The organism is Micromonospora siamensis (assembly GCF_900090305.1).
Taxonomy (GTDB): Bacteria; Actinomycetota; Actinomycetes; order Mycobacteriales; family Micromonosporaceae; genus Micromonospora; species Micromonospora siamensis.
Genome location: NZ_LT607751.1, coordinates 2,771,356 through 2,829,026 on the forward strand (window position 1 = coordinate 2,771,356; position 57,671 = coordinate 2,829,026).

A 57,671-nucleotide genomic window follows, 5' to 3' on the forward strand; every position below is an offset into this window, starting at 1 on the left:
GGCGGGCCAGCTCGCCGGCTGCGAGACCGTGGCCGGGCTGGCCGAGGTGGTGATCGACCACGGACTGGCCGCGCTGGGCGCCGACGGGGGAGCGGTGGCCGTCCGGGACCAGGACCGGCTCCGGCTGACGCTGACCGACAGCCTGGGCGGACACACCCGGGAGCGGTACGCCGACCTTCCGCTGGACGGGCCGCTGCCGGCCTGTGTAGCGGCCCAGCGCGACGAGGTCGTCCTGCTGCCCGACCGCGCCACGGCCCTGGCCTGGTCCGACGAGATGGCCGACGTGCTCTCCGACACCGGGCTGCGGCGGTGGGTCGCGCTACCGCTGCGGGTCGGTGACCGACGGCTCGGCTCGCTGACCGTGGGCTGGCGCGACGACGCGCCGTTCCGGACCCGGGAGGTGGAGCTGCTGGGCGCGTTCGCGGCGCAGTGCGCGCAGACCCTGGACCGGATCCGGGTCCACCAGGCCCAGCGGCGCACCTCCGAGACCCTGCAACGAAGCCTGCTCACCGAGCCGCCGCCGATGGCGGGCCTGGCCGTGGCGGTCCGCTACCACCCGGCCGCCGAGCATGAACAGGTCGGCGGGGACTGGTACGACGCCTTCCCGGCCTCGGACGGGGCCGCCACCCTGGTGATCGGTGACGTGACCGGGCACGACCAGCGGGCGCTGGCCGCGATGGCGCAGATCCGCAACACGCTGCGCGGTGTCGCGTACCTGATGGCGGCGCCGCCCGCCGCGATCCTGGCCGCGCTGGAACGGGTGCAGACCGGTCTGAAGGTCGATGCGCTCGCCTCGACGGTGCTGGCCCATCTCTGGGCGCCCGGCCAGGCCGGCGGCGACCCGGAGCGGGCCCGGCTGGTCTGGTGCAACGCCGGCCACCCACCGCCGTTGCTGATCGGCCCGGACGGTGCCGCCCGGCTGCTGAGCCGGCCGGTGGACCCGATGGTGGGGCTGGGGATCGGCCGCTCGCGCCGCGACCACCACCTGCTGCTCGACCCGGGCAGCACGCTGGTGCTCTACACCGACGGGCTGGTGGAGCGCCGGCACGAGGTGCTGGACGAAGGGCTGGAGCGCCTGCGTGCGGCCGCCGCCCGCCTGCACCACCTGCCGGTGGAGGAGTTCTGCGACGCCCTGCTGGCCGAACTGGCCGACGCGCCGAGCGACGACATCGCCCTGCTGGCGGTCCGGGTCACCGGCTGACCGCCGGCCTGCCCCGCCAGCCGTCAGCGGGCCGGCAGGGTCGCCGCGAACGCTGCCACCCGGGCGGCCACCGGACCGGCGGCGCGGACCCAGGTGAAGTGGTCCAGCGGCGCGCCCGCCTCGGCGACGGTGTACCGGTCCCGGGTCACCGGAGCGGCGGTCAGCTTCGCGCAGAGGGCGTCCATTGTGGGGTGCGGGGTGTACTGGTCGTCGTCGACGCTGACCGCCAGCACCGGCGTGCGTACACCTGCCACCGCCGCCTCCGCGTCCACCCCGTCCAGCCGGGGGAACCGCCCGGTGCGCGCGGTGTGCGCCCAGTCGCGGATCACCCCACGGGCCTGCCGTCCACCGAAACCCCAGCCCGGCCAGACCCGCAGCGCCGCGGCCACCGCCGCGATTCCCTGGGTGTACGGCAGCACCGCCCAGCCGCGTACGCCCGGGTAGTGCCGCCAGTACGGGATGCCGACCGCCACCAGGGCGAGCCCGTCCACACCCGCGCCGCCGCGCAGGGCGAGGTGCAGCAGGGCGGCCTGCCCGCCGAGCGAGTGGCCGAGCAGCAGGGTGGTCCGCCCGTCCAGGGTGGGCTTGAGCGCGTCGAGCACCGCGCCGACGTCGGCGGCCAGTTCGGCGTAGCCGTACCGGCAGGCGCGGCCGGGGCGGGGGGTGCTCGCGCCGGTGCCGCGCAGGTCGGCGACGACCACCGCCAGTCCGGCCGCGCGCAGCGCCGCCGCGAACGGCCGGTAGTAGCGGGCCCGGACCCCCATCGCCGGCCAGATCACCACGACCGGTGCGCCGACGACGCCGTCGGGCTCCGGATAACGCTGGACGCCGATCCGCGCCCCGTCGACGTCGACGAACTCCTGCTGGTATTCCGGTTCCCCGTTCACCGGTCCAGCCTAGAACCGGAAGCTACCCGTGGGTAGCCACGGGGTCGGGCCGCCGCGGCGCGACCGGCCGGTACCCCGTCGCCCGGTCGACCCGCTCCACCGCGGCCAGCACCGTCGGCACGTCCAGCGCGGCGAGCGCCGGGTGCACGCCGCCGTCGGCGGCCGGCGGTCGTGGACCCACCCAGAGCGCCTGGTGCCGGGGCCGGTCCGGTGGCGGCCCCCACTGCGCGGGGGAGACCGGGCCGAAGAGCAGGACCGAGGGGCACTCGTACGCGGTGGCCAGGTGCCCGATGCCGGTGTCGCCGCTGACCACCAGCCGGCCGTGGGCGACCAGGGCGGCCAGCTCGCCGACGTCGGTGCGGCCGGCGAGCACGGCTGATTCGGGCAGCCCGGCCCGGCGGGCCAGCTCCGCGGCGACCGGCCGTTCGGCGGCGGACCCGGTGACCACCACCCGGTGTCCCCGCTCGGTGAGCTCCCGGGCCAGCGCCGCGAACCGGTCGACCGGCCAGCGGCGCTGGGCCGCCTTCGCCCCCGGGTGCACGATGGTCACGCCGGTGGGCAGCCCGGCCGGGTCCGGCCGGCGTAACGCCAGGTCGGTGCGGTCGGCGGGGATGCCGTACCAGGCGAGCAGCCGGCACCAGCGGTCCACCTCGTGCTCCTCGGCGTACCAGACCGGCCCGTCCTGGTGTCCGGCTTCGGCGCTGGCGAAGGCGAGCATCCGGTCGGGGCGGGTGGTGGCGAGCATCCGGTGGGACTGCGGGCCCCTGCCGTGCAGGTTGACCGCGATCTCCGGTGCCGGCCCGGTCCGGGGCAGGGGTCCGAGGCCGTCGGCGTGCACGCGCCGGTCGATGCCGCCGACCAGGTCGATCAGGGGGTCGAGCCAGGCGGGGGCGATGAGGGCCAACTCCTGTTCCGGGTACGCGGCGTGCAGGGCGCGCAGCGCGGGGACCCCGGTGGCGAGGTCCCCGACGCCGAGCGCCCGCAGGACGAGGATCACGGGTACGACGACTCCTGCTCGGCGCAGACCACCATCTCCCGCACCGCGCAGCCGGCCGGCTGGGACAGCGCGAACATGATCGCCGCGGCCGTGTCGGCCGGATCGTTGAGGATCGCGTCCGGTCCGGGCTTGTACTGCTCGTCCCGGTCGTCGAAGAAGGCGGTCCGCATGCCGCCGGGGATCAGCAGGGTGACGCCGACGGTGCCGGCGAGTTCGGCGGCGAGGGCGCGGGTGAAGCCGACCACCCCGAACTTCGCCGCGCAGTACGCGGTGGCGTCGCTGACCGCCTTGACGCCCAACGTCGAGGCCACCGTCACCACCGTGCCGTGCGAACGCTCCAGGTAGGGCACCGCCGCCCGGACCACCGCGGCCGTACCGAGCAGGTTGATCGCGACGATCCGGTCCCAGGTGGCCCCCTCCACGTCGGTCAGCTTCCCCGGGACGTCCATGCCGGCGGCGGTCACCACCCCGTCCAACCCGCCCGAGCGTTCGGCGAGCTGCCGGGTGGCCTCCTCGGCGGCCCGGGCGTCCGCCAGGTCGCACTCCACCCACGGCACCCCGTCGGCCGGCGCCCGCCGGTCCAGCACCAACGGCCGCCCGCCGGCCCTGGCCACCGCGGCCACCACCGCCGCGCCCAGCCCACTCGACCCACCGGTCACCAGAATGGTGCGATCATTCATGTCCCTGCTCATGCCGGCACTCCGCTTCGCTGCGTGCCGCCATGAGGCACCGCCGCACTGTGTCGATGATTCACTCGCTGACGCTCGCTCATACCGCTCCCTTGACGAGGTGCAGGCCGCGCTGGCGCGCGGCGGTGATGGTGCCGGTGGTGGACCGGCCGGTCAGGTAGGGGACCGTGACTACCCGTCCGCCCCAGCGGTGGATCAACTCCGCCTCGGGCAGCTCCGGGGCGTCCTCCCCGGCGTAGTCACCACCCTTGACCCAGACGTCGGGCCGCAGCCGGGCCAGCACCTGGTGCGGGGTGGGCTGGTCGAAGACCACCACCGCGTCCACGCAGTCCAGGGCACCCAGCAGCCGCGCCCGGTCGGCCTGCGGGTTGACCGGGCGCTCCGGGCCCTTCAGGCCGCGTACGCTGCGGTCGGAGTTGAGGCAGACCACCAGGCAGTCGCCGAGTCGGCGGGCCGCCCTGAGGGTGGCCAGGTGCCCGGCGTGCAGGATGTCGAAGCAGCCGCCGGTGGCGACGACGGTGCCGCCGTCGGCGCGTACCCTCGCCACCAGCTCCTCGGCGGTGCCGGCAGCGACCGGCCGGGCGGCCCCTTCCCGCTCCCGGTGCAGGCCCGCCGCCCCACCCGCGGCCACGTACGCCGACGCCGCCTCGACCGCCGCGCCGACCGCCTCCGCGGTCGACGCGCCGTCGCCCAGCGCCAGCGCGGCGGTGGCCGCGAACCGGTCACCGGCGCCGCAGGTGTCCTCGACGTGCTCCAACTGCTCCGCCGGCGGTACGACCAGCGGGGTGGGGCCGCCGTGGCAGAGCACCGCGCCGTCGGCGCCCATGGTCACCGCCACCGCGCCCGCCCGCCAGCGGTGGCGCAGCTCGTGACCGGCGCGGGTGGCCGTGGACAACGCCGAGCCGCCCCCGGCGTCCCCGGTGAGCTGACGCAGCTCGCCGAGGTTCGGGGTGGTCAGCCGGGCGCCCGGCACCGCGGCCGGGCCGCGCGGGTGCGGATCCCAGACGACCGGGGCGGACGTCCCGGCCAACGCGGTGCGCAGGGTGGGCTGGCGCAGCAGCCCGCGGCCGTAGTCGCTGACCAGCACGGCCCGGGCCCGGGCCAGCAGCTCCAGCACCGCCTCCGGCGGCTCGCCGGGGGACTGCGGGTCGCCGCCCCGGTCCAGCCGCAGCAGGGTCTGCCCGCCGGAGCGCAGCCGGATCTTCTCGGCGGTCGCGCCGGGCAGGTGCAGCGGATAGACCTTGACCCCGGCCTGGGCCAGCAGCTCCGCCAGGCGGGCCCCACCGGCGTCGTCGGCCAGCGCGGTCACCAGCGCCACCTCGGTGTGCTGCGCGGCGGCGAGCAGCGCGGCCAGCCCGGCGCCGCCCGGCCGGTCGGTGGCGTGCCGCTCGTCGAGCACGGGGACCGGGGCGTCCGGGCAGACCCGGCTGACCGCGCCGGTGACGTCCCGGTCCAGCAGCGCGTCACCGACCACCACCAGCGGCCCGGTCACGACTCCACCCAACCGGTGCCGGTCGGACCGTGGCCGTTGCGCCCGTGGCCGTTGACGACCCGGCCGTTCGCCCCGCCCTGCGGGCCCGCGCCGTCCGGGCCGTGCCCGTTGTGGCCGGCACCGTCCGGGCCGTGAGCGTGCGGGCCCATCCCGTCCGGACCGGCGCCGCCGGTGCGGCGTCCGTGGCCGTTGACCGGCCGGCCGGCCCGAGCGCCGACCACGCCGGCGAGCACGTGCTCGTCCCAACCGGTTCCGTCCCGCCCCGCCGGCTTCCCGACGGCGGGGGCGACGGTACGCGGCGCCGGTGCGGCCAGCCCCGGCAGGCTGCGGACCAGCGGCAACGCCTGGTCCACGTACTCGCAGAGCAGGTGGGAGGAGACCAGGTGCAGCTCCTGCACCACCTGGCTGTCCGCCGACGGCACCGCCAGCACGTCGTCGCAGAGATCGGCCAGCGGGTTGGGCGCCGGGCCGGTGAAGGCCCAGGTACGCAGGCCCGTGTCCCGGCCGGCCCGGGCCGCGGTGAGCAGGTTGGGGCTGGTGCCGCTGGTGGACAGGAGCAGGAGGATGTCGTCGGGTCGGCCGTGGGCGCGGACCTGGCGGGCGAAGACCTCGTCGTAGCCGTAGTCGTTGCCGATGGCGGTCATGGCGCTGGTTTCGGCGTGCAGGGCGATGGCGGAGAGTGGTTCGCGGTCGTGGCGGAGTTTGCCGACGAGTTCGGCGGTGAGGTGTTGGGCCTCGGCGGCGCTGCCGCCGTTGCCGGCCACCAGCAACCGCCCGCCCCGGGCCAGCGTCCAGGCCAGCTCCGTGCCCCAACCGGCCAGCCGCTCGGCCACCTGCCGGTACGGCAGCAGCGCGGCGGCCAGCCCGGAGAGGTGGCTGTCCAGCGTGGAGAGCGTGCTGGTCATCAGGCCACCGCCGGGGTCGGCCGGCTCAGCGCGCCCACCGACGCGTAGACCGCACCGAGCTGCTCGGCGCAGCGCCTCCACGAGTACCGGCTGCGGATCCGGTCCAGCGCCGCCGTGGCGTACGCGAACCGGCGCACGTTGTCGGTGAGCAGCCGGCGGATGGTCGTGCCCAGGGTGCGCGGGTCGCGCGGCGGCACCAGGTCACCGGTCAGGCCGTCGACCACCGTGTCGGCGATCCCGCCCACGTTGGTCCCGACGACCGGCACCCCACAGGCCATCGCCTCCAGCGGGGTGAGGCCGAACGGCTCGTACCAGGGGGCGGCGACCAGCACGTCCGCCGACCGGTACCAGGCGCCCATCTCCTCGCGGGGCACCGCGCCGACCAGCTTCACCCGGTCGGCCACCCCGCACGACTCGGCCAGGGCGCGCAGCCGGCGGGCGAACGAGTCGGCGGCCAGCAGCTCGGCCGGCGGGCCGCCGACCACCACACACTCCGCCTCCGGCACCGCCGGCATCGCCCGGACCACCTCCAGGAAGCCCTTGCGCTCCACCATCCGGCCGACCGTCAGGATCCGCGGGCGGGCCGGGTCACGCGGCGCGACCGGCCCGTCGGGGCGGAACACCTGCTGGTTGACCCCGGACGGGACCAGCGCCATCCGGGAGCGGGGCACGCCCATCCGGACCAGCTCGGCGACCTCGTCCTCGCACTGCACGACGACCCGGTCGACGGCCCGGCCGAGGGCCCGCTCGTAGCCGATCCGGCCCGGCGGGCTGGTGTCCCGGGCACCCTGGTGCCGCCGCTTCACGCTGCCCAGCGCGTGGTACGTCAGCACCACCGGCACCCCGGTACGCCGGGCGGCGTGCACGGTGGCCAGCCCGCTCATCCAGAAGTGGGCGTGCGCCACCTGCGGGGTCCAGTCGCCGTGTCCCCACCGGTCGGCCAGCCACCCGCCGAACTCGGCCATGTACGGCAGCAGGTCGTCCTTCGGCACCCGCTGGGCGGGACCGGCCGGCACGTGGTGCACCTGGTAACCGTCGGGGCTGGCCACCTGCTCCGGCACGGAGGGGGAGTCGCGGCGGGTGTAGACCCGCACGTCGTGTCCCTCCCCGGCCAGCGCGGCGGCGAGCTCCGCCACGTGCGTGTTCTGACCGCCGGCGTCCTCCTCGCCGAGGACGGCGAGTGGGCTGGCGTGCTCCGAAATCATCGCGATGCGCATGTCTCCTCCTCCATCAGCCTTTCCCAGTCGGCCAGGAACCGATCCAGCCCGAAGCGTTCCTTCGCCACCTCGCGCCCGCGGGCGCCGAGCCGGTGCGCCGCGTCCCGGTCGGTGGCGAGCCATCGGGCGGCCTCGATCAGGGTGTCGACGCGGGTGGAGAGCACCCCGGCGTCGGGCGGTACGGCGTCCACCGCCTCGGTGGTGGCCAGCGCGACCACCGGCATGCCGATGGACATGGCCTCGATCAGGCTCAGCCCGAGCGAGGTCCACCGGCACAGGTGCAGGTACGCCCGCCGGCGGGCCACCTCCTCATGCATCCCGTCCTGCGGCAGGTCGTCGTACCCGGTCACCGGGTGGGCGGTGGGGCCGCCGCGGGCGGCGAGGGCAGCCGGCAGCCCGGCCACCCCCATGCCGAAGACGTCCAGCGGGGCGACCTGCGCGAACCGGGGCATCAGGTCGGTGCCGGTGACCCGCCAGCGGCGGACCGGCTCGTTGGTGACCACGGCGAGCCGGTCCAGCTCGCCGGTCCACTCGACCGCGGGCGGCACGATGCCGTGCTCGACGACGGCGGTGCGGGTCCCGCCGTTGTCCCAGAACAGCTCGTTGAAGTGGGTGACGTGGACCAGCAGCAGGTCGTCGCGGTCGGCCATCGGGTGCCGGGTGTTCGGCACGTCGCCCTTGGGGGTGTTGTGCTCGACGTAGATCGCCGGCACGTCCCGGCCGGGCCGCCGGCCGAGCCACTGCTCGGCCAGTTCCAGCTCGTCGGGGCGTTGCAGGATGACCAGGTCCACGTCGGCGCCGGCCAGGTCCTGCGGGGTCACCTCGACGGCGTTCCCGGGCCAGGGGTAGGTGCGGGCCCGGCCCAGCCCGTACGGGCCCCGGTCGGGGGTGACCGGCACCAGGTAGCGGTGCCGGCCGTGCACGAAGGACGTCGTCCAGGAGCCGTGCACGTGCCAGAGCAGGACGTTCATGTCTCTCCTCACACGAGGGCGGTCGGTCGGGACGAGGGGCGGGTGCGGCTCAGCCCGGGGGCGGCGCGAGCAGCCCGACGGCGGCGACCACCTGACCGGGGTCGACGCCGGCCAGGCAGGGATGGTCGGGCACCGGGCAGCGGGCCGCCCGGGTGTCCCGGCAGGGCGCCCCGGCGTCGCCGAGCCGGATCGCCGGCACCCGGTAGGGGCCCCACTGTCCGTACGGGACGGTGGGGGCGAAGAGGCTGACCACCGGGGTGCCGACGGCGGCGGCGAGGTGGGCGGGGCCGGTGTTGCCGACCACCAGGCAGCGCGCCCCGGCGATGATCCCGGCCAGCCCGGCGAGGTCGGTCCGGCCGCCGAAGTCCTCGCCACCGGCCGCGGCGACCCTGGCCGTCAGCTCCCGCTCGCCGGGGCCGCCGGTGACCAGCACCCGGTGCGCGGCGGCGGTCAGCGCGGCGACGATGTCGGCGCACCGCTGCGGCGGGCAGGCCCGGGCCGGCACCGACGCCCCGGGGTGCACCACCACGTAGTCGCCGCCGTCTCCACCGGCCACCGCGTCGTCGCGCAGCCGCAGCATCGGCTCGTCGTGGTGAGGTAGGGCGAAGCCGGCCGCGGCGGCCAGGGACAGCGCGCGTTCCGGTTCCGGCACGCCGACCGGGACGCGGTGGCGGACGTCGAGCAGGCTGCCCGGGTAGTCGTCGCTGACCGCGCTGATCCTCGGCGCTCCGGCGACCCGCAGCAGCAGGGCCAGCGGGAGAGGCGACTGGTGGAAGCTGGTGAAGATGATCGCCTCGTCGGCGTCGACCTGCGCGAGGCGCTCGGTGAGGCGACTCATGTCCGCCGGGTCGACGGGCTCGGGGTCGCCGTCGATCCAGGGCAGTGGCCATTCGATGATCTCGTCGATGCCGGGCAGCAGTTCGGCGGCGGCGCGGCCGCGGGGCCCGCAGAGCAGGACGACGCGGTGGGCGCCGGCGGCGACGGCGCGGATGGCGGGTCCGGTGACCAGGACGTCTCCGGCGGAGTCGCTGCGGACCACCAGGACGGTGCCGGTGGGTTCGGCGCGCGGGGTCGTCGGGCGGACGGCGTTCTGGCGGCGCAGGATCTCCTCGACGGCGGCGGGCAGGTCCCGGGCCACGTGCGGCGCGGCGGCTATCTCCTCGGGCCGGGTCACCGGCGTCGGCACCAGCACCCCGGTGGCCCCGGCGGCCAGCGCGGCCGTCACGTCCCGGCCGATGTCGCCGACCAGCACACAGCGGCGCGGATCGGTGCGCAGCGCCCGGGCGGCGGCGTACACCATCCCGGGGGCCGGTTTGCGGCAGGAGCAGCGGTCCTCGTCGTCGTGCGGGCAGACCTGCCAGTCGTCGAACGGCCCGAGCAGCTCCTCGATCCGGGCGTGCACGGCGTGCATCTGCCCGGCGGTGAAGTACCCCCGGGCCAGCCCCGACTGGTTGGTCACCACCCCGAGCCGCAGGCCGGCGGCGCGCAGCCGGTCCAGCGCCTCCCGCACCCCGGGCAGCGGGCGGACCTTCTCCGGGTCACCGTTGTAGGGCACGTCCTCGACCAGTGTGCCGTCCCGGTCCAGCAGCACCGCGTCGTACAGCGGGGACGTCGACATCAGCCCACCGTCCCCGGCCGGGCCACGTCACCGGCGCCGACGGCGCGGGCCCGCCGCCAGCCGCGTACCCAGTGCGCCACCGCCAGCGGCGGGATCAGCGCGCTGGTCACCAGCATGGTGGCGACCTCGTCGGCGGTGCGCGGGCCGGGCGCGATCCGGGCGCGGGCGAACTCCGCGGTGCCCGCCGCCCAGGCCGCCCCGGCGACGGCCGCCGTGACGGCCGGCCACCGGCGGCCGGTGGCCGCGCGCAGCCCGGCGGCGGCCAGCGCCACCGCGCCGGCCGCCGCGACGGCCACGTGCCGGGGCCGACGGCCCGGCGGCAGCTCCAGGTCGGCGCGCCAGCGCGGCCCGTAGAGCCGGCGCAGCAGCGCGTCGTCGGCGTTGCCGCGCTGGGTGCGCAGGCTGATCCAGCGCCCCTCCGGACGGACCGGATGGGTCACCCGCCGCCGGCCCCGGCGCAGCGCGAAGCCGGCCGCGCGGACCCGGTGGGCCAGCTCGGCGTCCTCCCGGTAGGCGCGCGGGAAGCGCTCGTCGAAGCCGCCCACGGCGGCCAGCGCCGTCCGGCGGTAGGCCATGTCGGCGGTGATCCAGGCGCCGTCGGCGAGCCCGGCGGTGCCGCGTTCCCAGTCGGTGGGGCGCCGGTCGGTGGGCAGCGGCACCTCGACCACGCCCTGCACGCCGCCGACACCCGCCGGCACGGCCAGGTCGTCGGTCAGCCGCCGCGCCCAGTCCGGCGCCGGCACCACGTCGTCGTCGAGGAAGACCACCCACGAGCCGCGGGCCGCCGCCCAGCCCAGGTTGCGGGCCGCCGCCGGGCCCGCGCCCCGCCCGGTCAGCACCTTCGTGTACGCGGCCAGCGCACCCGGCACCGCCAGCTCGCCGCCCTCGTGCCCACCCCGGTCGTCGACCAGCAGCACCTCCACCTCGGGCAGTGCGGCGAGCTGACCGGCGAGCGCGTCGAGCAGCACGGCCAGGCTGGGCCGGCCGAGCGTCGGCACCACCACGCTGATCACCGGTCACCGGCCAGCGACCGGCGGTGCACCGCGAACGGGCCGAGGGCGAGCAGGTCCACCGGTGCGGAGCCGAACAGCTCCATCGCCTCCCGGGGGGTGTCGACCATCGGCCGGCCGGCGGTGTTCAGCGAGGTGTTCACCACCACCGGCAGGCCGGTACGCCGCTCGAACTCGGCGAGCAGCTCGGCGACCAGCGGTTCGGTGTCGGTGTGCACGGTCTGCACCCGAGCGGTGCCGTCGACGTGGGTGACGGCCGGGATCCGGTCCCGCCACCGCGGCTTGACCTGGTGCACGAAGAGCATGTAGCGGCTCGGGTACACCCCGTCGAAGATGTCGGCGAAGCGTTCCGCGCGGACCATCGGGGCGATCGGGCGGAACTGCTCGCGCCCCTTGACGTCGTTCATCCGGCCGGTGGTCTCCGGGTCGCCCGGGTGGGCCAGCAGCGACCGGTGGCCGAGCGCCCGCGGGCCGTACTCGCTGCGCCCCTGGTACCAGGCGACGATGCCGTTGTCGGCGAGCACGCGGGCCGCCTCCGCGGCGATCGACTCCGGCCGGGTGTACGGCAGCGCGGCCCGGCGCAGCTCCGCCTCCAGCTCCCCGTCCGACCAGCCCCGGCCCAGGTCCGCCCCGGCCATCGGGACCGACCGGTCACCGAGCCCACCGGCGATGTGCAGGGCGGCGCCCAGCGCCGTGCCGGAGTCACCGGCCGCCGGCTGCACCCAGACGTCCCGGTACGGCCCCTCGGCGGCGATCCGCGCGTTGGCCACGCAGTTCAACGCCACCCCGCCGGCCATCGCCAGCGTCGACGGGCCGCCGGCGGCGTCGTACAGCCAGCGGGACAGGTCGAGGATGACCTCCTCCAGCCGGGCCTGCACGCTGGCGGCGAGGTCGGCGTGCTCCTCGGTCAGCTCACCGCCGGCCGGGACCGTCTTGGCCAGGCTCGCCCAGTCGATCCGGTCGACTCCGAAGCCGCCCTCACCGGTGACGGTGACCAGCTCGCGCAGCAGCCCGAGGTGCTTCGGCCGGCCGTACGAGGCCAGGGCCATCACCTTGTACTCGTCGCTGGAGTGCATGAACCCCAGGTGCCGGGTCAGGTCCTCGTAGAGCAGGCCCAGCGAGTGGGGCAGCTCCTGGGAGTGCAGCGACGACAACTGTCCGTCGCGGTAGACCCCGGCCAGGTGGCTGGCCACCTCGCCGCGCCCGTCGAGGACCAGCACGGCGGTGTCGTCACCCCCGGGCGGTGCGGCCAGCCCGGCCGAGGCGGCGTGCGCCACGTGGTGCGGTACGAAGTGGACCTTGTCCGGGTCGAGGCCGGGCAGGGCGGCGGCCAGGAACTGCGGCGCCCGCCGGGCGTAGTCGACCCGCAACCAGTCCCACGGGTCGGCCAGGCCCAGGTCGTCGGCGTCGCGGCACAGCCCCGGGTCGAAGGAGTACGCCACCGCGTCGATGCTGTCGACGTCCAGGCCCGCGGCGTCCAGGCACCAGGCGGCGGAGAGTTCGGGCAGCTCCCAGGCGGAGAAGGGCACCGGGCGCTTGCCGTGCTTGCGGCGGCTGAACCGTTCCTCTTCGGCAGCGGCCACCACCCGCCCGTCGACCACGACGGCGGCGGCGGGATCGTGGAAGATCGCATTGATTCCGAGGACGCGCATGTGACGTTGCTACCCCCGGTTCGCCGAACTAACCGGAGATCATTGACTTCTCGCCACCGTCCTGGCCTGCACTGATATGTCGGTTGTGGAGGAAGTGTCGGTGGCGGGGACGGGTCCGCCCCCGCCACCGGACGGTCAGACCCCGCCGCGCAGCATGCCCGGCCCGAACACCTCGTACGCGATCCGCTCCACCGGAACGCCCCGGCGCAGCAGGCCGCCGCGGACCTGGTTCATGAACTGCAGCGGCCCGCAGAGGTGCACGTGGGCGTCGGGGGAGAGCGGGATCAGGTCGGGGTCGATCCGGCCGTCGGCCACCTCCGCGCCCGGGGTTCGCCGGTCGTCGACGCCGGCCCGCTCGTACCAGAGCTTCAACCGCAGGTTGGGCAGCTGGGCGTGCAGCCGGGACAACTCGTCGCGGTGGGCGTGCGCCGCGCCGTCCCGGTCGGCGTGGGCCAGCACCACCGGCCGTTGCGGCGCGGTGGCGGCCAGGTGTTCCAGCGCGGCCATCGCCGGGGTGAGCCCGATGCCGGCGCTCACCAGCACCAGTGGCCCGTCGCCGGTGACCGCGCTGACCTCGCCGAACGGCGGGCTGAGCCGTAGCACGGTGCCGGGGGCGACCCGCTCGTGCAGGAAGGTGGAGACCAGGCCGTCGGGGGCGCCGCCTTCGCCCCGGACCCGCTTGACGGTGATCCGCCAGTGGTCGGCGCCGGGGCGTCCGGAGAGGCTGTACTGCCGGATCTGCTGGCCGAGCCCCCCGTCGAGGTCGACCGCGACGGAGACGTACTGGCCGGGGGTGAAGCCGGGGACCGGGCCGCCGTCGGCCGGGACCAGGGTGAGCGAGACGACGTCGGTGGCCTCGGCGGTCACGCCGGCGACCCGCCAGTCCCGCCAGACCGACTCGCCCTCGGCGAGTCCCGCCTCGGTGTAGAGCCGGGCCTCCCGGGCGATCAGCTCGCAGGCCAGCAGCCAGTAGACCTCGTCCCAGGCGGCGGCGACCTCTCGCGTGACCGCCTCGCCGAGCACCTCGCCGATCGCGGCCATCAGGTGCCGGCCGACGATCGTGTACGAGGTGGCGGTGATGCCGAGGGAGGCGTGCTTGTGCGCGATCCGGTCCAGGATCGCCCCCCAGGGCGCGCCCGGCGCCCCGGTCAGGTGCGCGGCGTACGCCACGACGGCCCCGGCCAGCGCCGCCTTCTGCGCCCCGGTGGCCTGGTTGCCACGGTTGAACAGGTCGAGCAGCTCCGGGTGGGCGGCGAACATCCGCCGGTAGAAGCGGCCGGTGATCTGCTCGCCGTGCTCCTGCACCACGGGCAGGGTCGCGGTCACCACGGCCTTCGACGATTCCGACAGCACGGCGTCCTCCTTCTGCGTTGCCTTCCGTCGACACTTAAACAGGAATCCAGGAGTCCTCTTCAGGGCCGAAAGTCCCGGGTCGCCTGTTGCGCAGGTCACGGGACGTCGGGCCCTGTCCGGCGACGCGCGGTCTGGCTAGGGTCGGGTCGTGAAGCTCAACCGGTCCACCGACATGGCCCTGCGGATCGCCATGCTCACCGCGTCCGCGCCCACCCGGACCACCGTGGACGAGCTGGCGCTGCGGCTGGACCTGCCGCGCAGCCACGTGGCCAAGGTGGTGCAACGCCTGCAACGGATCGGCGTGCTGGTCACCATCCGCGGCCGCTCCGGTGGCGTCGCCTTCGCCGAGGACGCCGAGCTGATCACCGTGGGCCGGGTGGTACGCGCCTTCGAGGGCGAGGACGAGGTGGTGGCCTGCGAGGAGTCCGGCTGCACGCTGCGGGCCGGCTGCCGGCTGCGGGTCCAGCTGCGCCGGGCCCAGGAGGCGTTCCTGGCCGTCCTGGACGGCGTACGCCTCGGCGACCTGGTCGACGACCCGGTCGGGCCGGTGCCGCTGACCCTCGGGATCGCCGCGCGCTGAGCCGCCGCCCGCCGGGCCGACACCGTTAGGCTGAGCGTCCCCGTCGATACGGAGCGCCGATGCCACCCACCCGGGTCTCCCACCCGATCTTCGCCCGGCTCTACGAACGGGCCAGCGTCTCCCTGGACCAGGCCGGCGTGGCCGAGCACCGGCGCCGGCTGGTCGCCGGCCTGCGCGGCCGGGTGGTCGAGGTGGGCGCCGGCAACGGCCGGATGTTCCCGCACTACCCGTCGGCGGTGACCGACGTGCTGGCCGTCGAGCCGGAACCGCGGCTGCGGGCCGCCGCCACGACGGCCGCCGCCACCGCCCCGGTACCGGTCACGGTGGTCGACGGGGTGGCCGACGCCCTGCCGCTGGCCGACGGCGCGGTCGACGCGGTCGTCACGGCGCTGGTGCTCTGCACGGTGCCCGACCAGGCCGCCGCGCTGCGCGAGGCGTACCGGGTGCTGCGCCCCGGCGGCGAGCTGCGCTTCTACGAGCACGTCCGGGCCGAGTCGCCGGGCGGGCTGCGGCGGGTCCAGCGGGTCGTCGACGCCACCCTGTGGCCGCTGTTCTGCGGCGGCTGCCACACCGCCCGGGACACCGTCTCGGCGATCACCGCGGCCGGCTTCGAGATCACCGAGCTGGACCGGTTCCGCTTCCCGCCCGGGTCCGCACTCACCCCCGCCTCGCCGCACGTCCTCGGCACCGCCCGCCGGCCCTGAGCGCGGCGCCGCCGCCCACCGTCGGGCGGGCGGCGGCGGGCGCGGTCAGCTCACCGTGACCGTGCCGTCCGGCGCGCGTACGCAGGTCACCGTCCGGGCGCTGGTCGCGGCCGCGCCGGTCAGGCAGCGGGCGAGCACGCCGTGCCCGGCGGCGTTCGGGTGCCACGACTCCTGGCAGGTCTGGAAGTACGTCCCGCAGGTGTTGGCGATCCGCTGGATGTCCAGCTTGTCGTAACCGGCGAGGCTGGTCACGAAGACGCCTGACGGGCCGTCCATCGAGCGGATCGGGGTGGCCAGCGCGCCGGTGGGGCTGCCGGACTGCTCGCAGAGCCGGGCCCCGTCGAAGGCCCGCTGCACGTTGACGTAGACCAGGTCGGCGGCGGGGAACTCGGCGGCCATCGTGGCGCGTACCGAGCCGACCAGGGTGCCGAGCCGCTGGGCGAAGCGCTGGCCGGTGCCGAGGCTGGCCCGGTGGATCGGGCAGCCGGCTGCGTACCGCTCGGCGCCGAGGGCGCGGAACTTGTCCCGGGTGTCGTCCCGGGAGTCCTCGGTCCAGAAGTTCGAGGCGATCTCCGGCGGGAGCGGGTCGGTGTAGTCCTGGAAGACCACCCGGTGCTGCCCGTCGGCGTCGATCTCGTCGAGAGTGGTCAGCAGCTGGCGTACGGCCGCCGTGGTCTCGGCGGTGGCGGCGCTCATCTGCGCCGCGGTGGCCAGGTCGTCGTCGGTGCAGGGATCCTGCTCCACCGGCCCGCCCAGGTAGGCCCAGAATTCCCACCAGCCGGTCCAGGCGTCCGCGATGAACCGGTTGGCGCACTCCTCGGCGACCTTGCCGAAGGTGAAGGAGCTGTTGTTCGAGCCGAGGCCGACCAGCACCAGGTCGATGTCGTGGGTCCGGGCCACCGCGCGCAACTGGTCGAGCTGGGCGGTCACCTGCCGGCCGTTGGCTCGGGTGGCCGAGGCGTTGGCGATGTCGTAGGGCTGGCCGCCGGAGCAGGCCAGGTTGAACCGGTCGGTGATGCCGGGCAGGTCGGCCCGGTTCAGCGAGGCGTTCGGCGAGCGGTGGCAGAAGTACGCGTTGGAGTTCGGCGCCGACCAGCCGGGGAACGACTGCGCGACGCCGTCGACGTCGACCACCGGGGAGTACGCCCCGGCGCCCTCGCCGCTGATGAAGCTGTCGCCGAGCGCCACCGCCGCGGTGGGCAGCGCCGCCGCGGCCGGGGCGGGCAGCGCCACCGCCGTGGACAGGGCGGCGGACGTGACGGCGAGCAGGGTGCTCAGGACGGTACGACGGAACCTGGACATGACGTCCCCCATCCGGCCAGCTGAATGTGAAAGATCCTCCGGTGCCCGCGATCAGACCACTTTGCTGTGACGGTCGTCAATACTTCGCAGCAGGTTCGTCACGGGTCGGAAACCCCCGGACCGGGCACCGTCACCGGGCGGCGAGGGAAGATGCCGCCCGGTCGACGCGTTGTCGCTCGGGTGGCCCGGGATGCCACCGGCCCGGCGGGTCGCGCGGGCCTTCGCCGTTGTGTCGGGGCGTCCGACTAGGCTCGCCTCGGCGCGCCGCGCGTGATGATCAAGACGGTGAGATCAGACGGTGAGCGGCACCACACCGCCGAGACCTGGGAGTACGACCAGTTGACCGCACAGCCTGAGACCCTGTACGGGGCCGACGACCTGACCCACCTGGAGGGTCTGGACGCCGTCCGCAAGCGCCCCGGTATGTACATCGGCTCCACCGACAGCCGTGGCGTGGGTCACCTCGTCAACGAGATCCTCGACAACTCCACCGACGAGGGGGTGGGTGGCCACGCCACCCGCGTCGAGGTGATCCTGCACGCCGACGGCTCGGTCCAGGTCGACGACGACGGCCGGGGCATCCCCACCGACGTGCACGCCAAGTCCGGCATCTCCGGGGTCGAGCTGGTGCTCACCCGGCTGCACGCCGGCGGCAAGTTCGGCGGCTCAGGCTACAAGACCTCCGGCGGCCTGCACGGCGTCGGCGCCTCCGCGGTCAACGCGCTCGCCCGCCGCTTCGACGTCACCGTGCGCCGCGGTGGCAAGGTGCACAGCATGTCGTTCCGGCACGGCGTGCCCGGGATCTTCGACGGCGACGGCCCCGACGCCCCCTTCACCCCCGGCCCCGGCCTCCAGATCGTCGGCGCGATGAAGCGCGGGCAGCGCACCGGCACCTCCATCCGGTACTGGCACGACGCCCGCTACTTCGAGACCGGCGCCACGCTGGACACCGACGCCGTGCGGCTCAAGATGCGCAACACCGCGTTCCTCGTCCCCGGCGTGACCTACCTGCTGCGCGACGAGACCGCCGACGAGCCGGCCCGGGAGACCTTCCACTTCCCCAACGGCCTGACCGACATGGTGGAGTTCCTGGCCCCGGCCGGCGACCGGCCGGTCTCCGGGACGCTGCTGGTCACCGGCGAGGGCACCTACCGGGAGAACGCCGCCGACGCCAACGGCGTCATGCAGTCCAACGTGCAGCGCCGGGCCGAGGTGGAGGTGGCGTTCCGCTGGGGCACCGGCTACGAGCGCACCGTCGAGTGCTTCACCAACACCATCCGCAACGCGCACGGCGGCACCCACCGCAAGGGCTTCGAGCGGGCCCTGGTCCGTACGCTGGCCGACGCCGCCCGCAACACCCGCGGCCTGCTCAAGCCCAAGGAGGACGCGCCCACCCTGGACGACGTCCTGGAGGGGATGACCGCGGTGGTGCACGTGCGGATCCCCGAACCGCAGTTCACCTCGCAGACCAAGGACGAGCTCTCCACCGCGGGCATCACCAAGGTGATCCAGACCCAGGTGGAGCAGCACCTCAAGGCCTGGCTGGAGGACCGCCGGACCAAGGCCGAGGCGCGGGTCGTCCTGCAGAAGATCGTCGACGCGGCCCGGGTGCGGCTGACCCAGAAGCAGCAGAAGGACGCGGCGCGCCGCAAGACCGCCCTGGAGGGCGCGTCGATGCCGGCCAAGCTGGTCGACTGCCGCGCGACAGGCATCGACCGGAGCGAGCTGTTCATCGTGGAGGGGGACAGCGCCCTCGGGACAGGGCGACTTGCCCGTTCTGCCGAATATCAGGCGCTTCTCCCGATCCGCGGCAAGATCCTCAACGTGCAGAAGGCCAATCTCCAGCAGGTGCTGGACAACGCCGAGTGCGCGGCGATCGTGCAGGTCCTCGGGGCCGGCTCGGGGCGTACCTTCGACCTCTCCGCGCTGCGCTACGGCCGGGTCCTGATCATGGCCGACGCGGACGTCGACGGCGCGCACATCCGGACCCTGCTGATCACCTTGTTCGCCCGCTACATGCGGCCGCTGATCGAGGCCGGCCGGCTCTACGCCGCGATGCCGCCCCTGCACAAGATCACCACGAAGGGGCGCAACCCGCAGACCATCTACACCTACACCCAGGCGGAGATGGAGGCGGCGGTCCGCAAGCTGGAGAAGGCCGGCAAGCAGATCGTCACCCCGATCCCGCGCTTCAAGGGTCTGGGCGAGATGGACGCCGACGAGTTGTGGGAGACCACGATGAACCCGGCCACCCGGGCGGTCCGCCGGATCACCCTCGACGACGTCGACGCCGCCGAGCGGGTCCTCGAACTGCTGATGGGCGAGAAGGTCGAGCCGCGCCGCAACTGGCTGATCGACTCGGCCGACCGGGTCGACCGCGAGGCGATCGACGCATGACCACCGGGTTCCTTCGAAGGGAAAGCTGAACCATGGCACGCCGTAGGGACGACCGCGCCCGCGCCGACCTGTCCGCGTTCGACCAGGCCGGGGCCCGCGTCTTCGACAACCCCCTGGTCACCGAGGTGTCCGACTCCTACCTGGAGTACGCCTTCTCGGTCATCCACTCCCGGGCCCTGCCCGACGCCCGGGACGGCCTCAAGCCGGTGCACCGGCGCATCCTGTGGTCGATGCACGAGGCGGGCCACCGCCCCGACCGCAGCCACGTGAAGTCCGCCCGGATCGTCGGTGACGTGATGGGCCGCTACCACCCGCACGGTGACACCGCGATCTACGACGCGATGGTCCGGCTGGCGCAGGACTTCTCGCTCAACGCGCCGCTCATCGACGGGCACGGCAACTTCGGTTCCCCGGACGACGGACCGGCCGCGGCGCGCTACACCGAGGCCCGGATGTCCCGGGAGGCGATGCTGCTCGTCGGCGAACTGGGCGAGGACACCGTCGACCTGGAGCCGAACTACGACGGATCGCTGACCCAGCCGACCGTGCTGCCGGCGGCGTTTCCCAACCTGCTGGTCAACGGCGCGTCCGGGATCGCGGTCGGGATGGCCACCAACATGATCCCGCACAACCTGGGCGAGGTCGTCTCCGCCGCCCGCTGGCTGATCAACCACCCGGACGCCACGCTGGACAAGCTGATGGAGTTCGTCCCCGGGCCCGACCTGCCCACCGGCGGCGTGCTGCTGGGCCTGGACGAGGTGCGCCGGGCGTACGAGACCGGGCGCGGCGTGGTGCGGATGCGCGGCAAGGTGGAGATCGGCCCGCTGGAGGGCAGCCGGGGCCGGCAGGCGATCACCGTCGTCGAGCTGCCGTACGGCGTCGGCGCGGAGAAGGTCATCGCCGCGATCACCAACGAGGTCACCAAGACCAAGCGGCTCACCGGGATCGCCGACGTCAAGGACCTCACCGACCGGGAGAACGGCACCCGGCTGGTCATCGAGTGCAAGGTCGGGGTCAACCCGCAGGCGCTGCTCGCCGACCTCTACCGGCTCACCCCGCTGGAGCAGTCCTTCGGCGTCAACAATCTGGTCCTGGTGGACGGCCAGCCTCGTACCCTCGGGTTGAAGGCGCTGCTGGAGGTCTTCCTGGCCCACCGGTACGAGGTGGTCACCCGGCGCAGCTCCTACCGCCGGCGCAAGCGGGAGGAGCGGCTGCACCTGGTCGACGGCCTGCTGATCGCCCTGATCGACATCGACAAGGTGGTCCGGCTGATCCGGGCCGCCGACGACGCGCAGGCGGCCAAGGACGGCCTGATGCGCCAGTTCAAGCTCTCCGAGATCCAGGCCACCTACATCCTGGACACCCCGCTGCGCCGGCTGACCAAGTACGACCGGCTGGAGCTGGAGGCCGAGCAGGAGAAGCTGCGCGCCGAGATCGCCGAGCTGTCCACCATCCTGGACGACGAGAAGGTGCTCAAGAAGCTGGTCTCCGACGAGCTGACCGCCGTGGTCAAGCAGTTCGGCGCCCCGCGCCGGACCACGCTTGTCGACGGTGACCTCAAGGAGGTGCTGGCCGCGTCGGTGCCGGCCGGCCCGCTGGAGGTCGCCGACGACCCGTGCCAGGTGATCCTGTCCGCGACCGGCCTGGTGGCCCGCACCGCGGCCGAGTCGGAGGAGGCCGCCGAGGGGCGCCGGCGCAGTGGTCGGGTCAAGCACGACGCCGTACGCGCCGTGGTCCACTCCACCGCCCGCGGCCGGGTGCTGCTGGTGACCAGCGCCGGTCGGGCGTTCAAGATCGACGTGTTGCCGTTGCCGGTGCTGCCCGAGCAGTCCGGAACGGTGTCGCTGCGCGGCGGCATGTCCGCCGCCGAGTTGGCGCCGCTGGAGCCGGGGGAGACGGTGGTCGGCCTGGCGCCGCTCGGCCCGTCGGCGCAGGGCTCGCCCGGTCTGGCGCTCGGCACCCGCCAGGGGGTGGTGAAGGTCTGCGCGCCGGAGTGGCCGGTCCGTTCGGACGAGTTCGAGGTGATATCCCTGCGCGAGGGGGACGAGGTGGTCGGCGCGACCTGGCTCACCGACGGCCAGGAGTCGTTGGCCTTCGTCTCGTCCGAGGCGTCGCTGCTGCGCTTCGCCGCTTCGGTGGTGCGCCCGCAGGGCGTCAAGGGCGGCGGCATGGCCGGCATCAACCTGCCGACCGACGCGCGGGTGGTCTGGTTCGGGGCGGTCCGCACCGACGACCCCGGTCACGGGGAGCCGATGGTGGTCACCTCCACCGGGGCCACGGTCAAGGTGACGCCGTTCAAGGCGTACCCGGCCAAGGGGCGGGCGACCGGCGGCGTGCGCGCCCAGCGGTTCCTCAAGGGCGAGGAGGACCTGGCGGTGGCCTGGATCGGCCCACGCCCGGTCGGCGCGACGGCGACCGGCGACGCGGTCGAGCTGCCGCCGGCGGATCCGCGCCGGGACGGCTCAGGGTTCGCCGTGATGCTCGGCCCGACCGTGGTGGGCCACCAGATCGAACGCGACTGACGGATCAGTCAGGTGACGGGGGTCGGCGGTTCTCGCCGGCCCCCGTTCGGCGTGCCTGCCGCCACGATGAACCCTCGCGCGGCAGGTCGTGCCGTTCCGTTCCCTGGTCGGCCCGTCGTGCGGCAAGCCGGGTCCGGGGTTCGGGGGGTCGGGGGAGGCGTAGCCCGGCCCGGGGCGACTACAGACTTGAGAGCACAGACGACTCAGCTCGCCCCAGAGGGCGGGCGCCGGCACCGGCAGCACCCAGGGCCCGCCCGGTTCACCCCCCGCTGAGTCGTTGGCGCTCTCAAGTCTGTAGGCAGCGGATCGGGATTCCCCGGTGGCGTGACCCGGGTGGTGTCGGACATGGACATCGAGACCCGCGTCCGCCCGGGCCGCGGTATGTCGGGGCTTCCGTTGTCGCTGGACGCCGCGACATGCCGCGTCTCGGGGCTTCAGCGGACACCACGGCATGCCGCGCCTCGGGCCTCCAGCTCCGCCCCGGGCAGTCCGGGTCGGGCCGCCCGGGCGGGCAGGGCGGGGTGGGTCAGAGTTCCGGCTCGGGGCCGCGCCGGGACTCGGCGGTCGTGCCGCGCAGCCGGGCGATCAGCCGCATGCCGTGGTAGATCACCAGGGCGGCGGCGGTGCCCAGCGCGATGCCGTTGAACGACAGGTCACCGGCGACGACGGTGTAGTTCGCCGCGCCCACGATCAGCGCCACGGCGGCGGTCATCAGGTTGACCGGGTCGTGGAAGTCGACCCGGTTCTCGATCCAGATCCGGGCGCCGAGGACGGCGATCAGGCCGTACAACGCGGTGGTGGCGCCGCCGAGCACCCCGGCCGGCACGGTCAGGATCAGCGCGCCGAACTTCGGGCTGAGCCCGAGCAGCACGGCGGCCACCCCGGCCACCCAGTACGCGGCCGTGGAGTAGACCCGGGTCGCCGCCATCACGCCGATGTTCTCGGCGTACGTGGTGGTGCCGGAGCCGCCGCCGGAGCCGGCGAGGACGGTGGCCAGGCCGTCGCCGAGGAACGCCCGTCCCATGTCCTTGTCCAGGTTGCGGCCGGTCATCGCGGCGACCGCCTTGACGTGCCCGGCGTTCTCGGCGATCAGCACCAGGATCACCGGGATGACCAGCACCACCGCGCGCAGGCTGAAGCTGGGCGCGTGGAACTGCGGCAGCCCCACCCAGTCGGCCTGCCGCAGCGCGTCGACCGCCTTCGGGTCGAGGTCGCCGAGGGCGGCGGCGAGCAGCCAGCCGACCACCACCCCGAGCAGGATGGAGAGGCGGGCCAGGAAGCCGCGGAAGGCCACCGTGACGATCAGGATCGCGGCGAGGGTGACCACGGCGATCAGCGGCTGGGCGCGTACCCCGGTGCCGCTGCCACCGCCGTCCCAGGCCACCGGGGCCAGGTTCAAGCCGATCAGCGCGACGATGGCGCCGGTGACCACCGGCGGCATCAGCGCGTCGATCCACCGGGCGCCGGCCAGCTGCACGACCAGGCCGACCACGGCCAGCGCGGCGCCCGCCACCACGATGCCGCCGAGCGCCGGACCGATGTCGCCGCCGGCCTTGGCGGCCAGCACCGGGGCGATGAAGGCGAAGGACGAGCCGAGGTACGACGGCAGCCGGTTCCCGGTGATCAGCAGGAAGAGCAGCGTGCCGATGCCGGAGAAGAAGAGTGTGGTGGCCGGCGGGAAGCCGGTGATCAACGGCACCGTGAAGGTGGCGCCGAACATGGCCACCACGTGCTGGACGCCGACGCCCACGGTACGCGGCCAGGAGAGCCGCTCGCCGGGGTGCACCACGTCGCCGGGCCGGATCGACCGGCCGTCGCCGTGCACGGCCCACGGGGACCTGCCGGGACGCGGCGGGGTGGGGGTCTGGGTCATGGTGCGCCTTCCATCGTCAGCTGACGGGGGCGTGATCGACCCTGGGAGTTGTTTCTAGCACGCCCCTGACCGGCGGGGACGGCAGCCCGCCGGTCAGGCGACCCCGGCGGGGCGGAACTGCACGCTGACCCGGGGGCCGACCGGGCGGGCGGTCTTGGGGATCGCGTGCTCCCAGGTGCGCTGGCAGGAGCCACCCATCACCACCAGGTCCCCGTGGCCGAGGGGAAAGCGCAGGCCCGGGCCGCCGCCGCGGGGCCGCAGCAGCAGCGGGCGAGGCGAACCGAACGAGACGATGGCCACCATCGTGTCGGTGTGCGCGGAGCGGCCGAGGGTGTCGCCGTGCCAGGCCACGCTGTCCCGGCCGTCGCGGTATAGGCACATCCCGGCGGTGACGAACGGCTCGCCCAGTTCGTCGGCGTAGTGGGCGCTCAGCGCCGCCCGGGCCGCGGTCAGCACGGGGTGGGGGAGCGGCCGGTGGCCGGCGTACCAGCAGAGCAGGCGGGGAACGTCGACCTCGCTGTCGTACATGGTGCGGCGTTCGGCGCGCCACGGCACGTCGTGCAGCAGGGTGTCGAAGACGGCGTCGGAGCCGTGCGCCCAGCCGGGCAGGTGGTCGACCCAGGCGCCCCGGCTCAGCTGGTGCCGGCGCAGCCCGGCGAGCGGGCCCAGGCCGGGCTCGTCCTGCAGATCCAGCATCGAGGGCTGGTACGCGACGTCGGACACGCCTCCGATCCTACCCCGCCCATCGAACAGGCGTACGACTAGCTGGCGGCATTGTGCCTGGCCACCAGGCCGGGCAGCTCGTCCAGCGAGTTGATGCGGAACAGGCACCGCCGCGCCACGGCCGGGTCGTCGAGGATGTGGCCCCACGGTCCGCGTCGGATCAGGCACGCCCGCATGCCGGCCGCCATCGCCGGCCGGGCGTCGTTGTCGGGCCGGTCGCCGACGTACAGGATCGTCGCCGGGTCGCCGCCGCCGGCGCCCACGACGTGGTCGAAGAAGGCGGGTGCCGGCTTCGCCACCCCCCAGCCGGCCGACGTGCCGATCGCGTCGACGGGGAGGTCGAGGGCGCGCAGGGTCGCCTCGGCGTGGTCCGGCTGGTTGCCGGCGAGCCCCACGAACAGCCCCTGCTCCCGCAGGGCGGTCAGGCAGGCCCGGGCGTCGGGATGGAGATCCTCCTCGCCGAACGTCTCCGGCACGCCGGCGGCCGCCCGGCGCTCGAGCTCGACCGCGAGGTCGAAGTCGGGCCGGAAGGTGCGGAACGCCTCCCGGTAGTCCTGGCCGCGGGCGATCACCGCGCCGAAGACCGCCGAGAACGTGTGCCGGGGTACGCCGAGCCAGTCCGCCCAGTCCGCGAACTCGCGGGTCTCGTCGAGGATCGTCCCGCCGACGTCGAAGAAGACCGCCTTGATCATGTTCGTCCCCCGTCACCGTCGGGCTGGAGCCTAGCCGGACCGGGCACACCGTTGCGCCCCGCGGCGGTCGGCGGGCGGTCCGGCGGGGGCGGCGGTGCGGGCCGGTAGGGTGCCCCGGGTCGGTGTCGCCGTGGACGACGCCGCGGGTCGAGGAGGAGATGGACGTGCGGGTGCATCCGACGGTCGCCGGTGCCGACGGGACCGGCACGCCGACCGGTACGCCCGTCGTCGACGCCCCGCCGAGCCGGCTGCCGTCGCTGACCGGGCTGCGGTGGATCGCCGCCCTGCTGGTCTTCGGCTTCCACGCCGCCACGATGGGAATCGTCGCCGAGCCCGCCCTGAAGGCGGTGGTGGACAAGACCTTCGCGCTGGGTCTGTCCGGGGTGGAGTTCTTCTTCGTGCTCAGCGGCTTCGTGCTGGTCTGGTCGGCGCGACCCGGCCAGCGGCGGCGGGACCTCTGGCGCCGCCGGCTGGCCAAGATCTATCCGAACCACCTGGTCACCTGGGCGGCGGCGCTGCTGGTCGGCTGGTGGTTCGCCGATCCGCTGCCGCTGCGGGCCACCGTGGAGAACCTGCTGCTGGTGCAGGCGTGGGATCCCACCCCCGGGCACTTCTACAGCGTCAACACGGTGAGCTGGTCGCTCTCCTGCGAGCTGTTCTTCTACCTGGCGTTGCCGTTCGCGCTGCCGGTCGTACGCCGGATGCGCCCGGCCGCACTCGCGGCCGTGGTGGTCGCGGTGCCGCTGCTGATCGTCGCGCTCTGGCCGGCGCAGCAGTTGGTGCCGGAGACGGACCGCTGGTGGTTCACCCAGATCTTCCCGGTCGTCCGGTCGATGGAGTTCTGGCTCGGGGTGGCCGCCGCCGAGCTGCTGCGCCGCGGCCGTTGGCGCGGGCCGGGGCTCGCCGTGGCCAGCGGCATCTTCGTGGCCACCTGGCTGGTGGCGGCCCTGTGGGTGCGGGCCGAACTCTGGGCCGGGCTGATGGCCGCCACCTACGTGCTGGTCATCGCGGCGGCGGCCCGGGCGGACGTGCAGGACCGGCCCACCCCGTGGCGGGGACGCCGGATGCGATGGCTCGGCGAGGTGTCCTTCGCCTTCTATCTCGTGCACGTGCTGGTGATGGTGACGGTGCTGCGGCTGACCGGGCACCGTGGCGAGGGACTGCCCGGCTGGTGGGGGCCGGTCGCCGTGCTCGGCTTCCTGCTGGTCAACCTGGTCCTCGCGGGCCTGCTGCACCGGTGGGTGGAGACGCCCATGATGCGCCGGCTGGCGCCGCCCCGCCGCCGTCCGGCGGTCGAGCCACCCACCGCGCCGGAGCCGGCCGTCGTGCCGGAGTCGGCCGCCAGCGCCGCCGCGCCGCCGGGGGCCGTCGCGCGGGTGCCGGCGCAGCGCTCCGGCGACCCCGACCAACCGTTGACGTACGCGGGTCGGCGCGACCCGGTCTGAGCCACGTCCATCCTGGTCGGTGCGGCCCGGCGCGCCGGCCACGACACGCCCGGCCGCCGTGCGGGGCGGGGGTGGTCGGCGGTAGCGTGGGCCCGTGCTTCCCGTCGCGCTCACCGGTCCGCTGTGGTGGGTGGCGCGCTGGGCGTGGCGGCTGCTCACCAGCCTGGCCCTGGCCGTGGTCTTCTCCACCGGTGCCGTGCCGCTGTCCACCGGGTCCGGCCCGTCGGCTGCGCTCGGCCCCGGTCCGGCCGACCCGGCATCCACCCCGCTCACGGCGACCCCCGCGCGGCTGTGGCCGGCATCCGGCCCGCTCGGGGCGACTGCCGCCGGGCTCCCGCCGGCATCCGGCCCGCTAGGGGTGATGCCCGTGCGGGCGACCTCGGCGGGGCTGGCCACCACCGACCGTCCCGGGGCCGCGCTGCGGGAGGTCGCCACCGGCTCCGATGCGCCGCGCGGCGACGTCACCCCCGCTTACCTCCCGCCCGTCACCGACGGCTCCCCGGTCGGGTCGGCGCCGGCCGGTCCCACGACCGAGGCCGGGTCCCGATCCGTGCCGGCCGGGCGGCCGGTGGCAGCCACCGGCCCGCGCGCCCCGCCCGTGGCCTGACGGATCCGCGGGCCACGCGCCCGCCACCGCTTCCTCGACCTGATCACCGCACTCCGCCGGCCGGCGGATGTGGCGCCCGCGACGGCGCCCACCCGACCGGCGACTGCGGTTACCCCGCTCCACCGCGTCCGCTCCCTGCGAGGTGCCGTCATGAACATTGTCCTCCAGCAGTTCCTGATCGAGGTCCCGCAGGCCGTCGCCATCTGGTCGGCGCTGCTCGTGCTCTCCCTGTCCGTACTGGCCGTGCTGGTCGCCCGCCCCGACCGGGACCGGACGCCCGACGATGAACCCGCCCCCGGCTCGGCCGCCGCCCTCGCCGCCGCGGCGGCGGCCGACCTGCGCCGGTACGCCGACGAGGTCGCCGTGGCGGCGACCGGCGCGGCCCAGACCGCCCGCCGCCGGCGCTCGGAGTGGCTGGCCGCCCAGGAGGAGGTCGACCGGGCCTGGCAGGCGTACGACGAGGCGGAGACGGTCGCCCGCCGGTTCACCGGCGCCGACGCGATGCCGGCCCCGCGTACCCCGCGCACCCCGGCCGAGTACGCGCTGCGCGAGCGCTGGCTGCACCAGGCGGCGATGGCGGCGCACTGGCGCGGTGAGTTGACGGCCCGCCAGCTCAGTGACGTCTTCGGCCACCGGGACGGGTGGGACCCCCGCCGGCACCCGGCGGAGCAGGAGGTCGCCCTGGCCCGGGCGGTCCGGGACGGGCGGCTGGCCGGCTACCGGGTGGCCGCCGAGCGGGAGCGCTCGGCGTGGCGGGCGGCCGAGTTGTCCGCCGAGTCGGCCCGTGCCCTCTCGGCCGAGGCGTACGCGGCGGCTCAGCGGCTCCGGGTGGCGCCGGCGCCGCGGCAGCGCGCGGTCCCGGCGCCGGCTTCCGCCCCGGCGACCGCGTCGACCACGGCGACCCGGTGGCGCCCCGCCCGGGTCGGTTGAGCCCCGGCTTATTTGGGTGACGCCGGTCACCTCTCACCGGAAACGGTCATCGGGAACGCTTGGGGGCAGCCCGGAGATCGACTGGGGAAATTCGGTCACCGACCGTCCCGTTCCCGCCTTTCCGGCCCGGGTGGAACCGCCGTCCCCATTGAGTGCGGTCAGTGCGCGAATGCGGAAACCGTCGTCGGTGCAGGCGGTGTTTCCGCAGCTGGCAAGGGCTTGGCAGGCCAATGACCGACCAGTAGTGTCGGCGCGGTCCGGAGCGGTTCTCGATCGCAGGTGGCGACGCCGCACGGACCCGCCGAATCGTGTTCACGAACCGGGGACCCAGGTACGTCGGGGTGAATCCGCAGGGCCACGGCCCGCGGTAGGGCGCTCTTCCCGCCCGAATCCGTCAGCTAACCCGGTAGGCGGTCGCGGAAGGAGCTCCACCCGTGCCCGAACCCACCCCTTGGTTGTTCCGCCTTCACGGTGCCGCGGTGCCGTCGCTCGCCCTCGCCGGGCGCGCGAGCTGAGCGCCGCGTTCCACCTTCCGCCCGGCTGACCGGGCGCCATCCCCGCGAGCGGCCCGCCCCCGGCCGACGTCCCCTTCCGCGCGTGAGTCCTCCGCGCCTCGGTGGGGTGCGCCGCTCTCCCCCCCCGTACCGTGGAGGAAAGACGTGAAGCACCACCTCAAGCGACAGCTGCGGCGCCTCGCCACCGAACGTCCCTACCAGGTCGTGGTCGCCGCGGCGGCGACGCTCGTGGCGGCGTCCACCACCGGTGTGCTGATCGCCGGCCCCGCGCAGGCGCCGGCCCGGCAGGAGACCGCGGCGGTGGCCGAGGTCGCCCCCCGCCTCGACGAGGCCGCCAGCCGTGACCAGGCCCGCGTCGCGGCCGCCGCGCCGGTCAGCCCGTCGGCGTCGCCGTCGGCGACCGCCACCCCGGACCCGGACCTCACCACCAGCGCCCCCAAGCCGGCGGCGACCAAGCAGGCCGTGGCGAAGAAGGCCGTGGCGAAGAAGGTCGTCGCCGAGAAGCCCGCGGCTAAGAAGCCGCCGGCGTCCAAGGTGCTCGACTACACCTACGAGGCCCAGACGACCTACTACAACTGCGGCCCGGCCGCCGTGCGCAACGCCCTGAGCGCCAGCGGCGTCGAGACGACCCAGGACGGTCTCGCCGGCCCGCTCGGCACCACCGAGATGGGCACCAACTCCGCCGAGGACACCACCCGGGTGCTCAACCAGATGGTGAAGGGCTCCCCGTACCGGACGACGATGTTCGCCGGCAGCCCGTCGTCGGCGCAGATCGAGCGGCTCAGCGCCGACGTGGTCGAGGCGGTCAGCAGCGGCCGCGGCGTCGTGGCCAACATCGCCGGGGACGCCACCGACACCCAGGGCGGCTGGCACTCCTTCCCGGGCGGCCACTACATCGCGGTGGTCGGCTACCAGGACAACGGCCGGACCCTACGGATCGCCGACTCGGCCGACCCGTCGCTGCCGGCGTACTGGATCAGCGCCGCCGACCTGGCGAACTGGATCGCCACCCGCGGCTACTCCGCCTGACGCACGCGACGAACCGACCGGACGCCGGCTCCCCACGGGGGCCGGCGTCCGGTTCGCGTACGGCGGGCCTCGCGCGGCGTGTCCGACCGGTGGCAGACTGCGCACCATGGTCGATGAGGCGGATGGCCGGCCCCTGCTGCTGCTCCTGCACGGGATGGGCGCCACCGGCGAGGTGTGGCTGCCGTGGGCGCCCCTGCTGGAACGCGACTGGCCCGGCCGGTGGCTGGCGCCGGACCTCGCCGGCCACGGCTGGTCACCCGGGCTGTCCCGGTACTCCTTCCACGGGCTCGCCGACCGGGTGGCCGGCGGACTCGACGGCCGGGACCGGCTGGTCGTCCTCGGGCACTCCCTGGGCGGGGTGGTGGGCCTGGCACTGGCCGCCCGGACGGCCGGGTTGCCCGTCGCCGCCGTGGTCGGGCTCGGCATCAAGGCAGTCTGGTCGCCGGCCGAACTGGCCAGGGCCGGCGAGCTGGCCCAGCGACCGGTCACCTGGTTCGCCACCCGGGACGAGGCGGCCCGGCGCTACCTGCGGGTGGCCGGTCTGACCGGGCTGTTCGCCCCGGACCATCCGGTCGTCGACGCGGGCCTGCGCAGCGAGGACGGGCGGTGGCGGATCGCCATGGACCCGGGCGCCTTCGCCGTCGGCGCGCCCGACCTGCCCGCCCTGCTGGCCGGCACCGACGCCCCGGTCCTGCTGGCCCGGGGCGAGGACGACCCGATGGTGACCGACGATCAGCTCGGCGCGCTGGGGGTACCGGTGGTGACCCTGCCCGGGCTCGGCCACAACGCCCACGTGCAGGACCCGGCGGCGGTGCTGGCGCTGGTCGAGGCGTACCGCTGAACAGGCCGGTGGCGGCCGTAAGATCCCACGGGTGACGGAACGCCAGTCCAGCCTCGCCCCGACCGACGCCGACACCACCCGCGCCGACGCCGGGCCGCCCGACGGGGCGGCCAGGTCCACCGAGCCCCGCGCGGTGACCGACGCGGGCGGGGCGGTCGCGGCGGACGCTGCCGGCGGGAAGGCCGAGCGGGAGGCCACGCCGGACGCGGGTCGGCCCGCCCGGCGGGCCGGGTGGCGGTCCGTGCTGTTCGCGGCGCTGGCCTACCTCGCCGCGGCCGTCGGGGTGACCTGGCGCGGCTGGGCCGACCCGAGCGGGGTCTTCCTCGGCACCCGACCCGGCGACCAGAGCTTCAACGAGTGGATGCTGGCGTTCGACGCCCATGCCACCACCCACCTGGACAACCCGTTCTTCACCACTTTGCAGAACGCCCCGGACGGGGTGAACCTGATGACCAACGTCGGCATGCAACTGCCCGGCCTGCTGCTGACCCCGGTGACCGTGCTCGGCGGCGCGGCCCTGTCGTACCTGGTCTTCATCACCCTCAACCTGGCCGCCACCGCCCTGGCCTGGTACGTGGTGCTCGCCCGGCACGTGGTGACCTCCCGGGTCGCGGCGTTCGTCGGCGGGCTGGTCCTGGCCTTCGCCCCGGCGCTGGTGTCGCACAGCAACGGTCACCCGCACATCACCGCGCAGTGGCTGGTGCCGTTCCTGCTCTGGCAGGTCGTCCGGCTCACCCGGCCCGGGCACACCGTCCGCGACGGGCTGGTGCTCGGCGTGCTGGTCGTCGCCCAGTTCTACATCGGGCTGGAGATCCTCTTCCTGGTCGCGGTGGGCTGCGCGTTGGCGGCACTGGCGTACCTGCTGTTCACTCCCCGACGGGCGGTACGGGAGGCGCCCCGGACGCTGGGCGGACTGGCGGTCGCCGGCGCGCTGGTGGCCGTCGCCACCGCGTACCCGCTCTGGATGCAGTTCGCCGGGCCGCAGCACCGCACCGGTCACCCCGGCGAGCACGACGTGTACGCGTTGAAGCTGGCCTCCTTCGCCGCGTTCGCCACCCGGACCGTCTTCGGCGGCGACACCAAGGGCCTGGTCGCCAACACCACCGAGGAGGCGAGCTTCTTCGGCCTGCCCGCCCTGCTGCTGGCGCTGGTCGCCGTGGTGGCGCTGTGGCGGGTGCTGGCCGTCCGCATCCTGGCCGTGGTGGGGGTGCTCACCGCGCTGCTCTCCCAGGGCTCCACGTGGACCTGGGGCCGGGACCGCACCGACGTGCCGGCGCCGTTCGCGCTCCTGGCGCACCTGCCGGTCTTCGACTCCATGGTGATCGCCCGGTTCGCCCTGATCACCACGGTGGCGCTGGGCCTGCTGCTGACCATCTGGCTGGACCGGGTGCTCGCGGCCACCGCCGGTGCGGGCGGCCGCCGGGTGCCGCTGCGGCTGGCCGCCGGGGTGGCGCTGGCCGGCGCGCTGCTGCCGATGGTGCCCACCCCACTGCCCACGCAGGCCCGGCCGCCCGTCCCGGCGTTCGTCACCTCCGGCGCCTGGCGGGCCCACGTCACGCCGGGACGCACCCTGGTGCCGGTGCCGGTCGACAACCTCACCTCGATCCGTTGGGGCGCCGCAGCGGCCGTCGGGTTCGCGGTGCCCCAGGGCTACTTCCTCGGCCCCACCTCACCTACCGACAGCACCGGCCGCTGGGGCGTCCAGCCCCGGCCCACGGCGACGCTGCTGACCCGCATCGCCGTTGGCGCCCGGGGTACGGCCGTGTCGGCGGCCGACCGGGAACAGGCGTTGGCCGACGCCCGGCACTGGAAGGCCGACGCGCTGGTGCTGCCCGTGGACCGCCCCCGTGCGGCGTCGCTGCGCATCGCCCTGGACGCCTGCTACGGCCCGGGCAGCCGGGTGGACGACGTGTGGGTGTGGGACGTGCGGCCGGTCACCCGCTGACCGGTCCGGGCCGGATCAGGGCGACCAGGTCCAGACCAGCATCAGGTAGCCGCCGTAGTAGGCCGAGACCAGGGTCAGCAGGATCAGCACCGCGTACCGCCGGCTCCGGCGGGCACCGGCCAGCGCGTCCGCCACCGGGAGCAGCAGGGCGAACGCGGGGATCAGGAAACGCGCCTTGGAATGGTAGTAGCCGGCGGCGCCGATCGTGGTGACCAGCATGAGCCCGCTGTACATCAGTAGCGGCCACGGCTGCCGGTCCACCACCGACAGCGCGAACAGGGTCAGGGCGATCAGCAGGATCAGCACGATCAGGAAGTGCTGCAACCGGGACGGGTGGTCGAGGATCCGTCCGGTCTCGACCCAGGTGAACACCCCGCCGTCGAAACTCGACCGCCACCCCTTGCCCTGGATGAGGAACCACCCGTCCGGGCGGCCCGTCCGGTCGGCGACGTACGCGACGAAGCCGAGCCAACCCAGCGGCGCCAGGAGCATCGCGACCAGGGGCCGCCACCAGGTGCCCCGTCGGCGGACCAGCGCGACGAGGGCGGCGACGCCGACGACCGCCACCAGGGACGAGGCGGTCGGACGGGTCAGCCCGCCGATCAGGCAGAGCACCCCCGCGGTCAGCCACCGCTCGGTGAGCACGGCGAACAGCGCCCAGGCGGCGAAGGCGGTGAAGATCGCCTCGGTGTAGGCGAGGTTCTCCACCAGGGCGTGCGGCAACACCCCCCAGAGCACCGCCAGGATCACCCCGGTGCGACGGTCGCGTACCCGGTTGCCGACGGCGAAGATCCCCCACGCGGCGGCGAGGGACGCCACCCAGGACACCGTGATCGCGGCCTGCCGGAGGTCCATCGCCCACGAGCCGCCGAGGACGCCGACCAGCCATGGGTAGAGCGGGAAGAACGCCATGTTGCTGTGCAGGCTCTCCGCGCGGTCGTAGCCCTGCTCGGCGATCTGTAGGTACCACCGGCTGTCGTAGCGGTCGGCGAGCAGGGCGCTGAACGGCACCCGCCGGGCGTCGGCCCAGATCCAGAGCGTCGCCAGGCCGATACAGCGGACGGCCGCGTACCCGAGCAGAGCCGGCCAGGCCAGGACCAGTGCGCCGATCGGTCCGGAGCGGGCGGGGGAGTCCCCGCCGCCGGTCGTGCCGGTCTCCGGCGGCTCGCCGGACGGCATCTGCCGCCCGAGGGCGGTGCGGGGGGAACCGGGGGAAGTCCTCTCGTCGCGACCGTCGTCCACTGCGACGTCCATATCCTGATCCTTCTCGGCGCAGCCCGGCCGAACACTGCGGCGGGACCGTGGGCCGAGCGTCTGATGATCCGAAACCGCGCGGAGCAGCCTAACAAGGGAAGTTTCACCCGTCGCGCCCGACGCGCCCGTCCCGGGCCGACCGCCCCGGCACTGTCGGGGACCCGACGGCGGGTGCGCTCCGGTCAGGGCAGCAGTGCCGCGACCGCGTCCGCCGCCGGCCGGTCCACCGGCAGGTCCTCCGCCGCCACCACCGCGTCGACCGGCAGGTCACCGTAGAGGTGCGGGAAGAGCGCGCCGCCGCGGGACGCCTCCCAGCGCAGGGCGGCGCCGAGGCGGGCCGGGTCCACGGTCAGCAGGGTCAGCCCGGTGGCCCCGCCGAAGTGCCGCCGGGCCGTCTCCACCACCTGGTCGGCGGCCGAGAAGTGCAGGTAGCCGTCCTCACGGTCGACGGCGGAACCGGTGAACCGGCCCCGCTCCCGGGCGGCGTCCCACTCGGTCGACGGCAGCAACTTGTAGATCACGTCACCAGCGTACGGTCCGGTGCCGCCGACCGACCGGACCTCCCGCCCGGCCGGTGCGTCTGCCACGATTCGCAGGACAGCGGACCGACGAACGGGGGTAGGGGTGCGCATCCTGCTGGTCGAGGACGACCGCCGGGTCGCCGCGGCCCTGTCGTCGGCGCTGAGCCGGCGCGGCTACGAGGTGGAGCACGCGCCCACCGTCGCCGCCGCGCTCTCCGCCGCCCCCTGCGACCTGGTCCTGCTCGACCTGACGCTGCCCGACGGCGACGGCACCGACCTGTGCCGGGAGCTGCGCCGGCGCAGCAGCCAGCTCGGGATCATCGCGGTCACCGCGCGGGGCGAGGAGCGGGACCGGGTGCTCGGCCTGCGGCTCGGCGCGGACGACTACGTGGTCAAGCCGTTCTCCATGGTGGAGTTGCAGGCCCGGATCGAGGCGGTGCTGCGCCGGGCCGCGCACACCGTGCCGGAGCGCAGCGTGATCGAGGTGGGCGGGGTCCGTATCGACGTCGAGGGGCGCACGGTCACCGTGCACGGCCGGCCGGTGGCGCTCACCCGCAAGGAGTTCGACATCCTGCTCTCGCTCGCCCGGCAGGCCGGGGTGGCCGTGCCCCGGGACCGGATCCTGCTCGACGCCTGGGGCACCACCTGGGCGGACCGGCACACCGTCGAGGTGCACGTGGGATCGTTGCGCGGCAAACTGGGCGACCCCACCCTGGTGGAGACCGTACGCGGGGTCGGCTACCGGCTGCGCGGCGAATAGAGGAGGCCGGGGTGCGTCGTCGGCTGGTGATCAGCTACCTGCTGTTGATGGTGCTGGTGCTGCTGGCGCTGGAGACCCCGCTCGCGGCGACCCTGGCCACCCGGGAGACCGACCGGGTCCGCGCGGACCGGCTGGCCGACGCCACCCGGTTCGCCTCGCTGGCCCGTCCGGCGCTGCGCAGCGGCGCCCCCGGCTCGCTCGGCAGCGAGTTGCGCGCCTACCACCAGCTGTACGGCATCGGCGCGGTCGTGGTCGACCGGGAACGCCGCACGGTCGCCGCGTCGGCCGGCTGGCGTGGCGGGTCGGGCAGCACGGAGGCGCTGGACACCGCCCTGTCCGGCCAGCAGTTCAGCGCACCCGAGCTGGTCTGGCCGTGGGCGGACCGGCCGGTGGTGGTGGCCGTGCCGATCAACGACGGCGGTGAGGTGCTCGGCGCCGTGGTCACCGCCACGCCGGTGGACCGGGTCCGGCGTACCGTCACCACCTGGTGGCTGCTGCTCGCCGGGATCGGGCTGGTCGCCGTGCTGGCCTGTGTGCTGACCGCGTTCGGGCTGGCCGGCTGGGTGCTGCGCCCGGTGACGGAGCTGGACGCCGTCACGCACGAGATCGCCGAGGGCCGGCGTACCGCCCGGGTGCGGCCCCGGCTCGGGCCACCCGAGCTGCGCCGGCTGGCGGCCAGCTTCAACGACATGGCCGACGCGGTCTCCGACGTGATGGACCGGCAGCGCGCCTTCGTGGCCCACGCCAGTCACCAGCTGCGCAACCCGCTGACCGCGCTGCGGTTGCGGGTGGAGGAGCTGGGCCCCGGCCTGACCGACCCGGACGGCCGGGCCGAGCACCGGTTGGCGCTGGAGGAGACCGACCGGCTGGCGCAGGTGCTCGACGCCCTGCTCACCCTGGCCCGTGCCGAGCGGGCGGAGAACGAGCGGGTGGTGGTGGACGCGGCGGCCGTCGCGGCCTCCCGGGTAGCCGCATGGCAGCCGCTGGCGCGGCACCGGTCGGTGACGCTGCGCCTGGCCGTCGAGGCCGCGCCGGCGTACGCCCGGACGGTGCCCACCGCGATCGACCAGTCCCTGGACGCGTTGATCGACAACGCGGTCAAGTTCAGCGGGCCCGGGGGAGAGGTGATGGTGACCGTCCGGCGGCGGGACGGCGGCACCGCGGTGGAGGTGCGCGACACCGGACCCGGTATGACGCAGAGCCAGTTGGGGCAGGCCACCGAGCGGTTCTGGCGGGCGCCCGAGGTGCAGAACGTCGACGGCGCCGGGTTGGGCCTGACCATCGTGGCCGTCCTGGTGGACGCCTCCGCCGGCCGGCTGACCATGCGGGCGACCGAGCCGCGCGGGCTGGCCGCCGGCCTCTGGTTCCCCGCACCGCCCACCGACCCGGCCGAGGCCGTGGAGCGGACCGACGCCGTGGATCCGACCGGCGCCGCGGCACCCGCCCCGGCACCGGCGGTGGACCGGGACCCGGCCGTCGCCGACCCGGTCTAGGGTTTGGTCTCCCTGTACCAGTCCGCCGCTCCCGGATGCAACGGCAACGGGTCGGTGGCGATGGCCGACCGGGGGCTCATCCGACCAGCCGCCGGATGCGCCCGGGCCAGCTCGGCCCGGCGGTCCATCAGCAGCCGGGTCACCTCCCGCACCAGCGGCTCCGGCAGGTCCGCCCGGACGACCAGGTAGTTCGGGTTGGCCACCGTGCTCACCGGGTCGGTGTTGTACGCCGACCGGGGAATGTCCCGGGTGACGTACACCTCGCCGTGGGCGCGACGCAGCGGCTCGGTCCACTCGCCCAGGTCGACGATCCGGGTGGCGGTGCTGGCCGCCAGCTCCTCGACGGCGCGTACCGGCAGGCCGCCGGAGAAGAAGAAGGCGTCGATCCGCCCGGCCCGCAGCGCGGCCACCGAGTCGTCCAGGCCGAGCTGCTGCCGCCGCACCCCGTCGGTGAGGTGCGCGACGTCCAGCAGCCGGCCGGCGGTGGTGGCGGTGCCGGAACCGGGTGCGCCCACCGACACCCGGCGTCCGCGCAGGTCGGCCAGCCGGCGTACCGGGCCGCCGGCCAGGGTGACCAGGTGCAGCAGGTCGTCGTAGACCCGCGCCACGGCCAGCACCTTGGACCGCCCGACCACGTCGGCGGTGAGCACGTCGGCCTGGGTGAAGCCCAGCTCGGCCCGGTCGGAGCCGACCAGCTCGACGTTGGCCCGGGAGGCGGCGGTGACCAGCACGCTGGCCCGGACCCCGGGCATCTCCCGGTTCAGGATGGCGGCCAGCGACTCGCCGAACGCGTGGTAGACGGCGGTGGGGCTGCCGGTGGCGATCCGGATCCGCACCGGCTCGGCGGGCTCGTCGCGGCAGCCGGCGAGCCGGGGCACGACGGCGGTGACCAGCAGCGCGAGCAGGGCCAGCCGGGCGAGGTGCCGGCGGCCCGGGACAGACCGGCCACGGTTCACAGGCTGCACTCTGCGCCGGTGACACCGGCCGCCGCAACCCGCGTCCGGTCAGTCCTTACGCGGCGTCCGGGTCCGGTGGCGGGCAGAGCGTGCCGCTGTGCGGGACGGGGGCCGGGGCGAGGGCGGCGTTGTCCAGGATCCGGCGCCGGTCCGGGCCGTCGGCGACGCAGACCACGAAGCAGCCCGCCCCGGGACGCAGCAGCGCCGGGACGTCCAGCAGCGCGGCGCCGCGGACCAGGACCGCGGCCAGCTCCCGGTCGGCCAGCCGGACCCCGAGGATGTGCCGGCGTACGTGCCGGCCGCCGGCCAGCAGGGCGGAGCGCCAGGCCGCGGCGGCCAACCGGGCACGCCAGAGCCGGCGCGCGGCGGACGCCCCGGGGACCGGTCCGCCGAGCAGTTCCCGGCGGCCCTGCCGCCAGCCGGTCTCGACGAGCCGCGCGTACGCCGGGCGGTGCTCCCGCGGCACCTCCAGCCGGTGCAGTTCGTAGCGGCGGCGCAGCCCGCCGGTGGTGACCTGGTGCTCCACCGGCACGTCGAGCCGGGTGAGCAACTGGCGCATCCGGTGCGCGGCCTCGGGACGGTTGAACTCGGCCGGCGCTCCCCGGTACGGCTCGGCGCCGCCACGCCGGCCGTCGACCGGGTGCGCCGGGGCGCAGCGGACCAGGCAGGCGATCTCGAAGGCGTCGGCGAGGGTGAGCCAGTCCAGCGGGGGCGGCGTCGACGGCGGCCGGTGCCGGTCGAGCAGCATGGTTTCGGGGGCCATGGCGGTGCTCCTTGTCGCACGTCGGGTCCCCTTACCGTCACCCGCCGCCGGCCCGGAGGAAACCGATCAGGCCCAGCCTTGAGCAAAACTTGCGACTACAGCTCCGTGACCACGACGTCGACCTGCCGGGGCCGGCCGGGCGGCGTCGGCTGCTCCAGCACCGGGTACTTCAGGTCGCGCAGGGCGGTCACCAGGCCGGCGGCGGTGCGGGGCCGGGCGCCGGCGGTGAGCAGGTCGCGGACCAGCCGACCCTTGGTGGCCTTGTTGAAGTGGCTGACCACGCTGCGCACCGGCACCCCGTCCACCACCCGTTCGTGCAGCACCCGCACGGTCACCGTGCGGTCGGCCAGCTCACCGCGGGGCGCCCAGGTCGCCGCGTACGCGCCGGAGCGCAGGTCCAGCACCGGCCGGTCGCCGGCAGCCGCGCTCAGCACCGGGGCCAGGGTCCGCCGCCAGTACGCCGACAGCGCCCCCACCCCGGGCAGCCGCGCCCCGATCGGGCAGCGGTACGGCGGGATCCGGTCGGTGAGGCGTACCGCGCCCCAGAGCCCGGAACTGATCAGCACCGACCGGCGGGCCAGGCGCTCGGCGGCCGGGGGGAGGGTGGCCAGGTCCAGCGCCTCGTACAGCACCCCGGTGTAGATCCGGCCGGCTGGGGCGGTGGCCGCCGTCCGGAGCCGGGCGTTGCGGCGCAGCTCGCCGCGCTGGCCCTCGCTCAGGCACAGCGCCGCCAGGATCGCCTTCTCGTCCGGGTCGGTGCTCGCGGTGACCAGCGCGGCCAGCACCTCCTCCCGGGCGTGGGTCAGCTCCGGCAGGCTGAGCCGGGACAGGTCCAGCCGGCGGCCGGTCCCGGCCTCGGCCTTGCCCTCGGAGGGCGGCAGCAGGATGAGCACGTCGGAAAGCGTACGGGCCGGCCTCACCGCCAGGGCCGCACGGCCGTCTCCGGGTGGTACACGCGATAGCCGCCCAGCTCGGCGACCTTCGCGTCCTCGGCCCGGTCACCGAGCAGGGCGCGTAGCCGGCGCTCGGCGGGGGAGCCGGTCGCCAGCACGTAGCCGGGGCGCGCGGCCCGGCCCACCCGCAGCCAGTACGGCGGGTAGCGGTTCTGCCCCGGGGTGAGTTGACCGTCGAGGACCGCGCAGGCCACCTCCTCGCCCGTGTTGAAGATGAGCCGGTTGCAGGTCCAGTACTCCCCGTACACCTCGTGCAGGCCCAGCCGGCGTACCTGGTCGGCCAGCCGGCGGGCCTGCCGCTCCTCGGTGCGCAGCCCACCCGCCCCGGCCACGAAGCCGACCGTGGCCGCGAGGGAGACCGTGGCCAGCGCGGCCAGCGCTGCCGCCGCCACCGCGCCGCCGGCCCGGCTGGCCACCCCCACCGCGCCCCGGCGGGCGTGCGCGGCGGCCAGCCAGAGCGGCCAGAGCACCGCCGGCAGGGAGATCTGCAACACCGACAGGTAGCGGGCACTGCTCAGCGGGTCGGTGGCGGTGAGCGGGCTGCGGACGTACGCCAGCAGGGTCAGCCCGGCGCCGGCGAGCAGCGTGAGGTGCGCGGCCGGCCCGACCCGGACGGCGGCCGGGCGGCCCACGGCCCGCCGGTACGCGACCACCGCGAGCACGGCTGCGGCGGCCAGCAGCAGCGGGTAGAGCAGCCCGAACAGGGCCGGGCCGCGGGCGCAGCCGTCCGCCGGGCAGAGCCCACCGGCCAGCGGTACGCCCTCCAGCAGCCCGCCGGCCAGCCGGGCGGCCCACGTGGGGTGGGCGCCGGTGCCGGCGTCGACCGTGCGCAGCACCGACAGCGAGTCCTGCCCGGGCGGGGCGACCAGGTTGTCCCGGATCAGCGGCGCGGCGCCGAGCAGGAACCCGGCGATCAGCAGCACCCCGGCCCAGCCGACCAGTTCCCGGCCGCACACCCACACCAGCAGCAGACCCGTCACCGCCAGGTACGGCACGATCAACCAGTCCGACCAGGTCGCCAGGCCGGCGAGCAGCCCGAACAGCGCCACGGCCAGCCAGCGGTGCCGGATCCGCCGCTGCGCCAGTCCCACCGCCATCAGGAGCATCAGCACCACCGCCGGTTTCACCTCGGGACGGCCTCCGACCACCGTCAACTGGTCGCGCACCACCCGTTCCGGACCGATCGCCAGCAGCCCGACCGTGAAGGTGGCGAACCAGGGTGAGCAGATCCGGCGGGTGAGCCGGTACATCAGTGCGACGAAGATCGCGTAGAGGACCAGCAGCGGCAGCCGCAGCACCGGCCAGCTCGGCCCGGCCACCGCGATCAGGGGCGCCGCCAGGTACGACTCCGCCATGCCCATGTACCGCTGGCCGTAGAGGAAGACCGGGTGCTCACGGCCGGTGGCGATGTGCATCGCGGCCAGCCCGAACGTCGCCTCGTCACTGTTGGCGGTGGGCAGCGTGAGCACGGTGAGGACCAGCCGGTACCCGACCCCGGCCAGCCCGAGCAGGAACGCGACCAGCGCCGGTGCGTCCGGACGCGGCCGCCACCGCCCGCGGTGCCGCTGTACGGTCGACACGACCACGCCCCCGTCGTCGCGCTGGCTGTCGTTCTGTCCGGAGTGTGGCACGCGGCCCGGGCCGTGTGCGGTCGTTCGGCGGGGTCCCGGCTGGTCCGCTCGCCTGGCCGGTGCGGGCAGGTTGTGGCAGGGTGGCAGCGTGCCAGCATCACCACCCACCGGGGAACTCGCCGTCCCGACCCTGCACCGGGCCGCGCGGATCGAGGACGCCGTCCACCAACTGGTCGAGCGTCGGCTGCGGCGCACCGGGTGGCAGATGAAGATCGTCGCGTACGCCGGCTACGGCGCGCCCGGTTGGGCGCGGGTGCTCTGCCGGGTGCTGCTCGGCCGGCCGGAGGTCCGCGCCAAGGGCAAGCCGGAGAAGGTCCGGGGTTGGCGCAGCTTCGCCACCCTGCCGGCCAAGCACGTACGGGTGACGATCGAGGCCGGCGGGGTGGTGCACGAGGCGTGCGCCGACCGCAGCGGCTTCGTCGACACGGTGGTCGAGGCGGACCTGACCCCCGGCTGGTCGTCGGTACGCCTCACGGTCGCCGACGCCGAGCCGGTGGAGGCGTTGGTCCGCATCGTCGACCCGAGTGTCCGGTTCGGCATCGTCTCCGACATCGACGACACGGTCATGGTGACCGCGCTGCCCCGACCGATGCTGGCCGCGTGGAACACCTTCGTGCTCGACGAGCACGCGAGAAACGCGGTGCCCGGCATGGCGGTGCTCTACGAGCGGCTGGCCACCGCCCACCCGGGTGCGCCGGTGTTCTACCTGTCGACCGGGGCGTGGAACGTGGCGCCCACGCTGACCAGGTTCCTGTCCCGGCACCTCTACCCGGCCGGGCCGCTGCTGCTCACCGACTGGGGCCCGACGGCGGACCGGTGGTTCCGTAGCGGCCGGGAACACAAGCGGGCCACCCTGGCCCGGCTGGCCAAGGAGTTCCCCGACGTACGCTGGCTGCTCATCGGCGACGACGGCCAGCACGACCAGGAGATCTACCGCGAGTTCGCGGCCGCGCACCCGGAGAACATCGCCGGGGTGGCGATCCGCCGGCTCTCGCCCACCCAGGCGGTGCTCGCCGGTAGCCTGCCCGCCCCGGCCGGGTCGTCGTCGTCCGGCCCGGCGGGCCAGAAGTGGCTCTCCGCCCCCGACGGCGCCGGGCTGTGGAAGCTGCTGCGGGACGCGGGCCTGGTCTGACGTCGTACGCCCGACCCGGCCCGCGTCGCACGCGGGCCGGCAGCCGGTCCGCGCTCCGCTGCGGTCAGTCCCCGGCCCGCTGCCCGGCCGCTGCCGGCGCGCAACCCGCTACGGCCGGATCGGCCACCCGGTAGACCCGGGCGTCCGTCGCGTCCGTCGCGGAACCTGCTCCGGCGACGGTCCCGGTTCCGGTCGCCCCGCCGCGCTGCGTCCGGGCCGGTGCCTGCTGGTCGAAGCTCTGCTGGCCGGGGTTCTGCTGGTCGAGTGCCTGGCCCTGGCCCTGGCCCTGTGCCTGACCCTGGCCTTGCGCCTGGCCCCGGCCCTGGCCCTGTGCCTGACCCTGATCTTGCGCCTGGCCCTGGCCGGGGTTTCCGGCAGCCTGGTCGCGGGCCGCCTGCCGGGCCGCCCGGATCTGCTGCACGATCGCCCGCAACTGCTGGATGCGCGCCCGGATCTGCTGGATCCTGGCCGCTACCCGGGCACCGGCGTTATCGGCCTGCTGTCCGCCCGCCGCCTGCTGTCCGCCGTTGCCGTCACCGGCCTGCTGACCGTCGGTGCCACCGCCCGTGGCCTGGCCGCCACCCTGCTGATCCCCGCCGCTGGCCGCCTGCTGTCCGGCGGCGCCGTTCTGGTCAACCCCGCCGTTCTGGCCGGCCCCGCCGTTCTGCTGGTTGCCGGCCTGTTGCTGGGCGGCGGCCTCCCGGGCCGCCCGGGCGGCGCGGGCCGCCTGCACGATGCCGGCGATCTGGCCGATCAACCCGCCCACGGCGTTGATGATGCCCGCCGCCCGGCCGGCCCCACCCCCGCCCGCCGCGCCCGCGCCACCGGCCGCACCTCCGCCGCCAGGCGCACCTCCGCCGCCGGCCGCGCCCGCCCCGCCCTGTTGGGCCTGGATCGCCCCCTGGACGATGCCCCGGATGCCGCCCACGATGCCGTCGAGCCGTTTCACGCGTACCTCGGTGGCCTGGGGGTCGAGCAGTTGCCCGGAGCGTTCCCCGGCCATGGCCTCGGTGACCGCCCAGGCCCGGTCCAGTTCGGTGGCGACCGCCACCTCCCAGGGGACCGTCGGGCAGGCCGTCGCCGCCACCTCCACCGGGTCCGAGCAGCCGGCCACGGCCCGGCGCTGCTGGATGAGGTCGACCACGGCCTGCCGGTTGGCGATCCGGGCCTCCGAGTTGGCGTCCGGGTTCCGGCGTTGGTCGGCGATGAAGGTCAGGTTGTTGCGCAACGCGCCGTCCAACCCCTGGCAGTTCTCGGCGGCCTGGCCGGTCCCGGTGGCCACCGCGAAGGCGGCACCGGCGGTGACCGCGAGCGCCACCCCGCCGGCGATCGTCCGGTTCCGGCCGGACACGGTGGCCCCGTACCGCCTGGTTGTGCCTCTGCTCCACTGCATCGAAGCTCCTCCACCTACTCCGTCACGGGTGCCCGGCATCCGGCCAGGGGTACGGCGGCGCGGCGTGACGGGTTCAGCGGGCCGGCGAGGTGTCGGTGGAAGGTCACCCCTCAGTGACGGCGGCGCGGGCTTCCGCTACGCAGAGAGAGTTCCCCGACGGTCGGCTCGGCATCGTGCCGTGGCCGGGCGGGTACGCCGACGGGGCCGGACCCGCAGGTCCGGCCCCGTCGGTCCGGGGCTGTCAGTGGCCGAGCCCGCGGGGACGCCACCCGGGTCGCATCCCCGCGGCGCCGGTCACGGAGCGACGATCCAACTACCGAGTGCGCCGCCCACCGTGCTCTGTCCCACCGAGCAGGTCTGGTTGTCCGCGCTACGGACCAGCAGGGTGATGGTGTTGTTGCTGTTCAGCCCGGGTGCCGGGTTGCTGGCGAAGCCACCGGCCGGAGGATTCGTCCCCATCACCTTCCAGGTGCCGAAGGTTCCACCGACGGTGCTCTGGCCGGCACCCCAGACCAGCCCGTCCGCGCCCCGCCCGTACAGCACGGTGGTGCCGTTGCCGGCGAGCAAGGGGGCCGGGTCACCGGCGAACGTCGGTTGGCCGGCGCCGACGACGGCCCAGTTGCCGAAGCTGCCGCCGACCGTGCTCTGAGCGGTGGTCCAGAGCTTGCCGTCCGCGCCCCGGGCATAGAGCACGAGGTGGTTGTTCGGGTCGAGGACCCCGGTCGGGTCGCCCACGAACCCGCCCGTCGGAGCCTGCAACCCCATCGTCTTCCAGGCGTTGAAGGCGGCGCCCGCCGAGGGCTGGCCGATCCCGCGGATCAGGTTGTCGGTACCCCGGGCGTAGATCACGATGGTGCCGTTGGCGGCCAACATGGCGTACGGCTTGCTCGCCACACCGCCACTGAGGCCCATCCGTACCCAGTTGCCGAACGGACCGCCGACGCTGGTCTGGTTGGCGCCCCACACCCAGCCGTCCGCCGCCCTGGCGTAGAGGACCAGGATGCCGGTCGGAGTCAGCACGACGCTCGGGTCGCTGGCGAAGCCGGCCGCCGGTTGGCCGGCGCCGATCGCCTTCCAGTCACCGAAGGGAGCGCCGACCGACGGCTGACCCGCCCCGTACATCTGGTTGTCGATGCCTCGGGCGTAGACGACGATGGTGCCGTTCCCTCCCTTCCGGGCCGCCGGGCTGCCGACGAAGCCACCCCGGTTGCCGATGCGGATCCACGGCCCGAAGGCGCCGCCCGCGGTGGTCTGCTCGGTGCCCCAGATCCAGCCGTCCGCTCCACGCCGGTAGGTGACCAGCACCCCCGACTGGCCCTTCAGGACGGCCGGGTCGCCGCTGGCCGCCGTGTCGGCGTCGATCGGCCAGACCTTGTTCCAGCTCTGCACGAAGGCGAGTTCGCCCGAGAACCAGCCGCCGTACGCACCGGTGCCCGTCTTCTGGTTGCCCATCCGGAACGGGCCGGCGGCGCTCCAGCCGGTGGTGTGACCGGCCCGGCCGGCGTTGACGCCGCTGACGTGGATGGTCATGCGGCCGCTCGTCTTGGCGAAGCTCACCATGACGTGCGTCCAGACCCCGAGGCGGGCGGTGCCGGGTGCGCTGACCGCGACGTCCCAGGTCGGGGCGGCGACGTCCGTACGCGGCATGGCGAAGCGCCAGGACTTGTCCGTCCCGTCCGTCCAGAGTCTGAAGCCCGCGGTGTTGACGCCGTCCTGGGACAGCACGGTGCCGCCGAAGGCGGTCGGCTTGATCCAGGCGGCCACGGTGAAGTCGGCGTTGGTGTTGATCGCCGATGACGGGGTGGCCACGGCGCCGCTGGTGCCGTCGAACACCACGTCGGGGTCGAACGTGTCGCCCGTGCTCCAGGCGGCTCCGGCGTTGCCGGTCGCGTGCAGGGTGCCGACGGTGTCCTTGGCGGTGCCGACCGCCCCGCTCGTGCCGTCGTTGAGCTGCCAGGTGTGGTCGGAGGTGATCAGGGTCTGCGCGGGCCGCGCGCTGATCGTGCCGGTGCCGTTGGCCAGGTTGCTGACCAGGTACGGCGTCACCACACCGCCGGCGCCGACCGCCCAGAGATCGGGGGTGCCGTCGGTGTCGATGTCCGCGGCGCGCAGCGTGAGCTGCTTGCCGACGTTCCAGAGCCCGAGGTTGTACGCCGCGGCGTAGGTGAGCTGGTTGGCGTCCGGGTTGGCGACCAGGCCGGTCCACAGGTGCAGGGCTCCGGTGGTGGCGTTCCAGAGGAACATGGCGGTGCCGCCGCCGAGCTGCGCGGTGGTGATGGTCCAGTTGTCCCAGTCCATGCCACCGGTCGGGGTGGTCGTGGTCAGGGCGGTGGGATTGATGTAGAGCGCCGGGGCGAAGACATTCTGGTGGTAGTTCAGGTGGTAGCCGTGCGTCGCGTCGCCGCTGATCCCGATCAGGTCCGGGATGGCGTTCGGGTTGCCCGCGTTCGCGCCACGGCTGTCGCCCGCGTTGACCAGTTGCCGGGGTCGGTTGCCGTCGCTGTCGAGGAGCAGGTCGGACGTCAGGCTGGCGTGATTCTCGTTGCGCTGGGCCTGGATGACGCTGCCGTCGCCGTTGGCGCGCAGGATCGCGCCGCCACCGGGGTTGGTGCCGCCCGGGTAGTAGACGAGGACGTCCTGCAGGCCGGTGCCGGTGAAGTGGCCGGTGACGGCCTGGGCGCCGGTGAAGTCCGACGGCAGGTTCTGGTCGGTCCCGTTACCCCGCAGCCCGATGTTGGTGCCCGGCAGCGTGGTGCCCTCGGTGCCGCCGGCGCCGAGCCACAGGCCCGCGGGGAGACCGTTGGCGCCCCCGACGGTGAGCAGGTCGGGTGCCTCGTCACCGGTGAGGTCGCCGTCGGCGGCGGTCGCTGCCGGCGCCGAGTTGAAGGTGGCGCTGGCGGCGTCACCGACGTTCCCGGCGGGGGAGAGTGCGGTGACGCTCAGCGTGTTGGTGAAGCGCGTCGGGGTGACACTGATGGTGGCGTTGCCGGTGGCGTCCGCGGTGACGTCGACCGGCGGTCCGGCGTTGAGCTGGTAGACGTACCCGCTGACGGACCCGTTCGTGGGAGGTGAGACGGCGATGGTGAAGGCCTGCCCGATGGTGGTCGTGCCGTCGGCCACCTGCGGGATGCCGGGTGCGCCGGGCCGGGTCGGGTCGAACTTGAAGGTGCAGACGTCCGACCAGTCGCTGGGCGTACGGAAGTCCGTGCTCTGGACCATCCAGGAGAAGCCGGTGAGGGTCCCGCTCGCCGCGGCGCGCAGCTTGTCGACCGGTACGACCAGCGCGGCGGTGCTGCCGGAGCTGACGGTCAGCAGGTTCGGGTCGGAGGAGGCGATCGCCGTCTGGGTGGTGTCGTCACTCTTCCAGAGCTTGAACCGGACGCCCAGGGTGCCGCCGTTGCGGTCGGAGACCGGGGCGTAGAGCGAGACCGCGCCGTCGCCGACGGTGGAGCCGCCGGCGCACGCGGTCCGGGGCGAGGTGGTCAGCCCGGCCGGCTTGTCGGGCTTGTGGTTGTAGCGGATGGTGAGGGTGGGGCTGGTCTCGAGGAACTCTTTCCAGCTCTGGGTGTCGGTGGCCTCGTTGGCGGCGACCATCCACAGGGTGCGGGTGCCGCGTTGGTTGGTGACGTCGGTCTTGATCTGGTTGGTGACGTCGAAGGAGACGGCCGCCGCGTCGCAGCCGCTGTAGCCGTACGCGAAGCTCTTCGAGGAGATCGCGGTGCCCTTGCTGACGCCCTCCCAGTAGTTCCAGGTGGCGTTGGTGGAGCTCAGGTTCGTCGACGGTCCGTAGATGTTGACGGTCTTGGCGGTGCAGGACCAGGACCGGGTGTTGGTGATTTTGAAGATGGCGTCGTAGATCTCGGCCCCGGCGAGGGTGCCGTAGGGGACCGCAAAGTTGATCAGGGTGTTGGAGCGTTGGCTGCCGGCGTTGCCGACCTGCATCCGTCCGATCGGGTCGGGGGTGTTCTTCCAGTAGTTGGTCGACTGGTTCTGGTAGGAGATGGTGGCCCAGCCGGACATCTTCTGTCCCGACGAGCTCCAGGTGAAGGTCGGGTCGATGTAGACGGGGTAGGTGGTCGCCGGATCGGTGAGCAGTTTGCGGTCCGGGGTGAGGCGCAGGTTGCCGGTGGTGAGGCGTACGCCGATCGGGGCGCTGCGGGCGGCGCGGCCCGGTGCGACCGTGGTGGAGAGCGCGCCTCGTGCCGCCGGAGCTGTCGTGGCGCCGGAGTCCCACATCCGCGGGGCGGCCGCGGTGATCGCCGGCTGTCCGGTGCGGTCCCGGCCGGTGATGTTGCCGGCCGCGTCGGCGGTCAGCGTGACGCCCTCGGCCCTGGTGGTGAGGTCCAGGGCGGCGAGCTTCGGGTTCGCGGCGGCGGTACGGTTCTTGACCACGAAGACGTGGGAGAAGCCGCCCTCGGGGGTGACCCGGACGGTCAGGTCGACCCCGGGCAGCACCTCCGGATAGGTCGCCGTCTGACCGGAGAGCACCGGCGCGGGCAGGGCCAGCGGCACCGACACCGACAGGGCCCGGTCACCGCTGGTCATCTGCGCCAGCGGGCCGGTGCCGCCGGCGGAGAGCCGGATCGGGTTGCTGGTGACCATCGCGGTCACCGTCCCGTCGGAGCGACGGACCAGGGTCGGGTCGAGCGTCTTCCACCGACCGTCGACCCGCGTCCGGGTCGGCACCGCCGACTGGGTCAACTCGACCGTGCCGTCCGGCTGGGCGGTCAACGCGGACGTGGACGTACCGGCGGCCGTCGCCTCGACCGGCTTGCCGGTCCGCTTCGCCTCGGTCATCGCCTGGTCGACGGTCAGTGGACCGGTGGCCGTCCGGGCGGCCGGAGCGACGGGCGCGGCGGCGCTCGGCGCCGGCAGTGCGACGATCCCGGCGGAGGCGACGAGGAGACTCGTGACGATGCTGGTCGTCACCGTTTCCCCTCGCCACCTTGGACGTGTGCTTTCGGACATGGTGGGTTACCTCCCCCGTGTTGGTCGGACGCGCTCGCGTCCCTTGCGGTGGCGGCAGCGGGCGTCCCGTCGTCCCGGACAACCGCCGGAGTGCTGACGCGTCGCTGACGACTGGTGCGGGCCGACCCGGGACGGGGACCACCCAGGTGGTGGCCCCCGTCCGCGCGACGGTCGCGCCCGTGGGTAATCAGAGGATCAGATCGAAGTACGTCCAGTTGGCGCCGATGACGCTGTATCCGGACTTGAACCGCCCGATCCCGTTGCCCTCGTACAGGTAGAGATCCTTCGTGGTGGTGTGCCGGGCGATGACGTCGGTGTTGCCGTCCATGTTGAAGTCACCGACCGAGAAGATCCGGTCGACGTACGCCCAGTTGGATCCGACGATCGTCGAGCCGGAGGCGAAGCGGCCACTCCCGCTGCCGCGGTAGAGGTAGATGTCCTTGGTGGTGGCGTGCCGGGCCATCACGTCGGTCTTGCCGTCGCCGTCGAAGTCGCCCGGGGAGAAGATCGTGTCGAAGGCCGACCAGTTCGCCCCCACGATCGTGGAACCGGAGAGGAACGTTCCGGTGCCGCTGCCGCGGTAGAGGTAGATGTCCTTGGTGGTGGCGTGCCGGGCCATCACGTCGGCCTTCCCGTCGCCGTCGAAGTCGCCCGGGGAGAAGATCGTGTCGAAGGCCGACCAGTTGGCGCCGATGATCGTGTAACCGGAGATGAAGCCGCCTCGACCGTTGCCCCGGTACAGGTACAGGTCCTTGCTGGTCCCGTGCCGGGCGATCACGTCGGCCTTGCCGTCGCCGTCGAAGTCGCCGGGGGAGATGACGGTGTCGAAGGCGACCCAGTTCGCGCCGATGACGGACCAGCCGGACTGGAAGCGGCCGGCGCCGTCACCCGAGTAGAGCCAGAGGTCGTTGGTCGGCGTGTACCGCGCCATGACGTCCGGGTTTCCGTCGCCGGTGAAGTCGCGGCGCGGGCCCGCCGGCACCGCCTGTACCGGGCTGACCACCTGGTTCCAGGCCAGTACGTCGCTCAACTGGCCCGAGAACCAGCTGCCGTACCCGGCGGCGGACGTCTTGTGGGCGCCCATCCGGAACCCGCCGGTGGCGTTCCACGCGCTGGTGTGGACCCCGACGCCCTTGTTGAGCGCGCCGAGATAGAGGCCCAACCGGCCGTTGGCCTTCTCGTAGCTGACCGTCACCCGCGTCCAGGCACCCATCCGGGCGCTGTTCGCCCCGGCGGTGGCGGTGTCCCAGACCGGGCTGGTCACATCGCTCTGGGCCATGGCGACCCGCCAGCTGTTGTCCGAGGCGTCGACCCAGAGCCGGAAGCCGGCGGTGTTCACGCCGTCCTGCGACAGGATGGTGCCCCCGGGCGCGGTGGGCTTGACCCAGGCCGACACGGTGAAGTCCGCGTTCGTGTCGATGGCCCGGCCCGCGGTGCTGAGCTGACCGCTCGTGCCGTTCATCTTGACGCTCGGGTCGAACAGGTCACCGGTGTTCCAGGTGGCGGTGCCGCTCGCGTGCAGGCCACCGACGGCGTCCTCGGCGACGTCCGCGCCGGAGACCGCGCCGCTCTCGGCGTCGGCGAGCTGCCAGGCGTGGTTGGCCGTGATCAGGCCCTGGCCCGCTGCTCGGGTGATGGCGCCGACGCCGTTGGCCAGGCTGCCCACCGTCCAGGTGCTGACGGTGGCAGCCCCGTTGGCGTCGGTCCCGGTGGTCCAGAGGTCGGGGATGTCGTCGGCGTTCACGTCCGCCGCCCGGAGGCTGACGGTGGCCCCGGCCTGCCAGGTGGGCAGAGCGTACGGCGTGTAGCTGAGCTGGCCGGTGTCCGGGTTGAGCGTCAGGTCCTTCCACAGGTGCAGGGCGCCCGTGGTCCTGTTCCACAGGAACATCGCGGTGCCGCCGGTGAGCTGGGCGGTGGCGATGGTCCACTGGTTCCAGGCGAGATCGCCGGCCGGCGTCGGGGTGGCCAGCGAGCCGGAGTTCAGGTAGGCCCCGGGAACGCCGAAGCTCTGGTAGTAGGTCAGACGGTAGCCGTGGGTGGCGTCACCGCTGGTTCCGATGAGGTCGGCGCAGGACCCGCCGGTACGGCGGCTGTCCCCGGCGTTGGCCAGTTGCAGAGGACGGTTCTGGTCGCCGTCGAGGAGAAGATCGGCCATCACGTTGAACTGGGAGCGGCCCGGCTCGGGATTGATGACGCTGCCGTCACCGTTGCCCGCCAGCACGCTGCCGCCACCGGCGTAGGTGCCGTCGGGGTAGTAGACGAGGACGTCCTGGAGACCGGAGCAGGTGAAGCGGCCGGTGATCGCCTGCCCGCCGTTGAAGTCGGCCGGCGAGTTCTGACCGGTGAAGCCGTTGCCCCGTGCCCCGATGTTCGTACCCATCCGGTCGATGCCGGCGTTGCCCTTGCCGGAAGCGAGCCAGAGGCCGGCGGGAAGACCGTTGACGGCACCGACGGCGAGGGGGTCGGGAGCGCCGTCGCCGGTGAGGTCTCCGTCCGCCGCCGTCGCTGCCGGAGCGGCGTTGAAGGTCCTGCTCGCGCTGTCGCCGAAGTTGCCGCCGGCGGACAAGCTGGTCACGGTGAGCGTGTTGGTGAACCGGGTCGGCGAGACGGTGACGGTGGCGTTGCCGGCGCCGTCGGCGGGGACCTCGACCGGTGCGCCGGCGTTGAGCTGGTAGGTGTAGCCGCTCGGGACGGTGGGGCTGGTGCCCTTGGTGATGGTGAAGGTGGTGGGCTGCCCGATGGTGGCGCCGGCGGGGGCGTCGCTCACGGTCGGCGGTCCGGGTCGGGTGGGGTCGAAGGTGAAGGTGCAGGTGGCGGACCAGTCGCTGGGGGTACGGAAGTCGGTGGCCTGCACCGCCCAGGACAACGAGGTGAGGGCGCCGCCGGCCGCGGTGCGCAGCTTGTCGACGGGTACGACCAGCACGGCGGTGCTGCCGGAGGAGTAGGTGAGCAGGTTCGGGTCGGAGGAGGCGATGGCGGTCTGGGTGGCGTCGCTGGTCTTCCAGAGCTTGAAGCGGACGCCCAGGGTGCCGCCGTTGCGGTCGGAGACGGGGGCGTAGAGGGAGACGTTGCCGTCGCCGACGGTGGAACCGCCGGTGCAGGCGGTCTTGGGGGAGGTGGTCAGGCCGGTGGGTGTGTTGGGTTTGTGGTTGTAGCGGATGGTGAGGGTGGGGCTGGTTTCGAGGAATTCTTTCCAGCTCTGGGTGTCGGTGGCTTCGTTGGCGGCGACCATCCACAGGGTGCGGGTGCCGCGTTGGTTGGTGACGTCGGTCTTGATCTGGTTGGTGATGTCGAAGGACACCGCGTTGGCGTCGCAGCCGCTGTAGCCGTAGGCGAAGCTCTTCGAGGAGATCGCGGTGCCCTTGCTAACGCCCTCCCAGTAGTTCCAGGTGGCGTTCGACGACGTCAGGGTCGCGGACGGGCCGTAGATGTAGACGGTCTTGGCGGTGCAGGACCAGGAGCGGGTGTTGGTGATTTTGAAGATGGCGTCGTAGATCTCGGCGCCGGTGAGGGTGCCGTAGGGGACCGCAAAGTTGATCAGTGTGTTGGAGCGTTGGCTGCCGGCGTTGCCGACCTGCATCCGTCCGATCGGGTCGGGGGTGTCCTTCCAGTAGTTGGTCGACTGGTGCTGGTAGGAGATGCTGGCCCAGCCGGATTTCGATTCGCCGACCGGTGTCCAGGTGAAGGTGGGGTCGATGAAGACGGGGAACGTCGTCGCGGCGTCGGTGAGCAGGGACCGGTCCGGGGTCAGCCGCAGGCTGCCCTTGCCGAGCTTCACCCCGATCGGCGCGGTACGGGCCCGACGCCCCGGCGCCACGGTGGTGGAGAGCGCGCCGCGCGCTGCGGGCGCGTCTGCTGCTGCCGATGAGTCCCACATGTGTGGCGCGGGTGCGGTGATCACGGGACGCCCCGTGCGGTCACGGCCGGTGATGTTGCCGGTCGCGTCGGCGGCCAGCGTGACGCCCTCGGTCGTGGTGGCAAGGTCCAGGGCGGCCAGCTTCGGGTTCGCCGCGGCAGTGCGGTTCTTCACCACGAAGACGTGGGAGAAGCCGCCCTCGGCGGTGACCCGGACGGTCAGGTCGACCCCGGGCAGCACCTCCGGATAGGTCGCGGACTGCCCGTCGAGCACCGGCGCGGGCAACGCGACGGGCAGCGAGAGCGACATGGCCCGGTCACCGCTGGTCATCTCCGCCAACGGACCGGTGCCACCGCCGGAGAGCCGGATCCGGTTGGTGGTCACGGCGGCGGTGATGCCGCCGTCCGCGCCGCGTACCAGGGTCGGGTCGAGATTCTTCCACTGACCGTTCACCAGCGTCCGAGTCGGCACCGCCGACTGGTTCAGTACGACCGTTCCGTCCGGCTGGGCGGTCAGGGTGGAGGTGGACGTGCCGGCGGCCGTGGCCTCGACCGGCTTTCCGGTCCGCTTCGCCTCGGTCACCGCCCGGTCCACGCTGAGTGTGCCGGTGCTGGCCGCCGTTGCGGGCGGGGTGCTGGCGGCGGCCGTGGCGGGTGCGCCGGCCACGGTTCCGGTGAATGTGGTGATCAGCGTGGCGGCCAGCACGCTGGCGATAGCCGATCGCTGCCGCAGGGTGAGCTGCGGAGGGCTGCTTGTGGACATGACGATGTGCCTTCCCCGTGTGTCCGTCGGACGCGTGACGCGTCCGGTGGGCGGCCATAGTGAAGCAGCCGTTCAGGCCTTGGGGGAACGGGCGACATCGCGGTCGGCTGTCCAATTTGCATGGTGTGGCGGCAATAAGCGGCAGCTGTCGGCGACTATCGTGATGATTTCGTAACCTTCGATGACCGTCGACGTGAAAGATTGTTCGCACCACGGGGGTAGGTGCTCTATCACTCTGCGTGGCTGCCCTTTTTGTCCGTAGAGATGGGGTTCGGATGGTCGAGCACGGGGGTCCACAGGGATGGACTCGGTCCAGACATGCCGTCGCGGTGATCGCGGCGGCATCTCTGATGACGGGTCTGCTGACGAGCACTCCGGCGATGGCGAAGCCGAAAGATCAGGTGGCGAAGCCTCCGGCGGTGTCGCCGGGGCCTGCTGTCGACGGTGTGAAGCCGATACCGACGCGGTTCGTCACTCCGAAGGACGACGCCAAGTTCAACCACCGTCCGTCGCGGACGGTGTGGCCGAACGCGGTGTTGACGCAGCTGGAGCTAAGCTCGTCGGCGGCAGCGGCCGGTGCGCGGTCGGTGTCGAGCGAAAAGGCCCGGGCGGCCGGCGCCCCGGTGTGGGCGCAGCCGATCGCAGCGAAGGACGGGCGGTACGCGGGCCCGAAGAGCCTCAAAGTTCGTGTCATGGATCGCCGGTCCAGCGAGGCCGCCGGTGTCGATGGCGTCCTGGTCGGCGTCACCCCAGAGGCCTCCGCCGGCTCCGGGGCGGTACGTGTCGGGATCGACTACGGCGCGTTCGCCGAGGCGTACGGCGGTAACTACGGGGCACGCCTGCGACTGGTGCTGCTGCCCGCCTGCGCTCTGACCACGCCGCAGGTCGAGGAGTGCCGGACCGGCCAGCCACTCCCCTCGACGAACGACCCGGCGACGAAGACGGTGTCCGCCGAGGTGCAGCTGACGGGTGCCGGGGCGGAGGCGAGGTACTCCAGCAGCGCGACGTTGCTCGCCGTCACGGCGACCGCCGACGGCGGTGGAGCGAGTGGCACCTACTCCGCGACCGACCTGAAGCCCTCTGGTTCATGGGCGGCCGGTGGAAACACGGGATCCTTCAGCTATTCGTACCCGGTTGACGTGCCTCCCGCCGCCTCGGATCTGGTGCCGACGGTGGCGCTCTCCTACGACTCGGGCAGCGTCGACGGCCAGACCGCGTCCACGAATGCGCAGGCCTCCTGGGTTGGCGACGGCTGGTCGACGCCGAAGTCGTACGTCGAGCAGAGTTTCGCATCGTGTCAGGACGACCCGGGTGGCAGCCCGTCGCCGGTCAAGACGTACGACAACTGTTACGACGGCCCGATTCTGACGTTGTCGTTGAACGGCTCGTCGACGTCGTTGGTGTGGGACGCGACGAAGAAGGTGTGGGAGCCGGAGTCGGACAACGGCGAGGTTGTCACGCACGTGACGAACTCGGGCAACGGGTCGGGAACCTACAACACGGACTACTGGCGGGTGGCGCTGCGCGACGGCACCACCTACGAGTTCGGTCGTAATCGGCTGCCGGGTTGGGCGTCAGGTAAGGCCGAGACCAGGTCGGTGGACACGGTGCCGGTGTACTCGCCGCACTCGGGGGACCCGTGTTACAACTCGGCGGGGTTCTCGTCGTCGGTGTGCACGATGGCGTACCGGTGGAACCTGGACTACGTGTACGACACGCACGGCAACGCGATGTCGTACTACTACAAGCAGGACACCAACTTCTACGGCCGCAACATGGGCGCCACGGACGTGTCGTACGTGCGGGACAGTTATCTGTCGCGGATCGACTACGGGTTCACCGACGGGAACGCCTACGGCACGCCGCCGAACCGGGTGGTGTTCAACACCGGTGACCGGTGTGTGTCGGGGACGTGTCAGCCGTTGAACGCGGCGAACAAGGCGAACTGGCCGGATGTGCCGTTCGACCTGATCTGCGCCTCAGGGACGAACTGCGACGACTTCAACCCCTCGTTCTTCTCCACCGTGCGGCTGACGTCGATCGAGGCGCAGCAGTACAACACGGCCACCTCCCAGTACGAGAAGGTCGACTCGTACGCCCTGGCGCACACGATGCCGGCCACCGGGGACGGCACCTCGCCGACGCTGTGGCTGTCCTCCGTGACACGCACCGGCCACGACACGTCGGCCGGGGGATCAACCGCGCCGATCGCGCTGCCGTCGGTCTCGTTCACCGGTATCAAGCTGGCCAACCGGGTCGACACCACCGGCGGCCTGCCGAACTTCTACCGCCAGCGTATCGCCACCATCACCACCGAGACCGGCTCGGTCATCTCCCCGAGCTACGAGCTGCCCAACGCTTGCACGGCCCCGGTGACGACCGATCCGGCGACGAACACCAAGTCGTGCTACCCGGTGTTCTGGACCCCGGACGGCTACACCAGCCAGTACAAGGACTGGTTCAACAAGTGGGCGGTCACCCGGGTCACCTCCACCGACCCCACTGGCGGGGCGCCGGCGATGTCGACCAGCTACAAGTACCTGAATGGCGCGGCCTGGCACTTCGACGACAACGAGGTGGTCAAGGCCAAGTACCGCACCTACGGCCAGTTCCGCGGCTACGCCAAGGTCCAGACCTTCAACGGTGACGGCGTCAACGACCGCCGCACCCAGTCCGAGGTCACCTACTACCGCGGCATGTCGAAGAACAACAACACCACCGTCGTGAACGTGACCGACTCCGCCGGCGGCGTGCATGAAGACGTCAACGAACTCGCCGGCAAGGAACTGGAGACCACTCAGTACCTGGGCGAGGGTGGCCGGGTCGACTCCTCGACCATCACCTCCTACTGGGTCTCGGGGGCAACGGCCACTCGCAGCCGCACCGGCCTGGCGGCATTGACCTCACAGTGGGTGGCGCCGGCCAAGACGTACACCCGACAGTCCGTAACTAGCAGCGGCACCACGACCTGGCGGTACACGGCAACGGAGAACAGCTACGACGCCACCACCACCAGCGCCACCTTCGGCCTGCTGAAGAACACCTACACCTACACCGTCCCGACCAATGCCGCGTACGACCAGTGCACCACCTACACGTACGCACCGGTCAACACCGGCAAGAATTTGGTGGGCCTGGTCAGCCAGACCGAGACCGTGTCGGTCGCCTGTGGTGGCTTCACCCAGGGCACCCCGGCGTCCGTGCCGGGCAGCCTCAACACCCTCACCGCCCCCGGCACGGTGAACCGGCCGGCGCAGGTCGTGAAGGCCGAGCGGAACTACTACGACGACATCACCTTCGCCACCACCTTCCCCCAGACGGCCGCGCCCACCAAGGGCGACGTCACCATGCAGCGAACTGCCAAGGACTACACCTCGGGTGCCTATGTCTGGCAGACCGCGGAAAGAACCACTTACGACATCTACGGTCGTGCCGCTGACGAGTACGACGACGCCGGCACCAAGACCACGACCAGCTACACGATGAACAGCGTCGGCCTGCCCACTGGCACCTCGACCGTCAATCCGCTGAACCAGACGGAGTCGAAGACGATCAACCCGAGGCGCGGAAGCAACCTGAGCTCGACCGATGAGAACGGAGTGGTGACGCGAGAGCAGTACGACGCCCTGGGACGGCTGACGGCTGTGTGGCTGAATTCGCGAGCGACCAGCAGTCCCGCCAACAACACCTTCGCGTACACTGTCTCGAAGACCGGTGTCACGGCGGTCACGTCCCAGAGGCTCAACAACTCGAACGGCTACCAGAAATCGGTCATCCTGTACGACGCGCTGTTGCGAGCGCGTCAGACACAGGGCGTGACGCCGCAGGGCGGCCGGACGATCAGTGACACGTTCTACGACACCCGGGGCTGGACGCGCGCAACCTACAACGGCTGGTGGGACGACACCACAACGCCGACGGTGAGCACCCCGGTATCGGCGGCGGACCTGGGCAAGCAGGTGCCGAACCAGACGTTCACCACCTACGACGGCCTCGGGCGAGCGGTGATCGTCGAGGCTGCGAAGAACGGTGTCACGATCTCCACAACCAGGACCGTCCACGGCGGCGATCGCACCACTGTCGTCCCGCCCACCGGCGGAGTTGTCTCGGCGACGGTCACGGACGCGCTGGGTCGGAAAAGTGAGCTACAGGAATACAGCACACGGCCGACCGTCACCATGCCCACCGACACGTTCACTGGTACCTTCACGGTCACCGGCGGCACTACAGTAGCCAGTAAGTACGGCTACGACGGGCACGGTAACCAGTCCAGCCTGACCGACGCCAAGGGCAACATCTGGACCTCCACCTACAACCTGCTCGGGCAGGTGGTGGCGAAGTCCGACCCGGACGCCGGGAACAGCTCGATGGTGTACGACGCCGGCGGCAACCTGGTGCAGACAACCGACGGCCGGGGAAAGACGCTGTCCTACACCTACGACGCGCTCGACCGGAAGATCGGCGAGTACGCGTCGACGGTAGCCAGCCAGTCGGCGGCGAACCAGCGGGCCGCATGGATCTACGACAACAGCAACGCCGTAGCGGGGGTCACCAACGCCATCGGTGAATTGACCACGACGATCACCTACCGCGGTGGCCAGGCCTACACCACGCAGCAGAAGGCGTTCGACGTCTTCGGCAACTCGTTGGGTGTCACGGTGACCATCCCTGACACCGAAGGTGCCCTGGGCGGCCAGTACGTGTTCGGGCACACCTACACCTCGGTGCTCGGTCTGCCGTTGACCGACACGTATCCGGCCAAGGGCAGCCTGCCGTCGGAGACCGTGCTGCACGGCTACTCCGGAGTCTTGGACCTGCCCACGACCCTTGCGGGGACGAACGCCTATACCAGTGGCGTGACCTATGACGCCTGGGGGCGGGTGAACCAGCAGACGCTGGGCAGCACCACCAGCGCCGCCTACGTCACCAACACCTACGATGCCCACACCGGGAGGTTGGCCAGCCAGCTGATCACCCGCTCCACCGCGACCCCGCAGACGGTGGACGAGCAGCAGTACCAGTACGATCTCGTTGGCAACATCACCCGTAAGGTCAGCAAGCGGTACGGGGCCACCACCCCCGCCGAGACCCAGTGCTACGGCTACGACGGCCTCGCCCGACTGACCGAAGCG

At 73.6% G+C, this 57,671-nt stretch carries 38 protein-coding genes, 1 pseudogene and 1 riboswitch (2 of these 40 only partly in view); of the genes and pseudogenes, 15 read left to right on the forward strand and 24 right to left on the reverse strand.

What is annotated here, in order from left to right; all coding sequences use genetic code 11:
* Positions 1 to 1,201 carry the 3' portion of a SpoIIE family protein phosphatase gene (locus GA0074704_RS12825; RefSeq protein ID WP_088970718.1) on the forward strand. 602 nt of this gene lie to the left of the window's left edge, so only the last 1,201 of its 1,803 coding nucleotides appear in the window; its start codon lies off the left edge, out of view; its stop codon occupies positions 1,199 to 1,201.
* 23 nt (positions 1,202 to 1,224) lie between these two features.
* On the opposite strand, the gene GA0074704_RS12830 is transcribed toward GA0074704_RS12825, so the two are convergent.
* The 11 genes and pseudogenes from GA0074704_RS12830 to GA0074704_RS12880 all read right to left on the reverse strand — a co-directional run bounded on the left by GA0074704_RS12830 (position 1,225) and on the right by GA0074704_RS12880 (position 13,992).
* Positions 1,225 to 2,088, reverse strand: a complete 864-nt coding sequence (locus GA0074704_RS12830; protein WP_088970719.1) for an alpha/beta hydrolase family protein — start codon at positions 2,086 to 2,088, stop codon at positions 1,225 to 1,227.
* Between the two features lie 22 nt (positions 2,089 to 2,110).
* Entirely contained in the window at positions 2,111 to 3,085 is a 975-nt protein-coding gene (locus tag GA0074704_RS12835) for a glycosyltransferase family 9 protein (protein WP_088970720.1), read from the reverse strand.
* Entirely contained in the window at positions 3,082 to 3,765 is a 684-nt protein-coding gene (locus tag GA0074704_RS12840) for an SDR family oxidoreductase (protein WP_088970721.1), read from the reverse strand. Before GA0074704_RS12840 ends, GA0074704_RS12835 begins: the two co-directional genes overlap by 4 nt.
* 88 nt (positions 3,766 to 3,853) lie before the next feature.
* Positions 3,854 to 5,266, reverse strand: a complete 1,413-nt coding sequence (locus GA0074704_RS12845; protein WP_088970722.1) for a PfkB family carbohydrate kinase — start codon at positions 5,264 to 5,266, stop codon at positions 3,854 to 3,856.
* A gap of 176 nt (positions 5,267 to 5,442) precedes the next feature.
* Positions 5,443 to 6,171, reverse strand: a pseudogene (locus tag GA0074704_RS29045) (D-sedoheptulose-7-phosphate isomerase); the annotation flags it as partial.
* Positions 6,171 to 7,388 carry a glycosyltransferase gene (locus GA0074704_RS12855; protein ID WP_088970724.1) on the reverse strand — a complete coding sequence of 406 codons (1,218 nt, stop codon included), beginning with the start codon at positions 7,386 to 7,388 and terminating at the stop codon, positions 6,171 to 6,173. The gene GA0074704_RS12855 and the pseudogene GA0074704_RS29045, both read right to left, overlap by 1 nt.
* Positions 7,373 to 8,359, reverse strand: a complete 987-nt coding sequence (locus tag GA0074704_RS12860) for a glycosyltransferase (protein ID WP_088970725.1) — start codon at positions 8,357 to 8,359, stop codon at positions 7,373 to 7,375. Before GA0074704_RS12860 ends, GA0074704_RS12855 begins: the two co-directional genes overlap by 16 nt.
* Before the next feature lie 49 nt (positions 8,360 to 8,408).
* Positions 8,409 to 9,977 carry an HAD-IIIA family hydrolase gene (locus GA0074704_RS12865; RefSeq protein ID WP_088970726.1) on the reverse strand — a complete coding sequence of 523 codons (1,569 nt, stop codon included), beginning with the start codon at positions 9,975 to 9,977 and terminating at the stop codon, positions 8,409 to 8,411.
* Entirely contained in the window at positions 9,977 to 10,990 is a 1,014-nt protein-coding gene (locus GA0074704_RS12870; RefSeq protein WP_088970727.1) for a glycosyltransferase family 2 protein, read from the reverse strand. The genes GA0074704_RS12865 and GA0074704_RS12870 overlap by 1 nt, the downstream gene beginning before the upstream one ends.
* On the reverse strand, positions 10,987 to 12,639 hold the full coding sequence (locus tag GA0074704_RS12875) for a carbamoyltransferase family protein (RefSeq protein ID WP_088970728.1): 1,653 nt from the start codon (positions 12,637 to 12,639) through the stop codon (positions 10,987 to 10,989). Before GA0074704_RS12875 ends, GA0074704_RS12870 begins: the two co-directional genes overlap by 4 nt.
* Positions 12,640 to 12,774: 135 nt before the next feature.
* Entirely contained in the window at positions 12,775 to 13,992 is a 1,218-nt protein-coding gene (locus GA0074704_RS12880) for a globin domain-containing protein (protein ID WP_088970729.1), read from the reverse strand.
* 148 nt (positions 13,993 to 14,140) lie between these two features.
* Between GA0074704_RS12880 and GA0074704_RS12885 the strand changes: the two genes are divergently transcribed.
* Both GA0074704_RS12885 and GA0074704_RS12890 read left to right on the forward strand, forming a co-directional pair.
* Positions 14,141 to 14,572, forward strand: coding sequence for an RrF2 family transcriptional regulator (locus GA0074704_RS12885; protein WP_088970730.1), 432 nt, complete (start codon positions 14,141 to 14,143; stop codon positions 14,570 to 14,572).
* Between the two features lie 59 nt (positions 14,573 to 14,631).
* Entirely contained in the window at positions 14,632 to 15,276 is a 645-nt protein-coding gene (locus GA0074704_RS12890) for a class I SAM-dependent methyltransferase (protein WP_088970731.1), read from the forward strand.
* 45 nt (positions 15,277 to 15,321) lie between these two features.
* Here the strand turns inward: GA0074704_RS12890 and GA0074704_RS12895 are convergent, their stop codons facing one another.
* A complete protein-coding gene (locus GA0074704_RS12895) occupies positions 15,322 to 16,578 on the reverse strand; it encodes an SGNH/GDSL hydrolase family protein (RefSeq protein ID WP_088973645.1) in 1,257 nt (418 codons plus the stop codon).
* 339 nt (positions 16,579 to 16,917) lie between these two features.
* Between GA0074704_RS12895 and GA0074704_RS12900 the strand changes: the two genes are divergently transcribed.
* Entirely contained in the window at positions 16,918 to 18,975 is a 2,058-nt protein-coding gene (locus GA0074704_RS12900) for a DNA gyrase/topoisomerase IV subunit B (RefSeq protein WP_088973646.1), read from the forward strand.
* 32 nt (positions 18,976 to 19,007) lie between these two features.
* Complete coding sequence (locus tag GA0074704_RS12905) at positions 19,008 to 21,497, forward strand: DNA gyrase/topoisomerase IV subunit A (RefSeq protein ID WP_088970732.1); 2,490 nt, start codon at positions 19,008 to 19,010, stop codon at positions 21,495 to 21,497.
* Between the two features lie 526 nt (positions 21,498 to 22,023).
* Here GA0074704_RS12905 and GA0074704_RS12910 read toward each other — a convergent pair.
* From GA0074704_RS12910 to GA0074704_RS12920, 3 genes are all read right to left on the reverse strand, one after another.
* Positions 22,024 to 23,370, reverse strand: a complete 1,347-nt coding sequence (locus tag GA0074704_RS12910) for a uracil-xanthine permease family protein (RefSeq protein ID WP_088970733.1) — start codon at positions 23,368 to 23,370, stop codon at positions 22,024 to 22,026.
* 93 nt (positions 23,371 to 23,463) lie between these two features.
* A complete protein-coding gene (locus GA0074704_RS12915; protein WP_088970734.1) occupies positions 23,464 to 24,093 on the reverse strand; it encodes an alpha-ketoglutarate-dependent dioxygenase AlkB in 630 nt (209 codons plus the stop codon).
* Between the two features lie 38 nt (positions 24,094 to 24,131).
* Positions 24,132 to 24,785: an HAD family hydrolase gene (locus GA0074704_RS12920; RefSeq protein ID WP_088970735.1), complete on the reverse strand. Its 654-nt coding sequence runs from the start codon at positions 24,783 to 24,785 to the stop codon at positions 24,132 to 24,134.
* Positions 24,786 to 24,907: 122 nt separating this feature from the next.
* Here GA0074704_RS12920 and GA0074704_RS12925 point away from each other — a divergent pair, with 122 nt between their 5' ends.
* The 6 genes from GA0074704_RS12925 (at position 24,908) to GA0074704_RS12950 (ending at position 32,097) form a co-directional block, all read left to right on the forward strand.
* Positions 24,908 to 26,230, forward strand: coding sequence for an acyltransferase family protein (locus tag GA0074704_RS12925; protein ID WP_231926843.1), 1,323 nt, complete (start codon positions 24,908 to 24,910; stop codon positions 26,228 to 26,230).
* Between the two features lie 94 nt (positions 26,231 to 26,324).
* The gene (locus tag GA0074704_RS12930; RefSeq protein WP_088970737.1) at positions 26,325 to 26,837 is read left to right on the forward strand and encodes a hypothetical protein; all 513 of its coding nucleotides are present in this window, start codon (positions 26,325 to 26,327) and stop codon (positions 26,835 to 26,837) included.
* Between the two features lie 150 nt (positions 26,838 to 26,987).
* Positions 26,988 to 27,767, forward strand: a complete 780-nt coding sequence (locus GA0074704_RS12935; protein ID WP_088970738.1) for a hypothetical protein — start codon at positions 26,988 to 26,990, stop codon at positions 27,765 to 27,767.
* 289 nt (positions 27,768 to 28,056) lie between these two features.
* A riboswitch (cyclic di-AMP (ydaO/yuaA leader) is annotated at positions 28,057 to 28,195 on the forward strand.
* A 231-nt stretch (positions 28,196 to 28,426) separates the two neighbouring features.
* Positions 28,427 to 29,311, forward strand: a complete 885-nt coding sequence (locus GA0074704_RS12940; protein WP_088970739.1) for a C39 family peptidase — start codon at positions 28,427 to 28,429, stop codon at positions 29,309 to 29,311.
* A 106-nt stretch (positions 29,312 to 29,417) separates the two neighbouring features.
* Entirely contained in the window at positions 29,418 to 30,152 is a 735-nt protein-coding gene (locus GA0074704_RS12945; RefSeq protein ID WP_088970740.1) for an alpha/beta fold hydrolase, read from the forward strand.
* A gap of 31 nt (positions 30,153 to 30,183) precedes the next feature.
* Positions 30,184 to 32,097, forward strand: coding sequence for a hypothetical protein (locus GA0074704_RS12950; RefSeq protein WP_088970741.1), 1,914 nt, complete (start codon positions 30,184 to 30,186; stop codon positions 32,095 to 32,097).
* 15 nt (positions 32,098 to 32,112) lie between these two features.
* Here GA0074704_RS12950 and GA0074704_RS12955 read toward each other — a convergent pair whose 3' ends face one another.
* Both GA0074704_RS12955 and GA0074704_RS12960 read right to left on the reverse strand, forming a co-directional pair.
* Complete coding sequence (locus tag GA0074704_RS12955; RefSeq protein ID WP_231926844.1) at positions 32,113 to 33,351, reverse strand: hypothetical protein; 1,239 nt, start codon at positions 33,349 to 33,351, stop codon at positions 32,113 to 32,115.
* Between the two features lie 182 nt (positions 33,352 to 33,533).
* Positions 33,534 to 33,872: a DUF952 domain-containing protein gene (locus GA0074704_RS12960; RefSeq protein ID WP_088973648.1), complete on the reverse strand. Its 339-nt coding sequence runs from the start codon at positions 33,870 to 33,872 to the stop codon at positions 33,534 to 33,536.
* Between the two features lie 103 nt (positions 33,873 to 33,975).
* On the opposite strand from GA0074704_RS12960, the gene GA0074704_RS12965 reads away from it, so the two are divergent.
* Positions 33,976 to 34,632, forward strand: a complete 657-nt coding sequence (locus GA0074704_RS12965; RefSeq protein ID WP_088970742.1) for a response regulator transcription factor — start codon at positions 33,976 to 33,978, stop codon at positions 34,630 to 34,632.
* Between the two features lie 11 nt (positions 34,633 to 34,643).
* The gene (locus GA0074704_RS12970) at positions 34,644 to 36,125 is read left to right on the forward strand and encodes a sensor histidine kinase (RefSeq protein ID WP_088970743.1); all 1,482 of its coding nucleotides are present in this window, start codon (positions 34,644 to 34,646) and stop codon (positions 36,123 to 36,125) included.
* Here the strand turns inward: GA0074704_RS12970 and GA0074704_RS12975 are convergent.
* The 4 genes from GA0074704_RS12975 to GA0074704_RS12990 all read right to left on the reverse strand — a co-directional run bounded on the left by GA0074704_RS12975 (position 36,122) and on the right by GA0074704_RS12990 (position 40,377).
* Positions 36,122 to 37,081 carry a TAXI family TRAP transporter solute-binding subunit gene (locus GA0074704_RS12975; RefSeq protein ID WP_088970744.1) on the reverse strand — a complete coding sequence of 320 codons (960 nt, stop codon included), beginning with the start codon at positions 37,079 to 37,081 and terminating at the stop codon, positions 36,122 to 36,124. The genes GA0074704_RS12970 and GA0074704_RS12975 overlap by 4 nt on opposite strands.
* A 55-nt stretch (positions 37,082 to 37,136) precedes the next feature.
* The gene (locus tag GA0074704_RS12980) at positions 37,137 to 37,844 is read right to left on the reverse strand and encodes a hypothetical protein (RefSeq protein WP_088970745.1); all 708 of its coding nucleotides are present in this window, start codon (positions 37,842 to 37,844) and stop codon (positions 37,137 to 37,139) included.
* Between the two features lie 95 nt (positions 37,845 to 37,939).
* Positions 37,940 to 38,737 carry a peroxide stress protein YaaA gene (gene yaaA, locus GA0074704_RS12985; protein ID WP_088970746.1) on the reverse strand — a complete coding sequence of 266 codons (798 nt, stop codon included), beginning with the start codon at positions 38,735 to 38,737 and terminating at the stop codon, positions 37,940 to 37,942.
* Between the two features lie 23 nt (positions 38,738 to 38,760).
* Positions 38,761 to 40,377 (reverse strand): hypothetical protein, encoded by a 1,617-nt coding sequence (locus GA0074704_RS12990; protein ID WP_088973649.1) that lies wholly within the window; start codon positions 40,375 to 40,377, stop codon positions 38,761 to 38,763.
* A 199-nt stretch (positions 40,378 to 40,576) separates the two neighbouring features.
* Between GA0074704_RS12990 and GA0074704_RS12995 the strand changes: the two genes are divergently transcribed.
* Entirely contained in the window at positions 40,577 to 41,560 is a 984-nt protein-coding gene (locus tag GA0074704_RS12995) for an App1 family protein (protein ID WP_231926911.1), read from the forward strand.
* A 64-nt stretch (positions 41,561 to 41,624) separates the two neighbouring features.
* Here GA0074704_RS12995 and GA0074704_RS29170 read toward each other — a convergent pair whose 3' ends face one another.
* The 3 genes from GA0074704_RS29170 to GA0074704_RS13010 all read right to left on the reverse strand — a co-directional run bounded on the left by GA0074704_RS29170 (position 41,625) and on the right by GA0074704_RS13010 (position 52,539).
* Complete coding sequence (locus GA0074704_RS29170) at positions 41,625 to 42,953, reverse strand: hypothetical protein (RefSeq protein ID WP_197697625.1); 1,329 nt, start codon at positions 42,951 to 42,953, stop codon at positions 41,625 to 41,627.
* A gap of 294 nt (positions 42,954 to 43,247) precedes the next feature.
* Positions 43,248 to 47,882: a LamG-like jellyroll fold domain-containing protein gene (locus GA0074704_RS13005; protein WP_088970748.1), complete on the reverse strand. Its 4,635-nt coding sequence runs from the start codon at positions 47,880 to 47,882 to the stop codon at positions 43,248 to 43,250.
* Between the two features lie 226 nt (positions 47,883 to 48,108).
* Positions 48,109 to 52,539 carry an FG-GAP-like repeat-containing protein gene (locus GA0074704_RS13010; protein WP_157743663.1) on the reverse strand — a complete coding sequence of 1,477 codons (4,431 nt, stop codon included), beginning with the start codon at positions 52,537 to 52,539 and terminating at the stop codon, positions 48,109 to 48,111.
* A 350-nt stretch (positions 52,540 to 52,889) separates the two neighbouring features.
* Here GA0074704_RS13010 and GA0074704_RS13015 point away from each other — a divergent pair, with 350 nt between their 5' ends.
* A protein-coding gene (locus tag GA0074704_RS13015; RefSeq protein ID WP_231926845.1) for an RHS repeat-associated core domain-containing protein crosses the window boundary here: on the forward strand, positions 52,890 to 57,671 show its 5' portion. It continues 1,683 nt past the right edge of the window; the window shows 4,782 of its 6,465 coding nt (coding positions 1-4,782); it begins with the start codon at positions 52,890 to 52,892; the stop codon falls past the right edge of the window.

Excerpts from the sequence above, each read along its gene's own strand:
- GA0074704_RS12840 (WP_088970721.1), bottom strand. The coding sequence starts at position 3,765 with ATGAATGATCGCACCATTCTGGTGACCGGTGGGTCGAGTGGGCTGGGC.
- GA0074704_RS12855 (WP_088970724.1), bottom strand. The coding sequence starts at position 7,388 with ATGCGCATCGCGATGATTTCGGAGCACGCCAGCCCACTCGCCGTCCTC.
- GA0074704_RS12860 (WP_088970725.1), bottom strand. The coding sequence starts at position 8,359 with ATGAACGTCCTGCTCTGGCACGTGCACGGCTCCTGGACGACGTCCTTC.
- GA0074704_RS12865 (WP_088970726.1), bottom strand. The coding sequence starts at position 9,977 with ATGTCGACGTCCCCGCTGTACGACGCGGTGCTGCTGGACCGGGACGGC.
- GA0074704_RS12875 (WP_088970728.1), bottom strand. The coding sequence starts at position 12,639 with ATGCGCGTCCTCGGAATCAATGCGATCTTCCACGATCCCGCCGCCGCC.
- GA0074704_RS12890 (WP_088970731.1), top strand. The coding sequence starts at position 14,632 with ATGCCACCCACCCGGGTCTCCCACCCGATCTTCGCCCGGCTCTACGAA.
- GA0074704_RS12895 (WP_088973645.1), bottom strand. The coding sequence starts at position 16,578 with ATGTCCAGGTTCCGTCGTACCGTCCTGAGCACCCTGCTCGCCGTCACG.
- GA0074704_RS12905 (WP_088970732.1), top strand. The coding sequence starts at position 19,008 with ATGGCACGCCGTAGGGACGACCGCGCCCGCGCCGACCTGTCCGCGTTC.
- GA0074704_RS12910 (WP_088970733.1), bottom strand. The coding sequence starts at position 23,370 with ATGACCCAGACCCCCACCCCGCCGCGTCCCGGCAGGTCCCCGTGGGCC.
- GA0074704_RS12920 (WP_088970735.1), bottom strand. The coding sequence starts at position 24,785 with ATGATCAAGGCGGTCTTCTTCGACGTCGGCGGGACGATCCTCGACGAG.
- GA0074704_RS12935 (WP_088970738.1), top strand. The coding sequence starts at position 26,988 with ATGAACATTGTCCTCCAGCAGTTCCTGATCGAGGTCCCGCAGGCCGTC.
- GA0074704_RS12945 (WP_088970740.1), top strand. The coding sequence starts at position 29,418 with ATGGTCGATGAGGCGGATGGCCGGCCCCTGCTGCTGCTCCTGCACGGG.
- GA0074704_RS12955 (WP_231926844.1), bottom strand. The coding sequence starts at position 33,351 with ATGGACGTCGCAGTGGACGACGGTCGCGACGAGAGGACTTCCCCCGGT.
- GA0074704_RS12980 (WP_088970745.1), bottom strand. The coding sequence starts at position 37,844 with ATGGCCCCCGAAACCATGCTGCTCGACCGGCACCGGCCGCCGTCGACG.
- GA0074704_RS29170 (WP_197697625.1), bottom strand. The coding sequence starts at position 42,953 with ATGCAGTGGAGCAGAGGCACAACCAGGCGGTACGGGGCCACCGTGTCC.
- GA0074704_RS13010 (WP_157743663.1), bottom strand. The coding sequence starts at position 52,539 with ATGTCCACAAGCAGCCCTCCGCAGCTCACCCTGCGGCAGCGATCGGCT.